Origin of the sequence: Erwinia rhapontici (assembly GCF_020683125.1) — a bacterium.
In the GTDB taxonomy this organism is placed as follows: Bacteria; Pseudomonadota; Gammaproteobacteria; order Enterobacterales; family Enterobacteriaceae; genus Erwinia; species Erwinia rhapontici.
On sequence record NZ_CP085627.1, the window covers coordinates 3,908,089 to 3,965,759 of the forward strand.

General features: G+C 55.0%; 53 protein-coding genes and 3 tRNA genes (2 of these 56 only partly in view). 18 read left to right on the forward strand and 38 right to left on the reverse strand.

What is annotated here, in order from left to right; translation table 11 throughout:
- From LJN55_RS18075 to cysG, 13 genes are all read right to left on the reverse strand, one after another.
- Positions 1-1,119, reverse strand: the 5' portion of a protein-coding gene (locus LJN55_RS18075) for a F390 synthetase-related protein (protein ID WP_212815663.1). Its footprint begins 171 nt before the window's first position; the window shows 1,119 of its 1,290 coding nt (coding positions 1-1,119); the start codon lies at positions 1,117-1,119; its stop codon lies beyond the left edge, outside the window.
- Positions 1,116-1,922 carry an MBL fold metallo-hydrolase gene (locus LJN55_RS18080; protein WP_133846021.1) on the reverse strand — a complete coding sequence of 269 codons (807 nt, stop codon included), beginning with the start codon at positions 1,920-1,922 and terminating at the stop codon, positions 1,116-1,118. The genes LJN55_RS18075 and LJN55_RS18080 overlap by 4 nt, the downstream gene beginning before the upstream one ends.
- The gene (locus LJN55_RS18085) at positions 1,915-2,931 is read right to left on the reverse strand and encodes an NAD-dependent epimerase/dehydratase family protein (RefSeq protein ID WP_167863271.1); all 1,017 of its coding nucleotides are present in this window, start codon (positions 2,929-2,931) and stop codon (positions 1,915-1,917) included. The genes LJN55_RS18080 and LJN55_RS18085 overlap by 8 nt, the downstream gene beginning before the upstream one ends.
- Positions 2,928-3,947 carry a 3-oxoacyl-[acyl-carrier-protein] synthase III C-terminal domain-containing protein gene (locus LJN55_RS18090; RefSeq protein ID WP_227534985.1) on the reverse strand — a complete coding sequence of 340 codons (1,020 nt, stop codon included), beginning with the start codon at positions 3,945-3,947 and terminating at the stop codon, positions 2,928-2,930. Before LJN55_RS18090 ends, LJN55_RS18085 begins: the two co-directional genes overlap by 4 nt.
- Before the next feature lie 175 nt (positions 3,948-4,122).
- Entirely contained in the window at positions 4,123-5,172 is a 1,050-nt protein-coding gene (gene truD / locus LJN55_RS18095; protein ID WP_133846024.1) for a tRNA pseudouridine(13) synthase TruD, read from the reverse strand.
- A 3-nt stretch (positions 5,173-5,175) separates the two neighbouring features.
- Entirely contained in the window at positions 5,176-5,649 is a 474-nt protein-coding gene (gene ispF, locus LJN55_RS18100) for a 2-C-methyl-D-erythritol 2,4-cyclodiphosphate synthase (protein WP_227534986.1), read from the reverse strand.
- An 11-nt stretch (positions 5,650-5,660) separates the two neighbouring features.
- Entirely contained in the window at positions 5,661-6,365 is a 705-nt protein-coding gene (ispD, locus tag LJN55_RS18105; protein ID WP_133846026.1) for a 2-C-methyl-D-erythritol 4-phosphate cytidylyltransferase, read from the reverse strand.
- 17 nt (positions 6,366-6,382) lie between these two features.
- The gene (ftsB, locus tag LJN55_RS18110; protein ID WP_133846027.1) at positions 6,383-6,694 is read right to left on the reverse strand and encodes a cell division protein FtsB; all 312 of its coding nucleotides are present in this window, start codon (positions 6,692-6,694) and stop codon (positions 6,383-6,385) included.
- A 190-nt stretch (positions 6,695-6,884) separates the two neighbouring features.
- Entirely contained in the window at positions 6,885-7,205 is a 321-nt protein-coding gene (locus LJN55_RS18115) for a DUF3561 family protein (protein ID WP_133846028.1), read from the reverse strand.
- An 82-nt stretch (positions 7,206-7,287) separates the two neighbouring features.
- The gene (gene cysC / locus LJN55_RS18120) at positions 7,288-7,893 is read right to left on the reverse strand and encodes an adenylyl-sulfate kinase (RefSeq protein WP_133846029.1); all 606 of its coding nucleotides are present in this window, start codon (positions 7,891-7,893) and stop codon (positions 7,288-7,290) included.
- Between the two features lies 1 nt (position 7,894).
- Positions 7,895-9,322, reverse strand: coding sequence for a sulfate adenylyltransferase subunit CysN (gene cysN, locus LJN55_RS18125; RefSeq protein WP_133846030.1), 1,428 nt, complete (start codon positions 9,320-9,322; stop codon positions 7,895-7,897).
- Positions 9,323-9,331: 9 nt separating this feature from the next.
- Positions 9,332-10,240, reverse strand: coding sequence for a sulfate adenylyltransferase subunit CysD (cysD, locus tag LJN55_RS18130; RefSeq protein WP_133846031.1), 909 nt, complete (start codon positions 10,238-10,240; stop codon positions 9,332-9,334).
- A 9-nt stretch (positions 10,241-10,249) separates the two neighbouring features.
- Positions 10,250-11,665 (reverse strand): siroheme synthase CysG, encoded by a 1,416-nt coding sequence (gene cysG, locus LJN55_RS18135; protein WP_133846032.1) that lies wholly within the window; start codon positions 11,663-11,665, stop codon positions 10,250-10,252.
- 400 nt (positions 11,666-12,065) lie between these two features.
- On the opposite strand from cysG, the gene LJN55_RS18140 reads away from it, so the two are divergent.
- A complete protein-coding gene (locus LJN55_RS18140; protein ID WP_167863276.1) occupies positions 12,066-13,049 on the forward strand; it encodes an aminopeptidase in 984 nt (327 codons plus the stop codon).
- A gap of 16 nt (positions 13,050-13,065) precedes the next feature.
- Positions 13,066-13,350, forward strand: coding sequence for a YciI family protein (locus tag LJN55_RS18145; RefSeq protein ID WP_159337947.1), 285 nt, complete (start codon positions 13,066-13,068; stop codon positions 13,348-13,350).
- A 74-nt stretch (positions 13,351-13,424) separates the two neighbouring features.
- On the opposite strand, the gene LJN55_RS18150 is transcribed toward LJN55_RS18145, so the two are convergent.
- From LJN55_RS18150 to cysJ, 6 genes are all read right to left on the reverse strand, one after another.
- The gene (locus LJN55_RS18150; protein ID WP_133846035.1) at positions 13,425-14,084 is read right to left on the reverse strand and encodes a DUF2931 family protein; all 660 of its coding nucleotides are present in this window, start codon (positions 14,082-14,084) and stop codon (positions 13,425-13,427) included.
- Positions 14,081-15,025 (reverse strand): phospholipase effector Tle1 domain-containing protein, encoded by a 945-nt coding sequence (locus LJN55_RS18155; RefSeq protein ID WP_227534987.1) that lies wholly within the window; start codon positions 15,023-15,025, stop codon positions 14,081-14,083. The genes LJN55_RS18150 and LJN55_RS18155 overlap by 4 nt, the downstream gene beginning before the upstream one ends.
- A 3-nt stretch (positions 15,026-15,028) precedes the next feature.
- Positions 15,029-16,090: a DUF2235 domain-containing protein gene (locus tag LJN55_RS18160; protein WP_227534988.1), complete on the reverse strand. Its 1,062-nt coding sequence runs from the start codon at positions 16,088-16,090 to the stop codon at positions 15,029-15,031.
- 345 nt (positions 16,091-16,435) lie between these two features.
- Complete coding sequence (locus LJN55_RS18165; protein WP_133846036.1) at positions 16,436-17,167, reverse strand: phosphoadenylyl-sulfate reductase; 732 nt, start codon at positions 17,165-17,167, stop codon at positions 16,436-16,438.
- Between the two features lie 12 nt (positions 17,168-17,179).
- Complete coding sequence (gene cysI, locus LJN55_RS18170) at positions 17,180-18,895, reverse strand: assimilatory sulfite reductase (NADPH) hemoprotein subunit (protein ID WP_227534990.1); 1,716 nt, start codon at positions 18,893-18,895, stop codon at positions 17,180-17,182.
- On the reverse strand, positions 18,895-20,697 hold the full coding sequence (gene cysJ, locus LJN55_RS18175) for an NADPH-dependent assimilatory sulfite reductase flavoprotein subunit (RefSeq protein WP_227534992.1): 1,803 nt from the start codon (positions 20,695-20,697) through the stop codon (positions 18,895-18,897). The genes cysI and cysJ overlap by 1 nt, the downstream gene beginning before the upstream one ends.
- Before the next feature lie 287 nt (positions 20,698-20,984).
- On the opposite strand from cysJ, the gene queD reads away from it, so the two are divergent.
- From queD to LJN55_RS18200, 5 genes are all read left to right on the forward strand, one after another.
- Positions 20,985-21,344 (forward strand): 6-carboxytetrahydropterin synthase QueD, encoded by a 360-nt coding sequence (queD, locus tag LJN55_RS18180; protein ID WP_133846039.1) that lies wholly within the window; start codon positions 20,985-20,987, stop codon positions 21,342-21,344.
- Between the two features lie 238 nt (positions 21,345-21,582).
- Positions 21,583-22,281 carry an amino acid ABC transporter permease gene (locus LJN55_RS18185; RefSeq protein ID WP_133846040.1) on the forward strand — a complete coding sequence of 233 codons (699 nt, stop codon included), beginning with the start codon at positions 21,583-21,585 and terminating at the stop codon, positions 22,279-22,281.
- The gene (locus LJN55_RS18190) at positions 22,259-23,026 is read left to right on the forward strand and encodes an amino acid ABC transporter ATP-binding protein (RefSeq protein ID WP_227534993.1); all 768 of its coding nucleotides are present in this window, start codon (positions 22,259-22,261) and stop codon (positions 23,024-23,026) included. Before LJN55_RS18185 ends, LJN55_RS18190 begins: the two co-directional genes overlap by 23 nt.
- A 38-nt stretch (positions 23,027-23,064) precedes the next feature.
- Complete coding sequence (locus LJN55_RS18195) at positions 23,065-23,838, forward strand: amino acid ABC transporter substrate-binding protein (RefSeq protein ID WP_227534994.1); 774 nt, start codon at positions 23,065-23,067, stop codon at positions 23,836-23,838.
- Positions 23,839-23,910: 72 nt separating this feature from the next.
- Positions 23,911-25,332: an ABC transporter substrate-binding protein gene (locus LJN55_RS18200; protein WP_227534995.1), complete on the forward strand. Its 1,422-nt coding sequence runs from the start codon at positions 23,911-23,913 to the stop codon at positions 25,330-25,332.
- Positions 25,333-25,385: 53 nt separating this feature from the next.
- Here the strand turns inward: LJN55_RS18200 and LJN55_RS18205 are convergent, their stop codons facing one another.
- The gene (locus LJN55_RS18205; RefSeq protein ID WP_133846044.1) at positions 25,386-26,300 is read right to left on the reverse strand and encodes a LysR family transcriptional regulator; all 915 of its coding nucleotides are present in this window, start codon (positions 26,298-26,300) and stop codon (positions 25,386-25,388) included.
- Between the two features lie 102 nt (positions 26,301-26,402).
- On the opposite strand from LJN55_RS18205, the gene LJN55_RS18210 reads away from it, so the two are divergent.
- Positions 26,403-27,275, forward strand: coding sequence for an MBL fold metallo-hydrolase (locus LJN55_RS18210; protein WP_159337940.1), 873 nt, complete (start codon positions 26,403-26,405; stop codon positions 27,273-27,275).
- Between the two features lie 96 nt (positions 27,276-27,371).
- On the opposite strand, the gene queE is transcribed toward LJN55_RS18210, so the two are convergent.
- The 7 genes from queE to relA all read right to left on the reverse strand — a co-directional run bounded on the left by queE (position 27,372) and on the right by relA (position 38,385).
- Complete coding sequence (gene queE / locus LJN55_RS18215) at positions 27,372-28,043, reverse strand: 7-carboxy-7-deazaguanine synthase QueE (RefSeq protein WP_133846046.1); 672 nt, start codon at positions 28,041-28,043, stop codon at positions 27,372-27,374.
- Between the two features lie 138 nt (positions 28,044-28,181).
- Positions 28,182-29,849 carry a methyl-accepting chemotaxis protein gene (locus LJN55_RS18220; RefSeq protein WP_227534996.1) on the reverse strand — a complete coding sequence of 556 codons (1,668 nt, stop codon included), beginning with the start codon at positions 29,847-29,849 and terminating at the stop codon, positions 28,182-28,184.
- A gap of 121 nt (positions 29,850-29,970) precedes the next feature.
- Positions 29,971-31,857, reverse strand: a complete 1,887-nt coding sequence (locus LJN55_RS18225) for an acyltransferase family protein (protein ID WP_167863285.1) — start codon at positions 31,855-31,857, stop codon at positions 29,971-29,973.
- Between the two features lie 209 nt (positions 31,858-32,066).
- Positions 32,067-33,362 carry a phosphopyruvate hydratase gene (gene eno, locus LJN55_RS18230; RefSeq protein ID WP_133846049.1) on the reverse strand — a complete coding sequence of 432 codons (1,296 nt, stop codon included), beginning with the start codon at positions 33,360-33,362 and terminating at the stop codon, positions 32,067-32,069.
- 80 nt (positions 33,363-33,442) lie between these two features.
- Positions 33,443-35,080: a glutamine hydrolyzing CTP synthase gene (gene pyrG / locus LJN55_RS18235; RefSeq protein WP_133846050.1), complete on the reverse strand. Its 1,638-nt coding sequence runs from the start codon at positions 35,078-35,080 to the stop codon at positions 33,443-33,445.
- Positions 35,081-35,279: 199 nt separating this feature from the next.
- Entirely contained in the window at positions 35,280-36,062 is a 783-nt protein-coding gene (mazG, locus tag LJN55_RS18240) for a nucleoside triphosphate pyrophosphohydrolase (RefSeq protein ID WP_192933201.1), read from the reverse strand.
- An 88-nt stretch (positions 36,063-36,150) separates the two neighbouring features.
- A complete protein-coding gene (relA, locus tag LJN55_RS18245; RefSeq protein ID WP_133846052.1) occupies positions 36,151-38,385 on the reverse strand; it encodes a GTP diphosphokinase in 2,235 nt (744 codons plus the stop codon).
- Between the two features lie 590 nt (positions 38,386-38,975).
- Here relA and barA point away from each other — a divergent pair.
- Entirely contained in the window at positions 38,976-41,702 is a 2,727-nt protein-coding gene (gene barA / locus LJN55_RS18250) for a two-component sensor histidine kinase BarA (RefSeq protein ID WP_133846053.1), read from the forward strand.
- A 49-nt stretch (positions 41,703-41,751) separates the two neighbouring features.
- Here the strand turns inward: barA and LJN55_RS18255 are convergent, their stop codons facing one another.
- The 4 genes from LJN55_RS18255 to syd form a co-directional block, all read right to left on the reverse strand.
- On the reverse strand, positions 41,752-42,201 hold the full coding sequence (locus tag LJN55_RS18255; RefSeq protein WP_133846054.1) for a flavodoxin: 450 nt from the start codon (positions 42,199-42,201) through the stop codon (positions 41,752-41,754).
- Between the two features lie 22 nt (positions 42,202-42,223).
- Complete coding sequence (gene truC / locus LJN55_RS18260) at positions 42,224-43,003, reverse strand: tRNA pseudouridine(65) synthase TruC (RefSeq protein ID WP_133846055.1); 780 nt, start codon at positions 43,001-43,003, stop codon at positions 42,224-42,226.
- Positions 43,003-43,329 carry a YqcC family protein gene (locus LJN55_RS18265; RefSeq protein ID WP_133846056.1) on the reverse strand — a complete coding sequence of 109 codons (327 nt, stop codon included), beginning with the start codon at positions 43,327-43,329 and terminating at the stop codon, positions 43,003-43,005. The genes truC and LJN55_RS18265 overlap by 1 nt, the downstream gene beginning before the upstream one ends.
- Before the next feature lie 605 nt (positions 43,330-43,934).
- Positions 43,935-44,489: a SecY-interacting protein gene (gene syd / locus LJN55_RS18270; RefSeq protein ID WP_159337937.1), complete on the reverse strand. Its 555-nt coding sequence runs from the start codon at positions 44,487-44,489 to the stop codon at positions 43,935-43,937.
- Between the two features lie 117 nt (positions 44,490-44,606).
- On the opposite strand from syd, the gene queF reads away from it, so the two are divergent.
- From queF to xni, 3 genes are all read left to right on the forward strand, one after another.
- Complete coding sequence (gene queF, locus LJN55_RS18275; protein ID WP_159337936.1) at positions 44,607-45,452, forward strand: NADPH-dependent 7-cyano-7-deazaguanine reductase QueF; 846 nt, start codon at positions 44,607-44,609, stop codon at positions 45,450-45,452.
- A gap of 148 nt (positions 45,453-45,600) precedes the next feature.
- Positions 45,601-46,965: a nucleotide 5'-monophosphate nucleosidase PpnN gene (gene ppnN / locus LJN55_RS18280; protein WP_159337935.1), complete on the forward strand. Its 1,365-nt coding sequence runs from the start codon at positions 45,601-45,603 to the stop codon at positions 46,963-46,965.
- A 32-nt stretch (positions 46,966-46,997) separates the two neighbouring features.
- A complete protein-coding gene (xni, locus tag LJN55_RS18285) occupies positions 46,998-47,747 on the forward strand; it encodes a flap endonuclease Xni (protein WP_227534997.1) in 750 nt (249 codons plus the stop codon).
- Positions 47,748-47,799: 52 nt separating this feature from the next.
- Here the strand turns inward: xni and rlmM are convergent, their stop codons facing one another.
- The 4 genes from rlmM to LJN55_RS18305 all read right to left on the reverse strand — a co-directional run bounded on the left by rlmM (position 47,800) and on the right by LJN55_RS18305 (position 50,860).
- Positions 47,800-48,900 carry a 23S rRNA (cytidine(2498)-2'-O)-methyltransferase RlmM gene (gene rlmM, locus LJN55_RS18290; protein WP_133846061.1) on the reverse strand — a complete coding sequence of 367 codons (1,101 nt, stop codon included), beginning with the start codon at positions 48,898-48,900 and terminating at the stop codon, positions 47,800-47,802.
- Complete coding sequence (locus tag LJN55_RS18295; protein WP_227534999.1) at positions 48,893-49,288, reverse strand: DUF423 domain-containing protein; 396 nt, start codon at positions 49,286-49,288, stop codon at positions 48,893-48,895. Before LJN55_RS18295 ends, rlmM begins: the two co-directional genes overlap by 8 nt.
- Positions 49,289-49,372: 84 nt before the next feature.
- Positions 49,373-50,290 carry a glycine cleavage system transcriptional regulator GcvA gene (gene gcvA / locus LJN55_RS18300; protein ID WP_133846063.1) on the reverse strand — a complete coding sequence of 306 codons (918 nt, stop codon included), beginning with the start codon at positions 50,288-50,290 and terminating at the stop codon, positions 49,373-49,375.
- A 345-nt stretch (positions 50,291-50,635) separates the two neighbouring features.
- Positions 50,636-50,860: a YgdI/YgdR family lipoprotein gene (locus tag LJN55_RS18305; RefSeq protein WP_133846064.1), complete on the reverse strand. Its 225-nt coding sequence runs from the start codon at positions 50,858-50,860 to the stop codon at positions 50,636-50,638.
- A gap of 220 nt (positions 50,861-51,080) precedes the next feature.
- On the opposite strand from LJN55_RS18305, the gene csdA reads away from it, so the two are divergent.
- A complete protein-coding gene (csdA, locus tag LJN55_RS18310; protein WP_227535000.1) occupies positions 51,081-52,286 on the forward strand; it encodes a cysteine desulfurase CsdA in 1,206 nt (401 codons plus the stop codon).
- Positions 52,287-52,288: 2 nt separating this feature from the next.
- A complete protein-coding gene (gene csdE / locus LJN55_RS18315) occupies positions 52,289-52,729 on the forward strand; it encodes a cysteine desulfurase sulfur acceptor subunit CsdE (protein WP_227535001.1) in 441 nt (146 codons plus the stop codon).
- A 92-nt stretch (positions 52,730-52,821) separates the two neighbouring features.
- Here the strand turns inward: csdE and tcdA are convergent, their stop codons facing one another.
- Complete coding sequence (gene tcdA, locus LJN55_RS18320; protein ID WP_227535002.1) at positions 52,822-53,625, reverse strand: tRNA cyclic N6-threonylcarbamoyladenosine(37) synthase TcdA; 804 nt, start codon at positions 53,623-53,625, stop codon at positions 52,822-52,824.
- Between the two features lie 59 nt (positions 53,626-53,684).
- Positions 53,685-54,833, reverse strand: coding sequence for a murein transglycosylase A (gene mltA, locus LJN55_RS18325; RefSeq protein WP_167863290.1), 1,149 nt, complete (start codon positions 54,831-54,833; stop codon positions 53,685-53,687).
- A 206-nt stretch (positions 54,834-55,039) separates the two neighbouring features.
- Between mltA and LJN55_RS18330 the strand changes: the two genes are divergently transcribed.
- The 3 genes from LJN55_RS18330 (at position 55,040) to LJN55_RS18340 (ending at position 55,394) form a co-directional block, all read left to right on the forward strand.
- Positions 55,040-55,116, forward strand: a tRNA-Met gene (locus tag LJN55_RS18330).
- 76 nt (positions 55,117-55,192) lie between these two features.
- A tRNA-Met gene (locus LJN55_RS18335) sits at positions 55,193-55,269 on the forward strand.
- A 48-nt stretch (positions 55,270-55,317) separates the two neighbouring features.
- Positions 55,318-55,394, forward strand: a tRNA-Met gene (locus LJN55_RS18340).
- An 85-nt stretch (positions 55,395-55,479) separates the two neighbouring features.
- Here LJN55_RS18340 and amiC read toward each other — a convergent pair.
- Complete coding sequence (gene amiC / locus LJN55_RS18345; protein WP_133846069.1) at positions 55,480-56,727, reverse strand: N-acetylmuramoyl-L-alanine amidase AmiC; 1,248 nt, start codon at positions 56,725-56,727, stop codon at positions 55,480-55,482.
- A 231-nt stretch (positions 56,728-56,958) separates the two neighbouring features.
- Between amiC and argA the strand changes: the two genes are divergently transcribed.
- Positions 56,959-57,671, forward strand: the 5' portion of a protein-coding gene (argA, locus tag LJN55_RS18350) for an amino-acid N-acetyltransferase (RefSeq protein ID WP_200643185.1). Its footprint extends 643 nt past the window's final position; only the first 713 of its 1,356 coding nucleotides appear in the window; the start codon lies at positions 56,959-56,961; its stop codon lies beyond the right edge, outside the window.

Genomic DNA, 57,671 nt, shown 5'->3' on the forward strand with positions numbered 1-57,671 from the left:
GCTAATCAGCTGCACATCGAGCATCCCCGTCTGCACCAGCCGGTAATCACTGGTCAGCGGCAGGGAACGGGCAATCGCGCGGCTGCACACATCGGCAAAGACGGCCTGCACGTCACCCTTCATATCAGGTAGCAGAAGCTGGTCATCGCGACGTCCTTCTATAGCCTCCAACACCCGGGTCGGCTGCCCGCAAGGGCAAGGTTCATTTGCGGCGACCAGCACATCGTCCAGCCGGTAGCGAATCACGGGCTGAGTGCGGCGACTGAAATCCGTAATCACCGGCGTAAAGCGCCGCTCATCAATCCACTCCGGCTCCACATGGATAAATTCTTCATTAAGATGCAGGCGCCCATGAGAACAGCTGGCCGCGAGAAACCCCTCGGTGGCCTGATAGACCTCGGCCACATCGCCGAACACCGTTTCTAGCAGCTGGCGATCCTGCGGTTCCAGCACTTCCGCTACAGAGATCACCCGGCTGACGCTCAGTTTAAGTTGCCCACCCTGCACGGCCAGTGCCAGCGCCCGCAAGACCTGCGCTGGCGCCACAATAATCGTCGGCGCAAACGCTGGCAGCGTACGCAAATGCTCACTGAACGGTGCGAACAGATCAAAGAACGCCAGGCTCAGCCAGCGGGTATTCACGCTGTGATAGAGATGATTATCGGCACGCAGAAACAGCGCCACACGTTCACCGGAGAGCAGCCCGCGTGGCAGCATCTTCGCCAGCATACCGCCTGCCCAGATGCGCTGCTCCCGTGGACTCACCACAAACACGCCGCGCCGCCCGGATGTGCCGGACGATAAGCCCACGCTGAAGCGCCCGACTTTCGGCGCAAAATCGCGGTCTTGTTCACTTTTCAGGGCACACTGGAGCAGCGTATCGACCTGCAGCCCGGCGGTATTCATCTGATCAAAATGGGTCATCATCTGCGCTTTGTCACTCAGCGGCCATGACGACAACGGCAGATGACAGAACGGGGCATAGAACGGACTTTTCGCCATCACCTGACGGGCAAAACGTTGCAACTGCCTGGCCTGCCACCGCTCAAGCGCGGCGCGATCGCGAAACCGCAGCCGCCGCGCACGGAAGTAGTGCCACAGCATACGTACCGGGATCATAAATCCCCCTCGTGACACAGCAGAATACGCACTTTGCCGCCACGCCAGAGCTGGTGCAGCTGGGTGAGCGTGCGGTAATAGGCGGCGCTGTCATCCATAATCAGACTGGCCAGCCGTGAGGGGCCGCGCAATTTCTGGTAGTTATCCGGGCACCAGGCGGCATCGCTGGCCAGCAGCGTCCAGCCATCATCCTGCAGGATAAACGCGCCAAGATGCCCGGCAGCATGGCCCGGCAGCGCGACCAGCACAATTTCGCCGTTGCTGTCCGGCAGTTGCCAGCCGCGCTCAAAAGGATGAAGTTCAGCGGGAAGATCGACAACGTCGAAGCGCTCAACAAAATGCAGGCGTGACTCAAAATCGGCCGGGATCAGTCCCGGCACAAAAGCATTTTTCAGCGCGCGCACACCTTTCAGGCTGCGGGTTTTCTGCCAGCCCTCCCCGGAGGCGATCATTGGAACGCCCGGAAAATCGTGCAGACCGGCAATATGGTCGCCGTGGAAATGGGAAATAATCAGCCCCTGGATATCATCAGGTTGATATCCGGCCTGGCCGAGCTGCGCCACCAGCGCCTGCTCTGGCGAGAAATAGACCGGGGTCAGCTGTGCATAGAGACGGAAAATGCCTTGACGGGTGTGATCAATAAAGTGGCTGGCGTAGCCGGTATCCCATATCCAGCGACGGTTATTGGCCTCCAGCAACCAGGCTCGGGCAGGAAACTGGCAGACGCGCAGCCCGGCACCGCGCAGTGCCATGCAGCCACGGTGAGTGCAGTAACCCGCTTCGAACGTCGTCAGTTTAGCCACGCTGACCCACTCCCTGCTGCCGCCACCATGCCCCGGTCAGCGCAATCGCCTCATCCATAGAATAATGCGGGCGATAACCCAGTTCATCGATGACACGCTGCTGGCTGAGGGTCATATCCAGGCTCACCGCGCCGACGCTGTAGCGGGTCAGTAACGGCTCACGCCGCGTCAGTAACGCCGCCCCCTCCATCAATGCCGCCACACCGTAAAGCAGGCTGGCAGGCAGTGAGCGGATCGCGCAGTTCAACCCAAGCTGCTGGTTAAGCAACGGGCGCAACACCTCCGCCAGCGTTACCGGCTGCTGATTGGTCACGTTATACACCGCGCCAGAAGCCAGGTCGGGTACATCGGTCGCCAGCCACATTGCCTGCACCACGTTGAGTACAAAGGTCAGATCGAGCAGCGTATTCCCGCCGTTGGGCAGCCGCAGCACGCCATTATCACGCTGAATCTGTGCCAGCAGGCGCGGCACAATCACCCGATCGTGTGGACCAAACAGCGCACGCGGACGCAGCATGACAAAGGTGGTGGCAGGATGCTGTGCCACCCGCTGCAACACCACCTGCTCGGCGGCATATTTGCTGGCAGCATAGTGATTGGCAAAACGCCGGGCGCGGAAGGTTTCATCAATATCGTGATGAGGGGAATAATCGAAATAGATTGAGGGCGTGGAGATATGAATAAAACGCCGAACGCCCCGCTGCCCGGCGGCAGCCGTCAGACGCTCAGTGGCCGTAACATTGGCCTGCCAGAAATCGTCACGCGGCCCCCAGGGCGAGGACTTGGCAGCGCAGTGCCACACGGCCTCAGCCTCGCCGACCAGGTCAGCGCAATCGGCAGCCGAAGCCCGGGCCAGATCCAGGGCGGTAAACTGCGCCCCGCACTGCCGCAGTATCTCTCCCACCGCATCATCACGCCCGGTTGCCAGCACCTGATGCCCGGCCGCCAGCAGCCACTCAACGGCGTTGCGCCCCAGACCACTGGTGGCTCCGGTGACCAGAACCTTCACGGCAGCAGCACCATGCCACCCAGGGTTAACCCGGCGGCGGTACCAATCAGCATCACCGGGCCTTTTTGGAAACGATCGGTGACCATCGCTTCATGCAGCGCGCTGGGAATCGATGCCGCCACCTGGTTTCCGCGATAACGGTAAATATCCACCAGCGCATCACTGCTGACGTTCAGCCGTTTACGCATATGTTCCAGCGACAGGTGGCTGGCCTGATGCGGCACCACCGTGGCGATCTGTGCCAGAGTCAATCCGGCCATCGCCAGCAGGCGCGCCAGATAATCTTCGATCAGCCCCGAGGCCTGACGGAACAGTTTTTTGCCCTGCATATGGAACAGAAAATCGCTGTCGCGCATGCCCGCACGCGGGTTGCAGCGCGTGCCTCCGGCACGGATCTCACAGAGTTCACTGCCATCCGGCCAGCTCTCCATCAGGCAGGAGAGAATGCCGCTTTGCCCGTCACCGCGTTCCACGATGGCGCAGGCCGCGCCGTCGCCGAAGATCAGCGATGACTCTTCATGCTCCCAGTCAATACCGCGTGACGCCAGCTCAGTCGACACAATAGCAATGCGCCGATAGGCACCGCAGTTCACTAATCCCCCCGCCACCTGCAACGCCGAAATAAAGCTGACGCAGCTGCTGTTAATATCAAACACCGCGGTGCCCGGCGTCAGAGGCGACAGCTTGAGCACCTGTATGGCACTGCATGGCAATGCCTGGACGGCGATGGCCGAGGCGAAGATGAGCAAATCAATGGAAGCCGGGTCGATATGTTGTGCACTTAGTGCAGCGGCCAGCGCATCGGCGCCCAGTTGCGCCTGACTGGCCAGGTGATCGGCATGAAAGCGATGAGCGATACCCGAGCGTTTTTCAACATAGCCGGGTTTCATACCCAGACGTTCGTCGAGCATCGCTGAGGTGACGCAGCCGGGAGGCAGGGCCACACCGCTGGCAATAATCTTCAAAGGCACGAAAGCCGTTGTGCTATCCGGCACTGGCAGATGGGGTTGGTTCATCCGTATTCCCATTAACAAAATTGTTAAATTATTGCGCATTGTAACGGAAGTACGGGTTCTCGCAAAATCGCCAGAAAAGAAGAAGATAGCGGGGAGAAAACAGTGAAAGGAACGACTGACTTAAGCGGATAAATCAGCAGAGCCTGCTGAGAATCAGGCTCTGCTGCAAGGGGAATTACTCGTCAACCTCGGCTGCGCTGCCCTGGGTCAACAGCAGTTCGCGCACCACGCTGGTGGCAAAGCTGCCCGCCGGGAGCCAGAAGTTCATCTCCAGCGTGACGTCATCCAGCCAGTTCCAGCGGAGATCGCGCGGGATCACCAGCATTGCACGACGTGCGGCATCCACACGTTCACGATCCATCAGCGCGAGCAGCGCAGCTTCACCGGCCAGGCTGTTTTGCTCAAAAGCCAGCGCTTCGTCACGCGTACCCCACTCACCGCTGCCCGGCAGCGGTGCAGTAATGCGCAGTTCACTGGCATCAACGCGCTGTTGCAGGGTATCCAGCTCCGCAGCCTCAGCCACAAACCAACTGCCGCGCCCGGTCAGCTGCAAGGCATCGCCCGGCAGCACCTTACACAGTGAGCCCTGCTGCGCCAGACGGTCACTGACCACCTGATTAAACATGGCGCTGCGGGCAGCCGACAGAATAAAGCTGCGTTTATTGCGCTCACGCACGCGGATTTCATCTGCCGCCCAGCGCTGCGCCATCGTCAGATTGTTACCCTCATGGCCGAAACGCTGGCTGCCAAAGTAGTTGGGTACGCCGTCACGAGCAATCAATTGCAGGCGCTGTTCCACCGCATCACGGTCAGAAATCTGGCGCAGTACCAACGCAAAGGCATTGCCCTGTAACGCCCCGGTACGCAGCTTGCGGCGATGGCGGGCGCTTTCCAGCACCTCAACGCCTGTCAGCTCAAACGCGCTGAGGTCCGGAGTGACTTTGCCCGGTACACGCAGGCAGAACCACTGCTCGGTCACCGCATGGCGATCCTTCATCCCGGCAAAACTGACGTCACGCGGATGAATGCCAACAAACTTTGCCAGCGCTTCGGCAACAAAACGGGTATTGCAGCCATTTTTGCGAATACGCACCAGCAGCTGTTCGCCGTCACCGTCCGGGGCGTAGCCGAGGTCTTCGATCACAACGAAATCTTCCGCGTGAGCCTTCAGCACACCGCTGGCAACCGGCTGACCGTGCAGCCAGCCCTGTTGGGTTAAATCCATCGGTTACACCTTCATCAACAGGGCAACGGCTTCACAAGCGATGCCTTCACCGCGCCCGGTAAAACCGAGTCTTTCGGTGGTGGTCGCTTTCACATTGACCTCATCCATATGGATCCCGAGATCTTCAGCAATATTGATGCGCATCTGCGGCGCATGGGGCAGCATTTTCGGTGCCTGAGCAATAATCGTCACATCGACGTTGCCCACGCGATAGCCTTTTTTGACGATCTGGCGCATCGCTTCGCGCAGCAGTTCGCGGCTGTCCGCGCCTTTATAAGCCTCATCGGTGTCCGGGAACAGTTTGCCAATATCGCCCAGTGCCGCCGCACCCAGCAGTGCATCTGTCAGCGCATGCAGGGCAACATCACCATCAGAATGCGCCAGTAACCCTTTTTCATAAGGGATTCGTACGCCGCCAATAATCAGCGGGCCTTCGCCACCGAAGGCATGGACATCAAAACCGTGACCGATACGCATTATGTGTTCTCCTAACGTTGTATTTGGGTCAGATAAAATTGCGCCAGCGCCAGGTCTTCCGGCCTTGTCACCTTCAGGTTATCACTGCGCCCGCTCACCAGCTCAGGGTGGTAGCCACAATATTCCAGCGCAGAGGCTTCATCCGTGATCGTGGCGCCTTCATTCAGCGCACGCAGCAGGCAGTCATGCAATAACGCCTGCGGGAAAAGTTGCGGTGTCAGCGCATGCCACAGCGCTTCGCGCTCAACGGTATGATCAATATTGCTGCGGCCCCCGATGGCGCGTTTCATCGTATCGCGCACCGGGGCGGCAAGAATACCGCCCACTTCGCTGGTGGCGGTCAGTGCCAGCAGTCGGGTCAAATCGCTGAGATGCAGGCAGGGCCGAGCCGCATCATGCACCAGCACCCATTGCGCCTCTTTTGCCGCCTGCAAACCTGCCAGTACCGAATCAGCGCGCAGTCCGCCGCCGACCACCGTCGTCACACGCACATCCGCGGCCACCGGCAACTGGCGAAAATGGATATCCTGCGGGCTGAGCGCCACGATCACCCGGCTGACAGCCGGATGAGCCAGCAGCGCATCGATGCTGTGTTCCAGAATGGTTTTTTCACCAATGGTGAGATATTGCTTGGGGCACTCGGAGAGCATACGGCTACCGATCCCCGCAGCGGGGACGATGGCGATGATCTCCGGAGAGGATTCGGCGTTATTCATGATGCTCATGGTGATGGTTACTGACTGGCTGTTCGCTGCTGCGCGTTTCGTTTGTTTTGATCCGGCACAAGGCGATAGAAGGTCTCGCCGGGTTTAATCATCCCCAGCTCATTGCGTGCGCGTTCCTCGATCGCTTCCGAACCGCCGTTTAAATCGTCGATTTCGGCAAAAAGCTGATCGTTACGCGCTTTAAGCTTGGCGTTATTGGCCTGTTGCTGAGCAACATCCTCATTAACGCGTGTATAATCATGAATGCCGTTCTTGCCCAGCCAGAGCGAATACTGCAGCCAGCCGAGAAGTACAAGTAACAGCAACGTAAGTTTGCCCATCCCCGCCCCCTGAAAAACGGCTCAATCATCCCATAACTTTTGGTATGACTCCACTCCGTCGATGAAATAGAACCACTTTCTCAGAATACGGCGTCAATACGCGTTAAAAAACAGCAAAAAAGAGCATTAAAACGCCCTGCACTGATAGATTTTGTAACGTTGCGATGTATTTGCACATCTCACTGACGGGTCACCAGCCGGTGAGAAGCGTAAATAACAGCCAGAAAAGGGCGATCACCAGCAGCACCGTCGCCAGCGCAGCCCAGACAAAATGCTCACGTAGCAGCATAGTCGCGGCGATTCCCACCAGCACCGACACCGGTAACAGCGCCAGGAAGAAAGGCCAGGTGTAGAGGAAAAAAAACAGGGTAGTGGAACCATACAGCAGGAAAGGGATCGCCAGCGCGACCCACCATGAAACAAAGCCCATCGCGCCACCAGGGATGGCCCATGACGGCTCTTCCCGCTCGCGTTCGTCTTTACCTGCCAGCATGGGGGTAACGTTTTGCATAGACTTCCCGTTGATGCTTAGGCGGAGGCCAAACTGCCTCCGCCTGATAACTGCCCGCAAACGGGCGTTAGCCGAAGCTCTCTCAGGGTTTGATAATATCTCGCTGGCGCAGCACGTCTAATAACTGGCGGGTTAAATGTGTTACCAATTGTTCACCATCCAGATGAATATCCGCTCGTTCAGGGGCTTCATACACTGCATCGATACCGGTGAAATTTCGCAGCTCCCCGGCTCGGGCTTTTTTGTATAATCCCTTCGGATCGCGTACTTCACAGATAGCCAGCGGCGTGTCGACAAAGACTTCAATAAAACGCCCTTCCCCGACCATGTCGCGCACCATCTGACGCTCGGCACGATGAGGGGAGATAAAGGCGGTTAATACCACCAGCCCGGCATCCACCATCAGCTTCGCCACCTCACCGACGCGGCGAATATTCTCTTTACGATCGTCATCACTGAAGCCGAGATCGCGGCACAGGCCGTGACGCACATTATCCCCGTCCAGCAGATAGCTGCTGACGTTCAACCGATGCAGTGCCTGCTCCAGCGCGCCAGCGACGGTGGATTTACCGGAACCTGACAGCCCGGTAAACCACAGCACTACGCCCTGATGACCATGCTGCTGCTCACGCTGTTCCCGGCTGACCGGATGCGCGTGCCACACCACATTTTCATCATGCTGCGCCATATTACTTACCGCCCAGTAGGTCGCGTGCATTCCAGTGTGGGAAATGACGACGCACCAGTGCATTCAGTTCCAGTTCAAAGGCGCTGAAATCACCGCTGCTCTGTTGCACATCGTCCAGCGGCTGACGGATCATACCCGCGCCAACGGTCACGTTGCTCAGGCGATCGATAAAGATCATCCCGCCGGTCACCGGGTTTTGCTGGTACGGATCCAGCACCATTGGCTCATCGAAGATCAGATCAACCAGCCCGATACCGTTCAGCGGCAATTCATCGGTGTTGTGCTGCGTCAGGTTGTTGATCTCCACCTGATGCTGAATGCGCTCCACGCGCGCACGGGTTTTCTTGCCGGCAATTTTCACGTCGAAACTCTGGCCCGGCACCAGCGGTTTTTCCGCCATCCAGACCACATCCACTGCCGCAGCCTGCACCGGCGTCAGGTCAGCATCCGCGGCCACCAGCAGGTCGCCACGACTGATATCAATTTCGTCTTTCAGCACCAGAGTAATCGCTTCCCCGGCGGCAGCCTGCTCCAGATCGCCATCGAACGTCACGATGCGCGCAACGGCAGACTCCACGCCAGATGGCAGCACTTTCACCCGCTGTCCGACCTGAATAATGCCGGAGGCCAGCGTCCCGGCGTAGCCGCGGAAGTCGAGGTTCGGGCGGTTAACATACTGTACCGGGAAGCGCATTGGCTGCTGCTCCACCACGCGTTGTACATCCACGGTTTCCAGAACGTCCAGCAGCGTTGGGCCGCTGTACCAGTTCATCGCGTCGCTCGGGGAGGCGACGTTTTCGCCCTCCAGCGCCGACAGCGGCACAAAGCGGATATCAAGATCGCCTGGCAACTGCCCGGCAAAATCTAGGTAATCCTGTTTGATCTGCTCGAAGGTCTCCTGGCTGTACTCCACCAGATCCATCTTGTTGATGGCGACGATCAGATGCTTGATACCCAGCAGAGTGGAGATAAAGCTGTGGCGACGGGTCTGATCGAGCACGCCTTTGCGCGCATCGATCAGCAGGATCGCCAGATCGCAGGTTGAAGCGCCGGTCGCCATGTTGCGCGTGTACTGCTCATGGCCCGGCGTGTCGGCGATAATGAATTTACGCTTCTCGGTGGAGAAGTAGCGATAGGCCACGTCAATGGTAATGCCCTGCTCACGTTCAGCCTGTAAACCATCAACCAGCAGCGCGAGATCCAGTTTTTCGCCCTGGGTGCCATGACGTTTACTGTCGTTGTGCAGTGACGAGAGCTGATCTTCGTAAATCTGACGTGTGTCGTGCAGCAGACGCCCAATCAGCGTACTTTTGCCATCGTCCACGCTGCCGCAGGTAAGAAAGCGCAGCAGGCTTTTATGTTGCTGGGTGTGCAGCCAGGCTTCCACGCCGCCCTGGTCGGCAATCTGTTGTGCAATTACTGTATTCATGACGGTTCCTTAGAAGTAGCCCTGGCGTTTTTTCAGCTCCATTGAGCCGGCCTGATCGCGGTCAATCATGCGCCCCTGGCGCTCACTGGTGGTGGAAACCAGCATCTCTTCGATGATCCCAGGCAGCGTTTGCGCTTCGGACTCGACGGCGCCGGTCAGTGGCCAGCAGCCGAGGGTACGGAAACGCACCATACGTTGCTCGATCACTTCGCCCGGTTGCAGGTCAATGCGATCGTCGTCGATCATCATCAGCATACCGTCACGCTCCAGCACCGGGCGTTCCGCGGCCAGATACAGTGGCACAATCTCGATATTTTCCAGGAAGATGTACTGCCAGATATCCAGCTCTGTCCAGTTGGACAGCGGGAAAACACGGATGCTTTCGCCTTTGTTAATCTGACCGTTATAGTTGTGCCAAAGCTCAGGCCGCTGATTTTTCGGGTCCCAGCGATGAAAGCGGTCACGGAAGGAATAAATGCGCTCTTTCGCACGAGATTTCTCTTCATCACGGCGTGCGCCACCGAAGGCCGCATCAAAACCGTACTTATTCAGCGCCTGCTTCAGCCCTTCAGTTTTCATAATGTCGGTGTGTTTGGCACTGCCGTGAACGAACGGGTTAATGCCCATCGCCACGCCTTCCGGATTGCGGTGGATCAGCAGCTCTGCACCAATATTTTTCACCATGCGATCGCGGAATTCGTACATTTCGCGGAATTTCCAGCCAGTATCAACATGCAGCAGCGGGAACGGCAGTGTTCCCGGATAGAAGGCTTTACGCGCCAGGTGCAGCATCACCGATGAGTCTTTGCCGATAGAGTACATCATCACCGGGTTGCCGAACTCTGCGGCCACTTCGCGGATAATATGGATGCTTTCCGCCTCCAGTTGACGCAGATGAGTGAGTCGTTTCTGATCCATATCTTTTCCTCAAGCCAAATTCACAACAGGGGACTCGCGTCCGTCCTGCTGCGCTGAATGTTGAAACCATGCCAACTCGTCATGCAGTTTGACCACTTCGCCAATCACTAACAGCGCCGGAGTTGGGGCGTTTCGTGCCAGTTCTTCAAGTTGTTGTAAGGTCCCGGTCAGTACCTGCTGATCCTGACGGGTGCCGCGGCTAATCACCGCAGCCGGGGTGGCCGGATCGCGCCCGTGCGCCATCAGTTGGCTGGCAATGTCGCCTGCCGCCATGGCCCCCATATAAATAGCCAGCGTCTGACGTGAACGGGCCAGCGATGGCCAGTCGGTGCCGTTGCCATCCGCACGGCATTGTCCGGTGACGAACAGAACGCTTTGTGCATGGTCACGGTGAGTCAGTGGGATGCCCGCGTAGGCGGTCGCCCCTGCTGCTGCGGTCACGCCCGGCACTACCTGGAAGGGAATGCCAGCGGCCACGGCGGCCTGAAGCTCTTCGCCCCCCCGGCCAAAGATAAACGGGTCACCGCCCTTCAGGCGCACAACGCGTTTGCCCTGCTTCGCCAGTTTTACCAGCAGGCGGTTGGTTTCCTCCTGCGGAACACTGTGGGCGTTAGCGCGCTTACCCACGCAGATGCGGTCAGCATCGCGGCGCACTAAATCCAGAATTTCATCGCTGACCAGATGGTCATACAGCACCACATCAGCTAGTTGCATCACCTGCAAGCCACGCAGGGTCAGCAGGCCACTGTCGCCAGGCCCGGCACCCACCAGAATAATCTCTCCCTGCGGGGCTTCCGGGTCAGTCAACTGCTGGTCCAGCGTGCGTTTAGCCCCTTCAAGATTGCCGGAGGCGACCTGATTGGCGAATAAGCCGTTGAAGGCTTTTTCCCAAAAACGGCGGCGGTCGGACATCTTGTTGAAGCGGGCTTTCACCTTCCCGCGCCACTGGCCGGCAATATGCGCCATCTGTCCCAGGTTCGCAGGCAGCAGCGATTCCAGTTTTTCACGCAGCAGGCGTGCCAGTACGGGCGCAGTGCCGCTGGAGGAGATCGCGACCACCAGCGGGGAACGATCAACAATAGAAGGAAAAATAAAGGAGCATTTTGGCTGGTCATCAACCACGTTGGCCAGCAGACGGCGCGCAGTGGCATCCAGATAGACCTGACCATTGAGTTCGCCATCATCGGTGGCGGCAATCACCAGGAACACCTGATCAAGCTGAGTGGCCTGATAATCCTTTGCCAGCCATTCGATACTGCCGCTGTCATGCAATGCGGCCAGTTCTTCACACAGATGGTGTGACACGACCAGCACATGCGCACCGGCGCGGCGCAGCAGTTCGATTTTGCGTGCAGCGACATCGCCACCGCCAACCACCAGCACCGGCTTGTGTCTGATATCAGCAAAAAGAGGGAGATAATCCACGTGAACCCTGTCTATATCACTATTGTTAAGGGGACTATACGTCCCGCGCTTAAGGCTTATGAAATTACTAATTGGAATGAGTAGTTACCGAATGGAATAACGCCCCGGTAAAGCTGAGAACAAAATGTGCTTAACAGATGATATTTCGCACCTTTCAGAGAGATTAAAATTGTTTAACGGCCATCACAATTTCATACTAACTGCGCAAAAATTTTCGTACGTATCGTCACTGACGACGTATCAATGCCTAAATGATTAGGCGTAATTGTCGCAGCCAGTTTGGACCCGGACAGCGCTTCAATCCCGCAGCGTACACGCAGTACGTGAGGATTTTGAACCTGGGCAGTGCTCAAAATGGCAAGTAAAATAGCCTGATGCGACAGGTTTTAAGGAATGATCCATGGTAACCCTTCTGCGCCAGGGGATGCTGGCAGCACTGCTCATTTGCGGCATCAATTTCAGTACGAATGCCGTCAGTATAAAGACAGGCAGTATCGCCGAACAGCAACTGCGGCATATTGCCACCTATTTTCCCGGCAGAATGGCGGGCAGCCCGGCGGATATGCTGACCGCCGATTATCTGCAGCAGCAGTTCACCCAGCTTGGCTATCACAGCAACCAGCGTCGTTTCACCACGCGTTATGCCTATCAACATCAGAGCGGTGATGTGACATGGCGCAACGTCAATGCAACCTCGGTGATTGCGGCCCGGGAAGGTCAGGTCGCACAGCAGATTGTGATTATCGCCCACAGCGACAGCTGGACGCCGCACAATGATAGCGAGATGCAAAATAACCTCGGTGGGCTCACCAATCAGGGCGTTGATGACAATGCCTCCGGCCTGGGGGTAATGCTGGAACTGGCACAGCGGCTCGGTACTCAGCCGCTGCATTACAGTTTGCGTTTCGTTGCCCTGAGCGGCGAAGAGATTGGTCATCAGGGCAGCGAAGACTACCTTTCGCGTATGACCCCCGAAGAGAAACACAATACGCTGCTGGTAATTAATCTCGACAGCCTGATTATCGGCAGCCATCTGACGTTTACCAGCGGCAGCAAAACCCCCAAAGCCGTGGCCCGGCAGACGCGCGATCGCGCCATGACACTGGCCCGTCATCTGGGCATCAAAAGTTCGGCGCAGACAGCGAGTGAAGAGACCCCCTTCGACCGCGCCGGCTTCCCGCTGCTGTCGGTCAACGCCAGCGATGCGCCATCCGGCAAGCTGCCGCGTAGTATCGCCCAGCACTTCCCTGTTGCGCTGCGCCATCAGGCACAGCGTGATAATCTGACCTATATTGACCGCTGGTTACCGGGGCGTATCACCCACCGAGCACATGATTCGGTGGCGGTGCTGCTGCCCTTGATTCGCGAACTGGCTAATCCTTAATGTTTTGGAGTGATGAATGTATATCGTCTTTCTGACCTACACCCGTCCCATGGAAGAAGTGGAAGCGCTGCTGGAACCTCACGTTGCCTGGATTAATCGTTACTTTACCGCCGGGGCCTTTATCAGCGCCGGGCGTAAAGATCCGCGCACCGGCGGCATGATCATGGTGAAAGAAATGGACAGAAAGCAGTTGGACGTTATCCTGGCGGAAGATCCGTTCCAGAAAGTCGCCAGCTACGAAGTGACAAAAGTGAATATCACCCGCTCTGCGGATAAGTTTGCGGCACTGACCGGGATTTGATGGTCGCTGTATCTGATGCCGCTGTAATACGGAGCTCCGGTGACCGCAATGGGCTGAACGCACCCGCTTTCAGCCTACCAGACGCCATAGGGATAGACTTTTCCTTTAATGAACTCGTTGGTAGTTTCAGGATATTCATAACCATTAGAAAACCGGGTGACGCCTTCGCAAATCACTAAATCCTCCCCGGAGACGGTATTCAGCCGGGCGGGGATAACACGGTAATTAGGTTCAAACCCAATCCCCCGCAGCCAGATGGCCACTTTCCCTTCAGGGGCGAGGCCAATCTGGATATTGTCATACCAGGCCGTATTTCCCTGATAATCCTTATAGATGCTGGGTCGGTACATTTTTTCAATCACCTCATCAGAGAAGGTCAGGCGGGTTTCATAAACCTTTTTATCAATCACGGAATCCCAGCAGAAAAACATCTGTTTTGGCGGGTACTTCACATGATTCCAGTGCCCACGAGACACCCGGGAATGGGTGTTCCACTCGCCGGTAACCTCATCCATAGCCGGAGTCTTGTTCAGCGTCACAAACCGGGAAGCCTGGTTTTCGGCATCAATAACCACGGCAAAAGTGACCACAGCATAGAGCGCTTTTGGAGTGAAAAAATTAAAATTCCACCTTTCAGGGCGATCGCTTTGTGCGGTGCTGCCGGACTGAGCGGCACCCTGGCAGGCGGTTAACAGCAGCAGCGGCAGTAGTGCGCTAAGGCGGGTTATGCTCATATTTTGTTTCCATCCATATTATAAACGGTCCTTTGCCAGTGCCGGTCCGGGCGGTTGGTAAAGTTAATCAGCGCCAGCGGTTTTACCGCGCCGCTGATTTGTCCCTGTTTATCCCTGACCACGCTGTTCCAGTGGGCCGAGCAATGAAGATACTTGCCTGCCAGCAGGGCCATTTCCGCCGGGCTAAAGTCGCTGACCAGCTGACCGTTGCGGGCAGCACGCCCCATGAGTCGTGCTTTTTCACACAGGATATTGAGTTCTGCGGGTAATGACAGATTGCTATCTTTAGGTAAAATCGAATTGAATACCGCCCCTGCATCCTGTGCCGCATCCAGCATCACCCGCAGCACCACTTTTGACCAGTCGTTACGCGTGGGCCGCTTCAGTACCAGTGCGGCAGCGCTGCGCTTTTGCAGGGTGCCGTAGCGGTCGGCGGGCAGGCGCTCATCAGACGAGCTATGGATGGCGGGTTTCTGCTGCTGCAACAGCGGGGCGATGGCCGGGTAATCCGCCATCCGTTGCTGCTCCTGCGCCGCCTGCTGATAACTGCGCGTCTGACTGTCCGGCGTGCTCAGGGGCACGGTAGTAAAATACGGGCGGGTAACAAAGCAGGCTTCATATTCATCGGGGTTGTAGCCGCCGCCAATATCCGAGTGCGCGCCGGGCAGAGCCAGCTCCGGCCACGCCGGTTGGATGCTGTTCAGGGCAAAGTTAAAGCGGGATTCGTGCCGGGCGGTAATCTGGAACACCTTCTGCGCCACTCCCGGGCGCAGCACAATATTGACCTCGCCGGTATCGGCGCTGTGCGGATTCATTCCGTTAACCGGGGTGCCGATGGCGGCAACGGTATCAAATATTCCCAGAAAACGGGTACTGCCGCCCGGTGTACCGGTAAACGTTATGTCTTCCAGTCCGGTTTTTATCGCGGCAATAATCGCCACGTCCTAGCTGGCGACCCGGTTGGCAAAATGACGCGCTGCCGCCGCCCCGCGGCTGAAGCCGAAAATATCAAACTGCAGCATCTTAATAATACTGGCGCGGGCAGCAGGATGTTTGGATAAATAGTCCTGGATAGCCGTCACCACTGCCCCGACAGCTTTATCAGTTTTACTGACCACGCCAGTATCACCCCGGCCACTCATCATGCCATAGGCGCTGTCCCCCTCGCCGTTTTCGGTACCAATGCCCTCAATATAGATAGCTTCCTGCCCGGAGCCGCTGGCGGCGGTCAGTTCGTCGTTATACAGGGTAAAAAGCCAGTGCACATTGGTGTAATAGCCGAGATGGCTTCCGGCTGCAGTGCCGCTGTGGCCCAGTTTCAGCTTTACACACTGAGTCTGGGCGGACTCCGCTTCGGCACTGCTCAGACCAAAATGTTCACCACTACAGGCATTCTGGCGTTCAGTGCTGTTGCTGGAATTATTCCCGGTGCCGTCGAAAAACACCCCAATGGTCAGGGTGATTTCACGCGGCTCCGGCTCCGAGGTGGCGTCACGCGCAACGGGGTTTTTCCGCACAGACTGAGCATGTTGCTGCAGCGGGGTGCTGCGCTGGCGGGTGCGGAGCACGGTCGGGCGCGGTTTGCCCCCGCTCTGCGAGTAGTCCCGGCAGCTGACCGAACGCTGGTATTCACGGATGATTTGCTCGATACAGTCGGGGGGATAGTCGGACGACTGGCTGATAAGATCCCCCTGCTGGTCGATATAAAACACGCCGGCAGGCTCGTAGAAATTGCAGAGCATCACCACGTCACCGGACATCACCATTTTTTTCATCTGCTGGCGGGTGCAGGGTCCGTGAAGGGGCGGCAGCTGCTGACCCGGATTGTTCCTACGTTCACAGATATTCAGCAGATAAAAGCCCGGATTACGGCTGTCACTGAATTCATACTGAGCAGTAATGCGCGACCAGGCAGAGGGCGGCGAGATAATCTGTTCGAATTTTTCCGGGTCAAGATTATCATGTGGCAAATATTTGAGGTAAATCCCCGGCAGGCTGAAACCCATATCCCTCTCCCTGTGGATAAAAATCAGACGGCAGTAACCATAGCCTGGGCAGGGTCTTCAGGGAAATGACTTTACTGAATATTATTGAATTCTTATGCAGGCAAAGGTGAAAACACAGCGGATGATGGCTAAAAAAGCGGAAACCTTAACCCGTGCGTGGAACTGAAAATGAGTGTACGGAAAGGGAAATTTTGGGGGCATTTCGTCTCTGACATAAGCGGAGAATGCCCTGCGACACCTCCGCTCATATTAGAACGAATAACACGGGATACCGTATTCAGCCTTCTCGCTAAAACCTGTCGAAACAGAGAGTTGGCTACACTGATATTTTGGTAAGCGGCAAAACTACTCGTGCAGCCCGCACTCGCGTTTCAGGCCGAAGAAACGCGTCTCTTCTTCTGCCATCCCCGGCTCCCATTTACGCGTGGTGTGGGTATCCCCCACCGAGAGATAACCCTGCTCCCACAGCGGGTGGTAACTCAGGCCATGCTGTTGCAGATACTGATATACCTGACGATTATCCCAGTCGATGATCGGCAACAGCTTAAAGACGCCTTTCTTGATCGCCAGCACCGGCAAATGCGCCCGGCTCCCGGACTGATCGCGGCGCAGGCCGGCAAACCATGTCTGGGCGTTCAGGGTCTCCAGCGCACGGTTCATGGGTTCAACCTTGTTGATCTGGTTGTAACGCTCAATGCCCTCTACGCCCTGCTCCCACAGCTTGCCATAACGCGCTTCCTGCCACGCCGGGCTGTGCTCTGCGCGGAACACCTGTAAGTTGAGATCCAGCTTCTCCGTCAGTTGATCGATAAACTGATAGGTTTCCGGGAACAGATAGCCGGTATCCGTCAGGATCACCGGAATATCCGGCTTCTGACGCGCAACCAGATGCAGACTGACCGCCGCCTGAATACCAAAACTTGAGGTCAGCACGGCCTCACCCGGCAGGTTCTCCAGCCCCCAGATCACCCGGTCTTCGGCAGACAGTTTATCCAGCGTGTTGTTGATTTCGGCGAGCGCCATGACGCGCTCCACCTTCGGTAATGCGTTCAGTGTCGTCAGATCGAGAACTGCCATATCACGCCTCCCTCATTCCCAGAAATCACGGGCCGGATCGAGTACCGGCCGGACGATCCCGGCACGGATGGTGAAATCACCGAAACCTTCGTCAGCTTCGCGCTCTTTCGCCCAACGGCCAACCAGCTCATCCAGCGTTGCCAGAATCTGCTCTTCATTGATGTTTTCACTGTGCATACGCGGAATGCGTGTACCCACGCGGTTACCGCCCAGATGCAGGTTGTAACGCCCCGGCGCCTTGCCGACCAGGCCCACCTCAGCCAGCAGCGCACGGCCACAGCCATTCGGGCAACCCGTTACGCGCAGGACAATATGCTCATCACCCACGCCGTGCTTATTCATGATGCCTTCAACACGCGTCACAAACTCTGGCAGGAAACGCTCCGCTTCAGCCATTGCCAGTGGGCAGGTCGGGAAGGCCACACAGGCCATCGAGTTTTCACGCTGATGACTGACGTTTTCCATCAGACTGTGCGACATCGCCAGCTGTTCAATTTTCTCTTTCTCTGACTCCGGCACCCCGGCAACAATCAGGTTCTGATTCGCCGTCAGGCGGAAGTCGCCCTGATGGATCTTAGCGATCTCGGCCAGACCGGTTTTCAGCGGCCGGCCAGGGTAGTCCAGCAGACGACCATTTTCGATAAACAACGTCAGGTGCCATTGATTATCGATGCCCTTAACCCAGCCAAAACGATCGCCACGTGTGGTGAATTCGTACGGACGGGTCGGCTCGAAGGTCAGCCCTGCACGGCGCTCCACCTCCGCTTTAAACACATCCGGGCCAACGCGCTCCAGCGTGTATTTAGTTTTTGCGTTCTTACGGTCGGTACGATTACCCCAGTCACGCTGAGTGGTGACGACGGCTTCGGCCACATCGAGAATTTTTTCCAGCGGCAGATAACCGAACTCACTGGCGGTGCGTGCGTAAGTGGCTTTATTCCCGTGGTCGATAGACAATCCGCCGCCCACCAACAGGTTAAAGCCCACCAGCTTGCCATTCTCGGCAATCGCAATAAAGTTCAGGTCGTTGGCGTGCAAATCGACGTCATTATGCGGCGGCACCACTACGGTCGTTTTGAACTTACGCGGCAGATAGGTTTCACCCAGGATCGGCTCAACGTCAGTGGTGGCCACTTTTTCCTGATCCAGCCAGATTTCGGCGTAAGCGCGGGTCTGTGGCAGCAGATGCTCAGACAGCTTTTTGGCCCACTCGTACGCTTCCTGATGCAGTTCAGACTCAATCGGGTTTGAGCTGCACAGCACATTACGGTTCACGTCATTGGCGGTCGCCAGCGCATCCAGACCCACTTCATGCAGCATCTGATGCGCCGGTTTAACGTTGCCTTTCAGAATGCCGTGAAACTGGAAAGTCTGACGGTTGGTCAGACGAATACTGCCGTAAATCGTGTTATCGGTGGCGAACTTGTCGATCGCCAGCCACTGTTTCGGCGTCATGATACCGCCCGGCAAACGGCAGCGCAGCATCATCGCATGGCGTGCGTCCAGTTTCTGCTCTGTGCGTTCAGCACGGATATCACGGTCATCCTGCTGGTACATACCGTGGAAACGGATCAGCAGGAAGTTATCGCCGTTGAAGCCGCCGGTCAGCCCGTCGTGCAGGTCTTCGGCAATGCCACCACGCAGATAGTTACTCTGTTTTTTCAGGCGTTCAGCGTCGACCAGCTTGCCTTCGACCACCAGCGGCCCTGGGTATTTTTCATTGCTCATTAGTACACATCTCGCTGATAACGGCGCTCAATGCGCAGCTCACTTAAAAATTCATCCGCCGTTTCGGTGTCCATTGCACCGAATTCGGCTACCACTTCCAGTAATGCCTGCTCAACGTCTTTAGCCATACGATTTGCATCGCCACAGACGTAAATGTGCGCGCCCTCTTCGATCCAGCGCCACAGTTCCGCACCTTTCGCACGGATTTTATCTTGTACGTACACTTTATGATCCTGGTCGCGGGACCAGGCTAAATCAATGTTTGTCAGCAAACCGTCTTTCACGTAACGCTGCCACTCAACCTGATACAGGAAGTCTTCGGTAAAGTGTGGATTACCGAAGAACAGCCAGTTTTTACCGCCAGCCCCTTCCGTATCACGCTGCTGCATAAAGGCGCGGAACGGTGCAATCCCGGTGCCCGGGCCAATCATAATCACCGGTGCATCCGGGTTGGCTGGCAGACGGAAATTATCGTTGTGCTCAATGAAGACACGGATTTCTGCATCCTCCTCCAGACGATCAGCAAGATAGCTGGAAGCCCCGCCAGCACGCGCACGGCCTTCAATCTCAAAGCGCACAGCACCAACGGTGATATGCACTTCGGTTTCATTCTCAGCCTGCGAAGAAGCAATCGAATAGAGGCGCGGCGTCAGCGGACGCAGCAAGCCGAGTAACTGCTCAGCGTTCAGCTCAGTCGGGGCGTAACGCGCCATATCAACAATCGGCGTGTTCTGCGCGTAATGGTGAAGTTTGGCTTTCTCGTCAATCTGCGCCAGTAACGCTTCATTACGGGAAAGCTGGGCATACTGCTCGACGATCTGCGGGGTATTGACCGTCAGTTCATAATGTTTTTGCAGAGCCTCTGCCAGTGGTAACGTCTCGCCGTTCACGGTAACTGTCTCGTCGCCTTTCAGCCACAGCAGTTCAAGCAGCTCTTTGACTAACAGCGGGTCATTTTCGAACCATACGCCGAGTGCATCGCCCGGCTGATAACGCAACCCGGAATCACCCAGATCAATTTCAATATGGCGCACATCTTTATCGGAGTCACGGCCCGTGATTTTCTGATTGACCGCAAAGCTGGCGGTCAGCGGAGTTTCTTTGGTGTAGGGGCTGCTGTGAATTTCATTCACGCTACCTGTTGCCGCTGCGGCAATCTGACCCGCGCTGGCATCCGGCACACGAGCTTTAAGAACATCCACCACCTGCTTACGCCAGGCTTCGGCCTGTTGCGCGTACTCCACGTCAGCATCAACGCGATCGAGCAGACGCTCCCCGCCCAGTTCAGCCAGTTTGTTGTCAAAATCTTTTCCGGCCTGGCTGAAAAATTCGTAAGACGTATCCCCCAGACCAAACACCGCAAAGGCGCTGCCGTCCATTTTTGGTGCTTTCTTCGACATCAGGAATTTATGCAGCGCAACGGCTTCTTCCGGCGGCTCCCCCTCGCCCTGCGTGGAGGTCACCACGACCAATAGCTTCTCCTGCCCGATCTGCTTAAATTTATAGTCACCGGCATTCACCAGGTTAACGTTCAGTTGCACGGCCAGCAGGTCATCACGCAGCTGTTCGGAGAGACGGCGTGCATTCCCGGTTTGTGACGCAGAGAGAATAGTGACGGTTGGCACCTCAACCGCAGCGGGAGCGCTGGCGACTGCCGTACCCGGCGCCTGATTGACCATGCCCCAGAAATAACCGGAAAGCCACGCCAGCTGGGTGGGGGAATAATCACCGGTGGCTGCCTGTAAGCGGGCAAGCTGGTCCGGATTTAACGGAAGCATGTTAGAGGGTGCCTGAGTCGTCATTGCGTTGAAAATTCCACAGTCAGAGAGCTATTAACAACAGGGTAAGGGCAAGCATAATAACCCTTAAATAAGGGTTGGAAATAATTAATAACCAAAATGACTAAACGGTTTTTATGGTAAGCATTAGCGACAAAACAGGTTAATCATTCTCATATTATTCAATCAGTTAAAAACAACACCTTTTACAGGTATTTCCCTTTATCGCGTTTAGCCGGGAAACGGGTGCGAAAAAAGCTGTTTTCCGGTATCCTGCGGCGGTTTTATTGATAAAGACTGAGACTGTCACTATGGCGACTACGCTGTTTAAAGATTTTCAATTCGAAGCCGCGCACCATTTACCGAATGTGCCAGCAGGGCACAAATGCGGCCGCCTGCACGGGCATTCCTTTATGGTTCGTCTGGAAATTACTGGCGAAGTGGATGCGCATACGGGCTGGGTAATGGATTTTTCAGAGATCAAGGCGGCGTTCAAACCCGTTTATGATCGTCTGGACCATTATTATCTCAACGACATCCCTGGGCTTGAAAACCCGACCAGCGAAGTGCTGGCAGAGTGGATCTGGCAACAGATGAAGCCGGTTCTGCCGCTGTTAAGCGCCGTACTGGTGAAAGAGACCTGCACCGCTGGCTGCGTCTATCGCGGTTGATTGCCAGACAGGCCTGTCAATCAGGCCTGCTTTTCTATACCCGTCATACTTCAAGCTGCCTTCATGCACCTCGAATTATTTTGGGTCTATATGCGTTTTCCAGAAAAGCTTATGAATTAAATATATATTCTTAGAGAATATATTATATCATTTCAAGATATAAGCGCTCCTTACACCACCGTGATATTCTCTCGCCACAGAACAAAAATCGATATTTATTTTTTAAGATGGGTGAACAATGCCAGCATGGCTTACGTTAGCAATTGATTCATTCTGGCCGATGCTGTACGCCGGTGTGACATTTACCATCCCTTTAACGCTGGTCTCTTTTGCACTGGGTTTATCGCTGGGTTTTATCGTTGCACTGGCACGATTATATGGGCCTAAGCCCCTGCAATATATTGTGCGATTTTATGTCTGGCTTATTCGTGGCACCCCATTATTGGTACAGCTATTTCTGATTTTCTATGCACTTCCTGGCGTAGGCATTACGCTTGATGCTTTCCCGGCTGCGGTTATTGGCTTCACGCTGAATATTGGTGCCTATACTTCTGAAGTGATCCGCGCCACGTTGCTTTCTGTGCCAAAAGGTCAGTGGGAAGCGGCGCACTCCATCAGTATGAGCTGGGTTCAGGCACTGCGTCGCATCATTATTCCACAGGCGGCACGCATTGCCGTCCCGCCGTTATCCAATACCTTTATTTCGCTGGTCAAAGATACCTCTCTGGCCTCGGTCATTACCGTCCCCGAGATGTTCCTTGCCGCACAGCGTATTGCGGCCGTCACCTATCAGCCATTAATACTGTATACCGAAGCCGCCATTATTTATTTATTAATCAGTTCTGTTTTATCCGCATTACAGACCAGACTGGAAAATAAGCTCGCCAGCAATAGCACGGTAAAGGAAAGAGATAATGATAAAATTATCCAACATTGAAAAACAATTTGATGGCAATCCGGTTTTAAAGAATATCGACCTGACAATTAATGAAGGTAGCGTGACGGCACTTATCGGCCCTTCCGGTAGCGGCAAGAGCACATTATTACGCTGCATCAACCTGCTGGAAATACCGCAGGCGGGCGAGTTAACCATCGGTAACGAACATATTGTATTTTCCGGCAGCCAACGTGTTGCCCGAAAAGATATCCGTCGTATTTGCCAGCAAACCGGCATGGTATTCCAAAACTTTCAGCTGTTTCCACATCTGACCGTCATTGAAAACATTATGGAAGGGTTGATTACCGTCCATAAACAGCATCCCGCTCAGGCTCGCGAACGTGCCGAAGCGCTGCTGAAGAAAGTGGGCATGATCCACAAGCGCGATGCCTGGCCTGCCACCCTGTCCGGTGGTCAGCAGCAGCGCGTGGCGATTGCCCGCGCACTGGCGCCGTCACCCAAGGTGCTGCTTTGTGATGAACCCACGTCGGCGCTGGACCCGGAGCTGTCGCTTGAAGTTGTTGCGGTGCTGAAGGATCTGGCAAAAGAAGGAATGACCATGCTGATGGCCACGCACGACCTGCGTCTGGCCGCCAATATTGCTAACCACGTGGTGTTTCTCGAAGCGGGGGAGATCGTGGAGACGGGAACCTCCCGCGATCTGTTTACCCGCGCCGAGAAAACCAGAACGAAAGCCTTTATCTCTACCCTGACCGACACCCTGCCCGATTCCTGGGAAATATAATTTAAGACCCCATCACAGACAGCATTCAGGAGTTTTTAATGAAAAAGATCGCAACGTTATTATTGGCAGGCCTGGTCCAGCTGAGCTTCTCCTCTGCCGCACTGGCAGAAACTGATCTCGCTAAGATTCAGTCGGACGGCGTGCTGAAAATTGGTACGGAAGGAACCTATCCACCGTTTACTTACCACGATGCTACCGGCGCGTTAACCGGCTTTGATGTCGAGATCGGCCGCGAAGTGGCTAAACGCCTGAACGTGAAAGCGGAATTCGTGGAAGGGAAGTGGGATGGTCTGATCGCAGGGCTGGATGCCAGGCGTTACGAAGCGGTGATTAACCAGGTGTCTATCACCCCGGAGCGTCAGCAGAAATATGATTTCTCTGTACCCTACATCGCCTCAAAAGGCGTGCTGATTGTGCGCAGCGATAACACCAGCATCAAATCCTTCGAAGATTTGAAAGGCAAAAAATCAGCGCATACGCTGACCAGCAACTATGCACAGCTGGCACGCAGCTACGGTGCGGAGATTGTCGGCACCGACGGCTTTAACCAGTCGGTCGATCTGGTGGCCAGCGGCCGTGCCGATGCCACCATTAACGATAACCTGTCGTACCTCGACTTTAAAAAACACAAGCCGGACGCCAACGTGAAAATCGCTGCCACCCGTGCCGATGCCGAGCAGGAAGGTATTCTCATCCGTAAAGGCAACCCTGAGCTGAAAGCCGCCATTGATAAAGCCTTAGCTGAGATTAAAAGCGACGGGACTTATCAGCGCATTTCTCAGCACTATTTTGCCGCTGACGTTTCCAAATAACCCCCCTCTGTGACACTCCGCAGGGCTGCCAATGCCCTGCGGAGACGCTTCTCCTGCTGATGAGTGACTTCAATGACGATCTCCTCCACTGACCTGTTTACCGTCGTTCAGCCCACGGTGCCGCTTGCCGATCCGCATGTTCTGTCAGATATCCGTGACCGGCGCAGCATTATTGATGCGATCTTTGATGCGCTCGTCAGACGCAACGATGAGGGCGAGTTTATTCCATGGCTGGCGGAAAGCTGGTCAGTGGAGGACGACTGCCGACGCTGGCGCTTCCAGCTGCGCGCTGGCGTGCGCTGCCACAACGGGGCAATACTCACAGCCTTTGATGCCCAAGCCTCTCTGCTGCGTGCACTCTCACCGGAGATGCCAGGCGAGCTGGGTACGCAGGGCGTGCTGCGCAGCTATTTACAGCATGCCACCGTGGCGGTGGCCGATAATGGCGCGCTGACGATCAACAACCCGGAACCTTTTGCTGATCTGCTGGATTTACTGGTGGATATTGCCATTGTGCCGGCAGACAGTCTGCACGCGCTGCCACAGCAGCCCATCGGCAGCGGACCTTACCAGTTCGCAGAGCAGCAGCCAGGGCGTATCACCCTGCATGCCTTTGATGATCACTGGGCGGGTAAACCGCCAGCGGCCACGCTGGTGTGGCTGGCCGAGCCTGATGCCGTGCAACGCCAGGCGCTGTTTGCCCGTGGTGAGGCCGATCTGCTGGTGGACCCGCTGTTTGAGCCAGCTGGCGCGGAACACATCGTCAGCCAGCGTAGTTATCTGTGCATTATTTTTCTGCTGAACCTGTTTGAGGGGGCCACACAGGATGTTCGGGTCAGAAAGGCGCTGAATCATGCCGTTAATCGTCAGGCGATAATCGCACATCCACAGATCGCTCAGGGTCATGCGCGCCCCTTAGCCGGGCCGTTAACGGCACGCCACAGCGGTATTCCGCAGGATGTGCAGCCCTATCGCTACGATCCCAACGCAGCACGACAGCTACTGGCAGACGCGGGCTATGCCTCAGGGCTGAAGCTGTCGCTGGCGCTCCCGGCACGCTTTCCCGATGAATCGATTGTGCTGGCCCGGCATATCGCGGAGGAACTTCAGGCGGTGGGTGTGACCGTCGATTTGACTATCTATGAAGACAGACCGGCCTATGCGCAGCGGGTACGCGATAAGCAGTTTGGCGATATTGCCTGCTTTGACTCCAGCCCGGCCAGCGGCTGGCGCATTTACCGTGAAAAACTGGATTCCCGCCAGCAGGGCCCGTGGTGGCAGGGGTATCACAGCGAGGCACTCAATGCGCTGCTTGACCGTGCCGCCGCGACGGCTGATGGCGATCAACGTGCGGCAATCATGCGCCAGGCGTTTACTCAGGTTCACGATGACGCACCCTGGCTATTTTTGTATGCCCCGGATCATCGCTGGGCGCTGGGAGAGAAAGCCCGCGGCTGGCACCCCTGCGCAGAAGGTCGGGTCCGCATCCTCTGATACCCTAAGGTGGCTCACAATACCGAGCCACCTCCCCGGCCCCCCATCCGTCTTTACTCTTCCCCTCTCAGCAGTCGCCCGGCGTCCTCTGCGCTAAACCATGCCACCAGAAAATCCAGCAATGTACGCAGGCGTGCAGACTGGTACTGCCGCGACGAATAAATCGCATACAGCCCCAGCTCATCAAGCTGATACTCTGGCAGCAAGGCTACCAGTTCACCGCTGGCCAACAGCGGTCCTGCACTGTAGTTCGGCTGCATGGAAATACCGGCCCCCGCCAGGGTGGCAGAGAGCAGCATCACCGAATCATTGCCACTCAGATTACCACTGACCGCCACCGCCTCTTTCTCCTCGCCCCGGGTGAAGTGCCACAGGCTTTTACCGAAATGCGAGTAGGCCAGGCAGTTGTGATGGGTGAGGTCCTGCGGGATCTGCGGCGTTCCCGCACGGGCAAGATAAGCGGGAGCCGCACAAATCACCGACTGACAGGTATGCAGGGGGCGGGCAATCAGGTTGGGCTCCAGCTGGGCAGTAATGCGCAGCGCCAGATCAATACGTTCTTCCACCAGGTTGACCCGTTGATTGCTGATGTGCAGGTCGATACGTACCCGAGGATAACGCTGCTGAAACGCGGTCAGTGCCACCATCAGCACGCTTTGCCCCAGCGACAGCGAACAGGAGACGCGCAGCAGCCCGGAGAGCCCCTCTCCCTCTGGCTGGTTGCTGTGCTCAATCTCGGCAGACAGCGCCGCCAGTTGCTGGCAACGCGCCAGGGCATGCTCTCCGGCAGGCGTCAGGCTCAGACGGCGGGTGCTGCGATGCAGCAGGCGCGCCCCCGCCCAGCTTTCCATCTGGTTCAGATAGCGGGTGACCATAGCCCGCGACATATCCAGCGTTTCCGCCGCCGCCGACAGGCTGCCGCGTTGAACAATGGTGATAAAAACCGTCGCTGCGGTGACGCGATCCATAATATGTCCGTTTTATGCAACAATCTGTTGCCTGATAGTCGGTTTATCTGCTGTATTTTGCAACCTACACTGGGTTCTTTTCCGACTCACAGGTTATTTACGATGAAAACCCGCCTCACTCTCCTGCTGGCGCTGACGGCCAGCGCTCCACTGTATGCCGCTGAAACCCTAAAACTGGAAGTTTATAATCCAGGCGAAGCCAGTATGTTTGCGGTTTCCAGCGAAATCATTTCCGGCCCGAATGAAGTGGTGCTGATTGATGCCCAGTTCCAGCGCAATGATGCCGAAGCGCTGGTCAAACGCATCAAAGCGACAGGAAAAACGCTCACTACGGTGTTTATCAGCCAGTCGGACCCGGATTTCTACTTCGGCCTCGATACGATTAAGCACGCCTTCCCACAGGTGAAAATTCTCGCTACTGCCGCCACGGTAGATCTCATTAAACAGAGCAAAGAGGGCAAGCTGGCGTTCTGGGGGCCGAAGATGGGCGCTAACGCTCCAGAGTCGCTGATTGTTCCCGAGGTCTTACAGGGCGACAGTTTTAAGGTGGACGGTGAGCGCATCGAGGTAAAAGGCGTGAACGGCCCGCAGCCGCAGAATACCTGGCTGTGGGTGCCCTCCCTGAAAACAGTGATGGGCGGCGTGGTGGTGTATGGCAATAATATTCACGTCTGGATGGCCGATGCGCAGTCAGCCACCGAGCGGTCAGTTTGGCAGCAGAAGCTGGAAGCGATTACAGCGCTGAAACCGGTGCGCGTTGTTCCAGGGCATTTCCTGCCGGGTGCAGCAGAGACAGTGGCGTCGGTGAACTTCACTCACCAGTATCTGAAAACGGCTGAAAGCGTGTTGGCAGAGAGTAAAGATGCCGCCAGTTATACCGCGACGATGAAGACGAAATACCCTGATTTAAAAGATGCGTCGAGCCTGGAATTGAGCGCGAAAGTGCTGAAAGGCGAGATGAAGTGGCCGCAGTAACCCTTCAGGGTCTGAAATCGTAGGGGCGAGGCACGCCTCGCCACATCCGCAACGGGTGAGGCATGCCTCACCCCTACATGGCCCTGTCGATCCGGGTCAGGCAATATTCAAATATTTATGCGTCTGCATCGATAACCGCCAGTTACGCGCAATGCAGGTTTCAATGCACAGCTTCGTCGCATCATCCTTCTGACTGATCGGCTGTAGCGCGATAATCCGCGCCTTATCATCGCTGAGCGTTGCCAGCAGATCATCCAGCGCATCGACGTCGCGCTGACGCGCCACCGGGTGTTTCACTTCATCGGCGCGCACCAGGGCCTGATGCAGCACATCATAGCCGCCGCGCATATTCACCTTCGGCGACACTGTCACCCAGGTTTCCGGCGTGCAGCGCACATCGTGCGTGCCGCTGGTTTCAATCTGGCAACCGAAACCATGCTGCTGAAGGGCTGCGGTCAACGGAGTGAGATCGTGAATGCACGGCTCACCGCCGGTGATCACAATATGTTTCGCCGTCCAGCCATGCTGGCGGATCACGCCGATCAAGGCCTCTGCATCGGCGGCACCCCAGGCATCGGTTTCGACGGTTTTCAGCAGAATATCGCCCAGCGATGTCTCCCGATCGGCCAGTTTATCCCAGGTATGTTTGGTATCACACCAACTGCAGCCCACCGGGCATCCCTGCAAGCGGATAAAAATTGCCGGTACGCCGGTATAAAGACCTTCGCCCTGCAACGTCTGGAACATTTCATTTATCGGGTACTGCATTAACATCTCGACTGGTGGCTAAAATACGGGCGCAGATTATGGCAGATTGACAGAATAAGGCCAAACAAAGCGTGCCAATCATTGCGCCGCCGTTGACCCTCCCCCCAATGCAGACGGTCAACGGCCAGGCAGGCGGGGTTAAAACGTCTCCCAATTCCCTTCGTCGGTGGCTGCGGCTTTACGCGGAGCGGCCAGCCGTGGGGTTTTGAGTGCCTGAGCGCCGCGGTTATCGACAACCACAGCACGCTGTGGTCCGATTTTAAACACGGCAACCGCCTGAGACAGCAGGCTGGCCTGCTCTTCCAGTGACGCTGACGCAGCCGCAGACTCCTGCACCAGAGAGGCATTCTGCTGCGTCACCCGATCCATCTCGGTGACGGCAAGGCCAATCTGGTCGATGCCACGGCTCTGTTCATCAGACGCCGAGGAGATCTCACCCATAATATCGGTGACGCGCACCACCGCGCTGACGATATCCGTCATGGTTTCCCCTGCCGTCGCCACCTGCTGTGAACCGGCATCCACGCGGTTGACTGAGTCCTCAATCAGGGATTTAATCTCTTTGGCAGCCTGGGCGCTGCGCTGGGCAAGATTACGCACTTCGCCCGCGACAACGGCAAACCCACGCCCCTGCTCACCGGCTCGTGCCGCTTCAACCGCCGCATTCAGTGCCAGGATATTGGTCTGGAAAGCGATGCCGTCGATCACGCTGATAATATCAGCAATCTTTTTAGAACTTCCCGCGATCTCATTCATGGTTTTCACCACACCTTCTACCACCCTGCCGCCTTTCGCGGCGGTTTCTGAGGCGTTCTTAGCCAGCTGTGACGCCTGACGCGCGTTTTCGGCGTTCTGCTTCACGGTGGCCGTTAACTCTTCCATGCTGGCCGCAGTTTGCTCCAGCGAGGCCGCCTGCTGTTCAGTACGGGAAGAGAGATCGTTGTTACCCTGAGAAATTTCACTCGCCCCGGTGTAAATGGCATTCGAACTGTCACGCACATTACCCACGGTGCCGATCAGCGACTGCTGCATTTGCGTCAGGTTACTGGCCAGCAGACCCATTTCGCTGCGCCCGTCCACCACCAGGGTTTCGGAAAGGTCACCCGCCGCGATACGCTGAATATGGACCAGCAACTGTTTTAACGGCGTCAGCAGAACACGTTTGATCACCACCCAGACCGAGCCCACCAGCAGCAGCAATATCAACACCACCGCCCCCAGCGTCCAGACCATATGGTTGTAGCCGTTTTGGTTATCGGTGACGCCCACCGCCAGCAGGCTGCCGTTCTGCTCACGCCAGCGGTCATAATTTTTTTCTAAATCATCCTGGGCTTTCTGCGCTTCCAGATTACCGTACGCTTCGTAGTTATTGGCCCCCAGATACTGAATGGACTGTTTCATGGTGTCGTACATCAGCTGATAGCTGCTGACAATGGCGTCATCCAGTGCCGTATTCTGGCCCTCTACCGCCGGATACTGTTTATAACGGCCAAAATGTTGTCCGGCATCGTCCAGCGTTTCAGAGGCCTGGCCCAGCAGTTTTTCAATCGCCGCCATGGAGACAGGATCGGTCTGCTTTTTCAGGATACGGATAGCCACCCGGTTGATGGTGACCCGCGTTTTGACCAGTGTTTGCCATGCATCACTCAGTTGCCCCTGTTGCTCAGTCAAAATCGTGGCACGGGTGAAGTTGGCTTTGTCCTGGCTTATCGCATTGAACGAGAGCGCGCTGGAGACAAGCAATAGCGCACTAAAAATGATCAGCATGATAACGATGCTGGTGACGACTTTTATATTTTTTAGCATGGTGCGCACTCTGTGATGGGGTTAGCCCGATAACAGCTAATATCGGTTCAGAGTGGCATTTACTTTAATTACTTACAAAAGCCCTGTGGGCGGCCCTTTGACGGCCGCCCGGATTGATAAATTACATAAATCTGTTGTCGCGCATCTGCACCATCGCCTGCTTCGCCACGTCTTTCGCCCCGCTCAGGGTAAAGTGACCGTAGTCGTTCGAGGTCGGATGGCCGTCAGACGCCAGCCCGCGACAAATGTTACCGGGGCAGACAATCGAATAGACCGAGATATAGGGCGTTCCCTGCTCGGCCATCGCTGTACGCATTTGTTCGTCCGTCCCGCGGATCTCTTTCTTAATCGATGAGGCAACCAAATCTTTTCGTCCGTCCGTCTGATAAGCCAGCAGGTCCGGCAGCGCTTCGGTATATTCGACGGTCGGCCCCATGACGATGATATTGCCAGAGCGAGATTTCAGGTGCTCGAGCGTTGCGCGCAGAGGCGCGATATCCTCCGGTGCCCAGCGCGCCGAAATGATAATGCCGTCAATATGATGTTCTGCGATCCACTGGTCGTAGACATAGTCCACCAGTCGGGTGCACGGATTACGCAGTGACTGCTGGTACAACGGCTTACAGCCTGCTGAGGTCGCCTGAATAACGTTCACTCCGTCCCCCGCCGCCAGGCTGATAGCACGCCACAGATGCGCTGCATGGCTGTCACCGATCATCACATAGTTCTTCGCGGTCGGAGAGGTCTTGAGGCAGAACTCACGATCAAACGGCTTATCTTCCTCGCTCTTACCATCAACGAAACACTGCCCACGACGATATTGGTAGTCAAACTCCGGCATCTTGCTGTATTCCGAGTACTGCGCCAGCGCCAACGCCGCCGGAGAAAATTGCCCGGAGCTGTTACTGATATGGCCTTTATACAGCGCTCCGCTGGCCATCACGGCAAGCCCTATCACCGAAGCCGCCACAATACGGCCCGGGCTGATGTAAGACAGTTTGTAGCGGAACGGGATTTCGATCAGATAGCGCGATGCCACTGCCAGACCAAAGGTTAAGGCGAGGATCACCAGCTCACGCACACCCGGTTCAAAATTAAAGAACATGCGCGAGTAAACAATGATCGGCCAGTGCCACAGATACAGGCAGTAGGAGATCATACCGATATACACGACCGGCTTCAGTGCCAGCAGACGGGAGACGACAGACTGCTGACCCGCCAGGATAATCAGGAAGCTACCAAGACACGGATAGAGCGCATTCCACGCCGGGAAAGGCAGGGTGGTATCAAGCCAGAGAAAACCAAACAGAATCAACGCCAGCCCGCTGAGGCTCATGGCGTGTTTCACCCCGGTACGGTAATGGGCGGTTTTGGCTTCCAGCCCGGCGATAGCAATAATCCCGCCGAGCGCCATCTCCCAGGCGCGGGTCGGAAGCATGTAGAAGGTAAAGGTAGGTTTGCGCGTAACGCCGTAAATACTCAACAGCAGCGAACCCGCTATCACCAGCAGCATCACCTGAGTGGTACGGTTGCGGAACAGACGGATCACCAGCAACAGGATGATGGGGAAGAGAATATAGAACTGCTCTTCCACCGCCAGCGACCAGGTATGCAGCAGCGGCTTGAGATCGGCCGGGCCATCAAAATAGCCGGTGGTTTTCCAGAAAAAGATATTCGATGCCGACAGCAATGCCGCCAGCGCACTGTTGCTCAGATCGGTAAACTGAGCGGGAAGCAGGTGGTAATAACCAAATATCATCACCGCCAGCAGCACCACAAACAGCGGTGGCAAAATACGCAGGCAGCGACGTTTATAGAAATCGAGATAAGAGAAGTTGCCACTCATGGCACTGTTATAAATAATGCCGCAGATCAGATAGCCGGAAATCACAAAGAAGATATCGACGCCGGTAAAACCGCCGGGTATCCCCCCTATTCCCATGTGGTACGCAATAACCGGCAGTACGGCGAGTGCGCGTAGCCCGTCAACATCAGCACGGTATTTCATATTTTCTGATCCTGGTTACAAATAGTCACCGCGAATTTACACAAAATGACGCATAAAAACGCCCTGCAATCCATGAACCAGGACTTTTCCGCATTCAAGAAATAACCTTAACTCGCTGAAAAATAAAAATAAGCAAAAAAAAGCCCCGTCCGGAGACGGGGCTTTTCAGATAATCCTCAACCGGATAACCGGTTCAGAATATCGGCAGCTTACTGACCTTTAACTTCTTTCAGGCCGTTGAATGGCGCACGGTTGCCCAGCGCTTCTTCGATACGGATCAGCTGGTTGTACTTAGCAACACGGTCAGAACGGCTCATAGAACCGGTTTTGATCTGGCCCGCTGCAGTACCTACCGCCAGGTCAGCGATAGTGGCATCTTCAGTTTCACCTGAACGGTGAGAGATCACCGCAGTGTAGCCCGCGTCTTTAGCCATTTTGATCGCAGCCAGCGTCTCGGTCAGAGAACCGATCTGGTTGAATTTGATCAGGATGGAGTTAGCGATGCCTTTGTCGATGCCTTCTTTCAGGATCTTGGTGTTGGTCACGAACAGGTCGTCGCCCACCAGCTGGATTTTGTCGCCCAGCACTTCGGTCTGGTATTTGAAGCCAGCCCAGTCAGATTCGTCCAGGCCATCTTCGATAGAGACGATTGGGTACTGTTTGGTCAGGTCTTCCAGGAAGTGAGTGAACTCTTCAGAAGTGAAGGCTTTGTTGCCTTCGCCTGCCAGCACATATTTACCGTCTTTGTAGAATTCAGATGCTGCACAGTCCATTGCCAGGGTGATGTCTTTACCCAGAACATAGCCCGCTTCTTTTACCGCTTCAGCGATAACAGCCAGTGCTTCTGCGTTAGAACCCAGGTTTGGCGCATAGCCACCTTCGTCACCAACCGCAGTGCCCATGCCTTTAGATTTCAGCACTTTTGCCAGGGTATGGAACACTTCAGAACCCATACGTACAGCTTCTTTCAGCGTTTTCGCGCCAACAGGCTGGATCATGAATTCCTGGATGTCGACGTTGTTGTCTGCGTGCTCGCCGCCGTTGATGATGTTCATCATTGGCAGTGGCATAGAGAACTTGCCTGGGGTGCCGTTCAGTTCAGCGATGTGCTCGTACAGTGGCATGCCTTTCGCAGCAGCAGCCGCTTTAGCCGCAGCCAGAGAAACAGCCAGAATGGCGTTAGCACCAAACTGTGATTTGTTCTCAGTACCGTCCAGATCGATCATGATCTTGTCGATATTGGCCTGGTCTTTGGCATCTTTGCCGGTAACCGCGTCAGCGATCGGACCATTAACAGCAGCAACAGCTTTAGTGACGCCTTTACCCAGGAAACGAGATTTGTCACCGTCACGCAGTTCCAGCGCTTCGCGAGAACCAGTAGAAGCACCTGATGGCGCCGCTGCCAGACCGACAAAGCCGCCTTCCAGATGCACTTCAGCTTCAACAGTCGGGTTTCCACGAGAGTCGATGATTTCGCGACCGATGACTTTAATGATTTTGGACATTAGTTTTTCCTCAGTACAAGTTAGCTTAAACTTAGACACACGGCTTGAAACCCTAAGATTTCAAGCCGTTATGAAAACACTTATTTTGCCAAACGCTTCTGGTACTCGCTGGCAGCTTTCACAAAGCCACTGAACAGCGGGTGCCCGTCCCGAGGTGTTGAGGTGAATTCCGGATGGAACTGACACGCAACAAACCATGGGTGGTCAGGGATCTCAATGATCTCAACCAGTTGGTCATCCCCAGAGCGACCTGCCACACGTAAACCGGCCGCTTCAATTTGCTTCAATAGCATATTGTTGACTTCATAACGATGACGGTGGCGCTCAACAATGGTGTCAGAACCATAGAGGTTACGCACCAGGCTGTTATCCGTCAGCTGGCACTGCTGGCTACCGAGGCGCATGGTGCCGCCCAAATCGCTCTGCTCAGTACGCTGCTCAACGTTGCCTTCTTCATCACGCCATTCGGTAATCAGCGCCACAACCGGGTACTTACAGTCAGGAACGAACTCCGTTGAGTTCGCACCCTCCATATGTGCCACGTTACGGGCAAACTCCATCAATGCGACCTGCATACCGAGGCAAATGCCGAGGTAAGGAATATTGTTTTCGCGGGCATACTGCGCCGTCATCAATTTGCCTTCCACACCACGATAGCCGAAACCGCCAGGGATAAGGATAGCATCCAGATCCTTCAGCACTTCAACACCACGGGTTTCAACATCTTGAGAGTCGATCAGCTTGATATTCACCGTCACACGGTTTTTCAGACCACCGTGCTTCAGGGCTTCGATCACTGATTTGTACGCATCCGGCAGTTCGACATATTTACCGACCATCCCGATGGTCACTTCACCACCTGGATTCGCTTCCTGATAAATCACCTGCTCCCACTCGCCAAGGTTGGCTTCCGGAGCATTCAGATTGAAGCGTTTGCAGATAAAGTCATCCAGGCCCTGCGATTTCAGCATGCCAGGAATTTTGTAGATGGAGTCGACATCTTTCAGTGAGATAACGGCTTTTTCCGGCACATTACAGAACAGCGCAATCTTAGCGCGTTCGTTAGCGGGAACCGCGCGGTCAGAACGGCAGATCAGCACATCGGGCTGAATACCGATAGACAGCAGCTCTTTCACGGAATGCTGGGTTGGCTTCGTTTTCACTTCGCCCGCCGCGGCCATGTACGGCACCAGCGTCAGGTGCATATACATGGTGTGCTCACGGCCCACATCCACCGCCATCTGACGAATGGCTTCCAGGAATGGCAGTGATTCGATATCACCCACGGTGCCACCAATTTCCACCAGCACGACATCATGGCCTTCGCCACCTTCAATGATGCGTTCTTTGATGGCATTGGTAATGTGCGGGATCACCTGAATGGTCGCACCCAGATAGTCGCCACGACGCTCTTTGCGCAGGACTTCTGAATAGATACGGCCTGTGGTGAAGTTGTTACGGCGGCTCATCTTAGTACGGATGAAACGCTCGTAGTGACCGAGATCCAGATCGGTTTCCGCGCCATCATCGGTGACATAAACTTCACCGTGCTGGGTTGGACTCATGGTGCCTGGGTCCACGTTGATGTACGGGTCCAGCTTCATGATGGTCACGTTAAGACCACGCGCTTCAAGGATAGCGGCCAGGGAAGCTGCGGCAATGCCTTTACCCAGAGAGGAAACGACCCCGCCGGTCACAAATATATAGTTCGTTGTCATGCTGAACCTGAGAATGTAGGTTTAAAGACGATGGAATGAATAACCAAGACGGGAAAATAGTATACCCGAAACACCCCGTTGCGACAATTGCTCGTTTCCGGTTGTGTGCTTACCACCGCATTTACCGCCATGAGATTACCTGAATATGCGCATCAGGAGGTTGACGCGCGTCACATTTTTGTTGAATCGTGTCAGCCAATTATTCCTGAGATTTCACAACCTGCCATGCGGCTTCCATCTGTTCGAGGGTCGCCTGCTGCATTTCCATCCCTCCTGCGGCAATAATCTGCTCAACCTGGCGAAAACGACGTTCAAACTTGGTATTGGCCTTCTGCAATGCAGTTTCGGCTTTACTGCCGAGGTGCCGTGACAGGTTGACCGTGGCAAACAGCAGATCGCCAATCTCTTCTTCCAGCTTGTCCTGATCGATGACCGCCTGCTGCGCTTCATGCATCACTTCATCAATCTCTTCATGCACTTTATCGAGCACCGGTCCAATCGTGGTCCAGTCGAAGCCCACGTGACTGCAACGCTTCTGGATTTTGTGAGCACGCATCAGAGCAGGCAAGGCATGTGGGATATCATCCAGCGCCGAATGCTGTGCTTTTTCGGCACGCTCATCGCTTTTAATTTTTTCCCAGTTGACCAACACCTCAGCACTGTCGCTGACCTGCGCATCGGCAAAGATATGCGGATGGCGGCGTTCCAGTTTATCGCTGATCGCATTGCAGATATCGTCGAAGTTAAAGCGCCCCTCTTCCTGCGCCATCTGAGCGTAAAACACCACCTGGAACAGGAGATCACCCAGCTCACCGCGCAGATCGTCAAAATCAGCGCGGTTAATCGCATCAATCACTTCGTAGGTTTCTTCGAGGGTATAAGGGGCAATAGAGGCAAAAGTCTGCTGGCGATCCCACGGGCAGCCGTGTTCCGGATCGCGCAGGGTTTTCATGATGCCCAGCAGGCGATCGAGAGAAGTCATAGTGTATTCCATGTTGAATTAGGAGGGCGACGCATGCGTCGCCCCTACGATCGAACCGGGCACCAGGGGCCGGGCATGCCCGGCCCGGTTAATGCAATCTCTTAGCGTCGATGATATCCGGGACCTGGTTAAGCCGTGCTATCACCCGGCTCAACACCTGCTGGTTATAGATCTCAATATCCATATCAATCGTCGCCAGCTGCTTTTTGGTGTCACTGTGGCTGGATACGCCAAGCACGTTCACTTTTTCATTGGCCAGGATGGTGGTGATATCGCGCAACAGGCCGCTGCGATCGTTCGCGGTAACACGCACCACCAAGGAATAACCGCTGGAATAAGTCTCACCCCAGACCGCATCGACGATACGTTCCGGTGCATGAGACATCAGATCCGCCAACTGGTCACAGTCGGCACGGTGAATCGAAATTCCGCGTCCCTGGGTGATAAACCCGGTGATATCGTCACCCGGAATCGGCTGGCAGCAGCGCGCAATGTGGTGCATCAGATTACCGACCCCTTCCACCACCACGCGGCCGCTCTCTTTGCTACGAGGTACGCTGTTAGAGGTTTTCTGCGTCAGTTTTTGCAGCGCTTCACGATCTTCTTCCTCAGCGCTTGGCTTGTTCAGCTTCGACTGCAGGAAGTTGCTCATCTGGTTGAGACGGACATCGCCACCGCCAATCGCGGCCAGCAGCTCATCCAGCGTGTTGAAGTTGTAGCGCGGTAGCAGCAGCTTCTCGGCATCTTTCAGATTGATATCAAGATGGTCCAGTTCGCTGTCGAGGATTTGACGCCCGGCAATAATATTCTTGTCACGATCCTGTTTGCGGAACCAGGCGTGGATCTTCGAGCGCCCCCGGCTGGTGGTGACATAGCCCAGGTTCGGGTTCAGCCAGTCCCGGCTTGGGTTCGGCTGCTTCTGAGTGATGATGTCAATCTGGTCGCCCATCTGCAGCTGATAGGTGAACGGCACAATGCGCCCGCTGATTTTCGCGCCGATGCAACGGTGGCCGATATCGCTGTGGATATGGTAAGCAAAGTCCAGCGGTGTGGACCCGGCCGGCAGATCGACCACATCCCCTTTCGGCGTAAAGACATAAACCCGGTCGTCGAACACCTGGCTGCGTACTTCGTCGAGCAACTCGCCGCTGTCCGCCATCTCTTCCTGCCAGGTAATCAGCTTACGCAGCCAGGCAATACGTTCTTCGTGGCCGGAAGCCCCGCGAGCGCTGCCACTTGCTGCACCCTCTTTATATTTCCAGTGCGCGGCAACGCCCAGCTCGGCATCTTCATGCATCTGGCGGGTACGGATCTGAATCTCGACGGTTTTACCCTTTGGCCCGAGAACCACGGTATGAATAGACTGGTAGCCGTTCGGCTTAGGGTTGGCAACGTAGTCGTCAAATTCGCTCGGTATATGGCGGTACAGAGTATGGACGATACCCAGCGCACCATAACAGTCCTGCAAACGCTCAGCCACGATGCGCACCGCGCGCACATCGAACAACTCATCAAACGACAGCGACTTTTTCTGCATCTTGCGCCAGATGCTGTAGATATGTTTTGGGCGACCATACACCTCGGCCTTCACGCCCTCTTTCACAATCTCCGTGCGCAGCGACTGCACGAAAGTATCAATGTAGTCTTCCCGATCGATACGACGCTCGTGCAGCAGTTTGGCAATACGTTTGTATTCATCAGGATGCAGATAACGGAAGCAGAAGTCCTCCAGCTCCCATTTAAGCTGGCCGATACCCAGCCGGTTTGCCAGCGGAGCATAAATATTGGTGCACTCTTTTGCCGCCAGGACGCGTTCATCTTCCGGCGCGTCTTTCACTTCACGCAGGTGGGCAATACGCTCCGCCAGCTTAATCACCACACAGCGGAAATCTTCCACCATCGCCAGCAGCATGCGGCGCACGTTATCGACCTGCTCTGAGGCCATCGAATCATTGTGGGTCGCTTTTAACTGACGGATGGCATCCATATCGCGCACGCCATGCACCAGCGAGACAATGGCTTTACCGTGCTGCTCTTCCAGAACCTCTTCGCTCACCACGTTGGCATCGGCCAATGGGAACAGCAAAGCGGCACGCAGCGTTTCGTTGTCCATGCTGAGCATTGAGAGGATTTCTACCATCTCGACGCCACGCCACAGTAACAGTGCTGCGTCAGGATGATTTTTGGTCGCTGTTTCACAATAGCGCCAGGTATCGGCCAGTCGTTCACATGACTGCTGGTTGGAGATCCCCAGACTGGTGATCCATTGGTCGAGCGCAAACTCGCCAGCTGTATTCAGATGTGCACTTCTTACCGCAACCATATCCTCTCCTGGAATAGCCTCTGTTCAGGCCTTATTTTCAGCTAAACAGCACCATGGATCTTCGCCGTACACAGTGACGCCGTTGTTTTCAGATTATTGAATCCCGCATTATACGCAGCCTTCACGACTATTGCTGCAACGCCTTCCACACCTGCGACATTTTCAGCCATTTTTCCTGGCGTCTGAGCCCAATTTCTCATTTCAAAAGCACATTTCATCGGTGTGTGGCGATACAGTCAGCTGCTATAGCTTAGGCTTATGCGAAAACTGTTCCAGTTTTTAAAAAAAAATTTATCATTCTGCGTTACTGAGCAGGAAGAACTGATACAAGCCTTTGCCTGCCCCTGTTCGTGACGTTCATGCCAATGTCCTGCCACAAAGCGTGGCGCTGAACGCTATCATCAATCTGAAATGACGCCTTATGTTCACGCTTCACGATGGGGCAACACAATCTTTCAGGGTAGAATTTCATCATTGTTTCTTTGTGATTCACACGTCATCATTATCGGCAGGAAAATCGGGTATTGCCTGCCTCTGAACACAGCGCCAGTTGGACGGCACAGAGCGAAACACCGCGCACAGGGAATATTATGACCAAATACAGCCTGCGGGCTCGAATGATGATTTTGATTCTGGCACCCACGCTGATGATTGGGCTGCTGCTCTCCACGTTTTTCGTCGTGAACCGATATAACGAATTACAGAGCCAGCTCACCGATGCCGGGGTCAATATTATCGAACCGCTGGCGGTCTCAAGTGAATATGGCATGACCTTTCACAGTAAAGAGTCCGTGCGCCAACTGGTCAGCCTGCTGCATCGCCGTCATTCAGATATTGTGCGGGCCATTTCGGTTTTCGACGATCACAATCAGTTGTTTGTCACGTCAAACTACCATCAGACGCCCGACCTGCTGCGCCTGCCGGACAACACGCCGTTAACCACTCGCTATATGAAACAGCGCCACGGAAACTCCGTGATCCTGCGTACGCCCATCCTCTCCGAAAGCTATTATCCGGATGAATCGCCGGGCCAGGATGCGAAACCCAATGGTAATCCCCTCGGTTATGTCGCCATTGAGCTGGATCTGCAATCCGTCAGGCTACAGCAGTATAAAGAGGTGTTTATCTCTACCCTCTTGCTGCTGCTTTGCCTGTGTATTGCCATGCTGTTTGCCTACCGTCTGATGCGCGATGTCACCGGGCCGATCCGCAATATGGTGAGTACCGTTGACCGCATCCGCCGTGGCCAGCTAGACAGCCGCGTAGAAGGGCATATGCTGGGTGAACTCGATGTGCTGAAAAACGGCATCAACTCGATGGCCATGTCGCTTACCGCCTATCACGAAGAGATGCAGCAAAATATCGACCAGGCTACCTCTGACTTGCGTGAAACGCTGGAACAGATGGAGATCCAAAACGTCGAGTTGGATCTGGCTAAAAAACGCGCCCAGGAAGCCGCGCGTATTAAATCAGAGTTCCTCGCCAATATGTCACATGAGCTGCGCACGCCGTTAAACGGCGTGATTGGCTTTACCCGCCAGACGCTCAAAACCACGCTGAATTCCACCCAGCGCGATTATCTTCATACCATTGAACGATCGGCGAATAACCTGTTAAGCATCATTAACGATGTGCTCGACTTCTCAAAACTTGAAGCCGGAAAATTAATACTGGAGACCATCCCCTTCCCGCTGCGTGCCACGCTGGATGAAGTGGTGGTTCTGCTGGCGCAGTCCGCACATGAGAAAGGACTGGAGCTCACGCTTAATATCCAGAGTGACGTGCCGGATAATGCCATTGGCGATCCGCTGCGCATGCAGCAAATCATCGTCAACCTGCTCGGCAACGCAATCAAGTTCACCGAACGTGGCAATATTGATATTCGCGTGGAGAAACGCGCCCTGAGTAATAACCGTATGGAGCTGGAAGTTCAGATTCATGACAGCGGCATCGGGATTTCAGAAAAGCAGCAGTCGCAGCTGTTTCAGGCGTTTCGTCAGGCGGATGCCAGTATTTCGCGCCGTCACGGCGGCACCGGGCTGGGTCTGGTGATCACTCAGAAACTGGTTAATGAAATGGGCGGCGAAATCTCGTTCCACAGCCGCCTCAATCACGGTTCCACCTTCTGGTTCCACGTTAATCTGGCCCTGAATCCGAACGCTGCCAGTGATCCACGGGTGATGGATTGCATCGAAGGCCAGCGCATGGCTTATGTCGAACCCAACGCCACGGCCGCGAAAGCGCTGATGGAGATGCTGGCCGCAACGCCAATGAACATCAGCTACAGCCCGTCACTGAGTGAACTTCCGGAAGCACACTATGATGTGCTGCTGATGGGCGTTCCGGTAGCTGACCCGCAAAATCTTGAGATCACCGGAGAACAGCTGACGCCAATACTACAACGTGCTAACAGCGTCATTATGGCTCTGCCATTCCAGATGCAGGTTTATGCGGAAGAGCTCAAAGCACGCGGTGTGACGGCCTGCCTGATTAAACCGATATCCATGACCCGTCTGATCCCCGTTCTGGTCGATCATCATCACCGTGATGCCCTGCCACTGACCGAACGGCACCGTCTGCCGCTGCGTGTGATGGCGGTGGATGATAACCTGGCTAACCTGAAGCTGATTGGAGCACTGCTGGAAGAGCAAGTCGCGCACATTGTGCTGTGTGACAGTGGTGAAGCGGCGATTAATCAGGCGCGTCATCAGCATCTGGATATTATTTTAATGGATATTCAGATGCCGGAGATCGACGGCATTCGTGCCAGTGAAGCCATTCGTACCCTGCCACAGCACGCCAATACACCGATAGTGGCGGTCACGGCGCACGCACTGGATGGCGAAAGGGAACAGCTGATCAAAGCCGGGATGAACGATTACCTCGCCAAACCTATCGATGAGCAGAAACTGAGTCGACTGCTGGCACGCTATTCACCGGGCGGGCAACGCATGTCGCTGCCGGTGATTGAAGTACCGGCGTCCCTCGACTGGGCACTCGCGTTACGTCAGGCGGCGAATAAACCCGATCTGGCACGCGATTTGTTGCAGATGCTGGTGGATTTCTTACCGGAAGTTCAGATGCTGATAGAGCAATATATGACGGAGAATAATACAACTTCACTGCGCGATATCATCCATAAACTGCATGGCAGCGCCAGCTACAGCGGAGTACCACGCATGAAGCAACTCTGCCTGGCACTGGAACAAAGCCTGCGTCAGAGTGAGGATATCACTCAGGTAGAGCCTGAATTGTTTGAGCTGTTGGATGAGATGCAGAACGTGGCACGGCTGGCGAAGGAGCGGCTAAAACTGTAGGTTCGGGATCCGCTGCGAGGCGGGCCTGCATTGCAGACCCGCTCATCAATTATGCAATGAGCTTAGCCCACTGCTCAACCCACGGAGAGGTGACCTCTTCCGGCTCCGGGTTTTCCGTGGCATCCACCAGCAGCATCTCACCCACGCGGATAGCACTTTGATCCTGTAACAGGTCAGCAAATTTTTTGCCGCCGCCGCAGAACTCATCATAGCTGCTATCGCCCAGCGCGATAATGCCGTAACGCAGCTCAGGCTGGTAACCCAACTTATCTTTGATGCCAGCGTAAAGGGAAGCAATGCTGTCCGGCAGATCGCCTTGTCCAGTGGTTGACGTGATCACCAGCACGGCTTTCTGCGCATAGTGCTGCCAGTCTTCCAACGTGGGATCTTCAAAAATCTTCACCTGATGGCCCGCCGCAACCAGCAGTGGTTCAGCCTCTTCGGCCACCAACAGGGCATTACCGTAAACGGTGCCAACAAAAATGCCTACCTCAGCCATGCTCTTCTCCATTTTGGAATGCTTATCGTTGTTCACTATCCTGCGGGCTTTCCGTCGCGAACTCAACCCGTGGAATATCAGGGAGACAGTGCTGCCAGTCGAACTGCGTCATCGCCGTTTGCCAGACGTCATCCAGCCCGGCACGCAGCACCAATGGCACCTGGGTTACCGGGTGCGCCAGGCATAGTTCGCTGGCGTGCAGCATAAGTCGGTTCATCCCGAAGTTTGCCGCAGCACTGCGATTCTGCTTCAAATCGCCATGGGCGCTATCGCCGATAATCGGGTGGCGCAGATGGGTCATATGACGACGCAACTGATGCTTACGCCCGGATTCCGGTTTCATCTCTACCAGAGAATAGCGCGAGGTTTGATAAGGGCCGACGGGCACGGGCAGTTCGGCAGTGGCCAGCCCACGCCAATGGGTGACGGCCGACTGCGGCGCTTTTTCAGGCTGGCTAAACTTATCCGCAATTTTGTCCAGTTCTTCGGTCAGCGCATAGTCCAGTACCTCATCACCTTCCAGCCAGCCGCGTACCACGGCATGATAGGTTTTCTGCAACTGATGCTGTTCAAATTGTTCTGACAATAAACGCGCCACATCACTCGACAGCGCCATCAGCAGTACGCCGGACGTTGGCCGATCCAACCGGTGCACGGTAAACACGTGCTGGCCAATCTGGTCTCGCACCGTTTGCATCACAAAACGGGTTTCATGACGGTCCAGCCAACTGCGGTGAACCAGCCAGCCGGACGGCTTATTCACCGCCACCAGCCACTGATCCTGATAAATAATTTCCAGCATCAGTTTTGTGACTCAAATAACTGGTCAAAGGCATTTAAAAGGTGCAACAGTTGTGCACGCTCCGGGATCTCACCTTCCAGCCACACTTCATAGTAAGGCGCTATCGCCAACGTTGTCGGCAGCGGCGCACCGGCATCCAGCAGCGCCTGCATGCGCGGCAGGAATATCCATTGCAGCCATTGTAATGGCGTCATGGTATCGACGCAGAAAGGTTCTGTGCTGGCAAACGCCTCACTATTTGGGGCAATAGCCTGCCATAAACCCGCCTGTTTAAGCTGCGTTTCAATGGCCAGCAACCGTTCCTGCACCTGTTGTTCACGGCTCATGAGCAACCTCCTGATTAAGCGTTGGGGATAAAGGTCGCAAAGCATAGCATCCGCACCGTGCCGGGTAAAAATTTCAACGAAAAAAGGGGCACTGTATATACAGTGCCCCTGGTCCGTTTGCAGCGTTCCAGCTACATTTATGCTCCCTGCTCATCCTTGAAAACTATTCCTGACACTCTCCATAGCGTGCACCATCCTGATGCGAATCCTTTGACGTCCATGATCACCGACTACCTTGTTCGGTCCACATTCTCCGTCTTGGAGGTGTCCTTTACCTCTCCCTAAGGTTTCCACGCTTCATCCGGAAGCCTTTCCCTGATACGTCATCCTGACGGGTCCAACTCATTCCATGAGCACATCGTCCTGATGTTCGTTCAACCCTGACTGTCCTTTGCGATGGGTGCTATTTTGCCTGTTCAGCATAAGCAAACAAGACACCCGTGCCAGTTTTTTACGCATCTCACAGGCGTGTTATCACAATCAGTACCCTAACGTGATGATCTACAATATTTTTACAATTAGAACGATTGATATGTCTGCATCAAAGGGATGCGATCTCTCACAGAGCACGTGAGACATCTCGCACAAAATGAACGGGCAAACTCTCAGCAACGTTCGCTAAGGGGTTGTAAAGAAATAAGAAAATTCTCAATTGAAGGGGAGATGACCTGCCGTTTTTGCGTTCCTAACTGCTCAATAATCACTTCGCCATTGAGATTACAAACCGACACCACCTCCAGTTCAGACTCCGTAGTAGCAATAAACAGAGTAGGAGAGTGTTTAAGACGACGCTTCATCACCAGGTGCCCAATCAGATTTTCCTGCACGCGCACAAAATCGTCTTCACTCCACACCTGTACCAAAGACACCTGGTGTCCGGCATAAGTTCCCATCATGTCACCGGCAAATTGTGCGGTATAGAATCCGGTGATCGAGGGCTGCAAGCTGATATCCAGTGCACGTTCAACGGCATCCAGGTTTTTTGCCAGCGTAAAGGGCTGTGGCTGCCACCAGACTTCATCATTATGGGTGGCGGTGACGCAAGGCGAGGGAATGCCGTACAGATCGGCGCTCGCCGGTGCATGACCATGCTGCTGCTGCCAGAGATCGCAATAGCGCTGGCTAAAATCGCGTAGGGCCTGGGAGGTTTCTTCGATCATTATTTTTTCACTCTTTGCTGGCTGGGTTACACTGACAACCTGGTGTGCACATCGGTACACGACACTCTTCAAGCTGCCTGCCACGGCGGGCACCCTAAAGTAACACAAGGTAACACCATGTCTTCATACGACCATCATCAGGCACTGGAAGGCCTGACTCTGGGGAAACCCACAGAATATCACGACAGCTATCAACCAGAGCTGTTACAGGCTGTCCCGCGTAGCCTGAACCGTGAACCGCTGGGCCTGTATCCCGATAATCTGCCGTTCAGCGGCGCGGATATCTGGACGCTGTACGAACTGTCCTGGCTGAACAGTAAAGGGCTGCCGCAGGTGGCGCTGGGTGAAGTCACTCTGGATGCCGGCAGCGTTAATCTTATTGAATCCAAAAGTTTTAAACTGTATCTGAACAGTTTTAATCAAACGCAATTTGCCGACTGGGGTGACGTCCGTCAGACGCTGGAACGCGATCTCAGTGACTGTGCTGCGGGTAAAGTTAGCGTTGCACTATTCCGCCTGCAAGAGATTGAAGGCCAGCCCATCGGCCGTTTCAACGGCGAATGCATTGATGAGCAGGACATTGTGATTGATCACTATCAGTTCAATGCCGACTATCTGCGCGATGCCACCAGCAACGAACGCGTTGAGGAGCAACTGGTCAGCCACCTGCTCAAATCTAACTGTCTGATCACTAACCAGCCGGACTGGGGGTCAGTGCAAATCAGTTATCGTGGCCCGCGTATTCAGCGCGAGGCACTGCTCCGTTATCTGGTCTCATTCCGCCATCATAATGAGTTCCACGAACAGTGCGTCGAACGCATCTTTAACGATATTCTTCGTTACTGCCAGCCGGAGAGTCTGACTGTTTATGCCCGCTATACGCGGCGTGGTGGTCTGGATATCAATCCCTGGCGTACCAACGATAAGTTTGTCGCCAGCCGTTCAAGACTGGTCCGTCAGTAAATCGCCGATCGCAACGTTAAGCTATTGTTAAATATCAATGGAAAAGGCTACTCTGACAACGGGCAGCGACAGCGGCCCAAGGACATTTTGCTTTTGTGATCGTCACATCACGGAGTTACTGCACCCCTGCGGGTGTAAAGGAGTTCACTTGATTACACATGTCAGCCCTCTCGGCTCAATGGACCTGCTTTCACAGCTCGAAGTCGATATGCTGAAGCGCACGGCCAGCAGCGACCTCTACCAGTTATTCCGTAACTGCTCACTTGCCGTGCTGAATTCAGGCAGTCAAACCGACAGTAGCCACGAACTGCTTTCCCGCTTCGAAAGCTTTGATATTAACGTGCTGCGCCGTGAGCGCGGCGTCAAACTGGAACTGATCAACCCGCCAGAAGAGGCATTTGTTGACGGGCGAATTATTCGTGCGCTTCAGGCTAACCTGTTTGCCGTTCTGCGCGACATCTTGTTCCTCAACGGCCAGATCGATAACGCCGGGCGCTTCCAGCAGTTGAAAGCGGAAGATCCCGTTCATATCACCAACCTGGTCTTCTCTATCCTGCGTAACGCGCGTGCGCTGCACGTGGGGGAAGAGCCCAATACCGTGGTGTGCTGGGGGGGGCACTCAATCAACGCCGTTGAATACCAATACTGCCGCAACGTTGGCTCCCAGCTTGGCTTACGTGAACTGAATATTTGCACCGGCTGCGGGCCGGGTGTAATGGAAGCACCGATGAAAGGGGCGGCGGTGGGCCATGCCCAGCAGCGCTACAGAGATAGCCGTTTCATCGGTCTGACCGAACCCTCAATCATTGCTGCCGAACCGCCTAACCCGCTGGTGAATGAACTGATCATCATGCCCGATATCGAAAAACGCCTGGAAGCGTTTGTGCGTATCGCCCACGGCATTATCATCTTCCCCGGCGGGGTCGGAACAGCCGAAGAGCTGCTTTATCTGCTGGGTATCCTGATGAACCCACACAACCATGACCAGGTTCTGCCGCTGATCCTCACCGGGCCAAAAGAGAGTGCCGACTACTTCCGCGTGCTGGATGAGTTTATTGTCAGTACCCTGGGGGATGAAGCACGCAAGCACTACACCATCATTATTGATGATGCGGCCGAAGTGGCACGTCTGATGAAAAAAGCGATGCCGAAAGTGAAAGAGTATCGCCGCGAAACCGGTGATGCTTACAGCTTCAACTGGGCACTACGCATTGCGCCCGACCTGCAAATGCCGTTTATGCCAAGCCATGAAAATATGGCAAACCTCAATCTGTCTCCCGAACAGCCTGCCGAACAGCTGGCAGCTGCACTGCGCCGGGCGTTCTCCGGCATCGTGGCCGGTAACGTGAAAGATGTGGGCATCAAGGCCATCAAAGAGAAAGGGCCGTACAAACTGCACGGTGACCCGGAAATCATGCGTCGCATGGATGATCTGCTGCAAGGATTTGTCGCGCAGCACCGTATGAAGCTGCCGGGCAGCGCGTATATCCCCTGTTACGAAATCATTAAGTAAAGAGCGGCCTGCGGGCCGCTCAGGGTTATCTGATGATACATCTGTTAATTATCGATGCGCTGAATCTGATTCGGCGCATTCATGCGGTTCAGGGTTCCCCTTGCCAGGAAACCTGCCTGAATGCCCTGCAACAATTGTTGCTCCACACACGCCCAACGCACGCCGTGGCCGTTTTTGATGATGATGATCGCAGCGACAGCTGGCGCCATCAGATCCTGCCTGATTACAAAGCGGGACGTTCACCGATGCCGGATTCCCTGCGTGACGAAATGCCGTTGCTCCGGGCTGCCTTTGCCAGTATTGGCGTAGCCAGCTGGCACTCAAAAGGCGATGAAGCTGACGATCTGGCCGCAACGCTGGCCAGCAAGGTCGCCTCCGCAGGCCATCAGGCGACGATTGTGTCGACCGACAAAGGCTACTGCCAGTTGCTGGCACCGACTATCCAAATTCGTGATTACTTCCAGAAACGCTGGCTGGATGTGCCTTTTATTGCCGCAGAATTTGGCGTGGCTCCGGCACAGCTGACCGATTACTGGGGACTGGCGGGGATCAGTAGCAGCAAAATCCCCGGCGTTGCGGGCATTGGGGCCAAAAGTGCCAGCCAGCTACTGCAACAGTTCGGCAGTCTGGCGCAGATTTATCAGCAGTTGGATCACGTACCGGAAAAATGGCGCAAAAAACTGGCCGAACATCAGCAGATGGCGGAAATCTGTCAGCAGGTGGCAACGCTTAAAACGGATTTAGTGCTGGAAGGGAATCTGAAGGATCTGCGTTTGCCGTAGGGTCGGGCTCGTTTAACAACGGGCGAGGCATGCCTCGCCCCTACATTCTGGATTATTTTTCGTCGCGGCGGCCCGGCGCGGCGCTCCAGATGCGGCGGATATGTACCGTTACTTCTTCACGATCGTGATAAAGCTGACGCGCCTGAATCTGTGCATTAATGCCATTTTCTTTCAGCTTTTCGTCGATCATCGCCAGGTTCTGCGAGACCTCTTCATAGCGTTTTTTCATCGGCAGCTTGAGGTTAAAAATCGCCTCACGACACCAGCCATTCACCAGCCAGTCCGCCATCAGATTTGCCACACGCACCGGTTTTTCTACCATGTCGCAGACCACCCAATAGTTATTGCTACGCGTTGGGCGATATTTGAAGCCGTCTTCACGCTGATGGAACACCTGCCCGGTATCCATCAGGCTCGGTGCCATCGGACCGTTATCTACCGCGTTAACCATCATGCTGCGCTGCACAAGCTGATAGGTCCAGCCGCCAGGACAGGCCCCCAGATCCACTGCCCACATCCCGCTGGCCAGGCGCTCATCCCACTCATCGGCAGGAATAAACACATGGAAAGCCTCTTCCAGCTTGAGCGTGGAACGGCTTGGTGCATCGGAAGGGAACTTCAGGCGCGGAATGCCCATAAATAGCGCGGAATTATTCTGCGGCAGAGAGTACCCTACATAACAGCAGCCGGAAGCGATAAAGAACACGTGAACTACCGGGCGCTTATTGCTTTCGTAGTTAAGCAGAATGCCTTCTTTACGCAGGCTGGCACGCAGCGGAACGGTAAACTTACGGCAGAACTTCAGCAGCTCTTTGCTGGCATTGGTGTCCGGCACTTCAACACGCAGATCGCCGCCCTTCTCTACCACACCGGTCAGCATCCCCGCGACAGGCGAGATGCGGTCCTCGGTGGGCAGGTCACGCAACAGTTCACCCACCACGATCATCTGGCGGGAAAAAATCAGTTCGCTAAACGGCAGCTCATTGAGCAACTTTTCTGCTTCACCCTGCTGATAGCACTCAAACAGCACGTAGGCAGAGTCATCTTTCACGCGGGCGAAACCATACACTTCGCGTTCAGCGGCTTTAGCGGTGATTTCGGCCGCACACTCTTTCTCAAAACCCTGACGGCAATACAGTAAAATTTTATTCATGGCGATCTGCCCTTTTTTTCAGACGCAGTGCGCCAACCAACATCAGAACCCACCCGATCAGGAAGCCAGTGCCGCCAATCGGGGTGATGTAAACCCATAACTTCAGGTGTGACAGCGCCAGGCAGTAAAGACTGCCGCTGAACAATACGGTACCCAGCGCTAAAAATGCGCTGCTCCAGTAAAACCAGATATTTGCACGGCGCAGCATCGCTGCTGCAATACCGAGTATCGCCAGGGTGTGAAACGCCTGATACTCCAGCCCGGTTTTAATCCAGGCCATCTCTGCGCTTCCCAGCGACTTGCTTAACACGTGGGCACCAAATGCCCCCAGCATCACGTAGAAGAATCCACTGATGGCGGAGAAAATCAGCATTGCACGACTGGACATGGCACCATCCTCTATCCGGACAGGGAGGCCCCTCCCCGTCTCTTTATCCATTACCCCTGCCGCTCGGCGGCGAAGGCATCACGGTCAGTGCTCGTAGCGAAAGCGAAATTTTTCTTGTTCGCTGGCCGCTTTTGCCAGAATCCACTGACGGAAGGCGGCTATTTTACCCAGTTCTGCCTGACTGTCATGACAAACCAGATAAAAAGCATTTTTACTGACTAATACATCATTAAACGGGCACACCAACCTGCCCGCTTCAATCTCGCTCTGCGCCATGACGTTATTAGCCAGTGCAACGCCCTGTCCATGGATCGCCGCCTGGAGCACCATGGCACTGTGGCTGAAAATCGGCCCCTGCTGCACATTAATACTGTTCAGCCCCAGTTGGCGGGTATACGCCTGCCAGTCACGGCGTGATGCATCATGCAGTAAAGTATGGCCTGCCAGTGCCGCAGGCGATGTCAGCGGGCGCTCACCCGTTAACAACAGTGGTGAACAGACCGGCAACAGATATTCCGCATAGAGTTTTTCCACCCGCAATCCCGGCCAGTTACCGCGTCCGTAGAAAATCGCCACGTCAACATCATCAGCCAGTTTCTCTTCATCGCGGTCCACGGCCTGGATACGAACGTCGATCCCCGGATAAGCTGAGTTAAAGCTGGTCAGTCTTGGCACCAGCCACTGAATGGCAAAACTCGGCAGCAAACTGACCGTCAGTGCGCCTTTTGCACTGCGGGCCTGTAGCTTGCGCGTGGCATCATTCAGCGCGGTGAAAATTTCTTTAATATCGAGATAATAGCTTTGCCCTTCTTCCGTCAGCAGCAGAGACCGATTACGTCTGCGGAACAGCTTGAGGCCCAGAAAGTCTTCCAGTGACTTGATTTGATGGCTGACAGCGGCCTGAGTCACAAACAGTTCTTCTGCCGCTCGGGTAAAACTGAGATGACGCGCAGCAGCGTCAAAAACCCGCAGCGCATTCAAAGGTGGTAAACGTTTAGACATGATAGATGGGTACTTTTCATCAAGGCCGGGCGTTGCTCTGTTACACAGAGTTACGTATTAGTTTTTTTTATCCGAGGCATTATAAATTGTCCGTTGAGGAACTGCCAGCAAATACCTATAGTTGCGCCACTTCCTGAGCCGGAACGAAAAGTGTTTTGAAATTTGGTGCTAACGCGCGGAATTTTGAGGGGCTTTTGGCTTGTGTCGTGATGTTGTGTTTGCATTTGACCTGATGATTTTCAGGTCTGGTAGCCTGGCTACCTTTTATTCCTGTAGATTTACCCTGTCTGTCCATATTGATTGTTAATAGCACCGCCAGTGGCGGTGCTTTTTTTTGCCTGCGTTTTACTGGCCCATCTCAACCATCTCTTTGACATCAGAGCGGTTAATCTGCTGTTTTGACCCATTGGCATCTTTATAGCTGATCATCCCGGTATCATCGTCTACCATAGGTTTGCCCTCGGCAACGATAGTCCGGCCGTCATTGGTATGCATCACATAATTGCTTGAACAACCAGCCAGAGCTAATGTCATGGTGCAGGCTGCGATCACAGCGGCGAGCTTTTTCATTTTTATATCTCCGTGATGAGAAGAAGTACCCGATGAGCTGTCAAAATAACAATAGAAAAGGGTTTAACATCCTACTAAGACAGCGCTTCTATTTGCGGGTAAACACTATAAACAGTCATAATTCAGCATAACGCGCTTTTTCAGCTTTGCCAGAAAACCACATCTCTTTCAGTCTGGTCCTAAAAAGGCACGAACCATCCCAGAGGAACGCGTAAAAAGTATGACGTCATTTAACCCGCGGCACTTTCGCCAGCAGTTCCCCGCACTCAACGATGCCACCTGCTATCTCGACAGCGCAGCCACCGCGCTGAAACCGCAGGCGGTGATTGATGCCACGGAACAGTTTTATCGCCTGAGTTCGGGTACGGTCCATCGCAGCCAGTTTGCTGCCGCACAGCGCCTGACCGAACGTTATGAACAGGCCCGCGCACAGGTGGCACACCTGCTGAATGCCGCCAGCAGCCACAATATTGTCTGGACCAAAGGCACCACTGAAGCGATCAATCTGGTGGCACAAAGTTGGCTGCGTCCGCGCCTGCAAGCGGGGGATGAGATCGTGGTCAGCGAAGCGGAACACCATGCTAACCTGGTGCCCTGGCTGATGGTGGCAGAACAGACGGGTGCCCGCGTCGTCAAATGGTCGATTGGTAAAAACCGCCTGCCAGACCCCGATCTGCTCCCGGCACTGCTGAATGCACGCACACGTCTGGTGGCCGTGGGGCAAATGTCTAACGTCACTGGCGGTTGCCCTGACCTGCAACGGATCATCAGCCTTGCGCATGGCTGTGGTGCAAAAGTGATGGTCGATGGCGCCCAGGGCGTGGTGCACTGCCCTCCGGATGTACAGGCACTGGATATTGATTTTTATGCTTTTTCGGCACATAAGCTGTACGGCCCGATGGGTATTGGTGCGCTGTATGGCAAAGCCGAACGCCTGGCAGAAATGGTTCCCTGGCAGGGGGGCGGCAAGATGATAAGCAGCGTGACCTTCGAGGGATTTACCCCGCAACCCGTCCCGTGGTGCTTTGAAGCCGGCACCCCTAATGTGGCTGGCGTCATTGGCCTGAGTGCTGCGCTGGAGTGGTTAAGCCACATCGATGTAGCTGCCGCCGAGCGCTGGAGTTGTGAACTGGCGACACAGGCCGAACAACGTCTGTCGGCACTGCCCGGTTTCCGCAGCTATCGCGCCAGCCACTCCAGCCTGCTGGCATTTGATATTGCGGGTATCCATCACAGTGACGTCGTGATGCTACTGGCCGAAAGCGGCATTGCCGTGCGCGCCGGGCAGCACTGCGCCCAGCCGTTGCTGGCCGCCCTGGGCGTCAGCGGGACATTACGTGCCTCCTTCGCCCCTTATAATACCGTTGAAGATGTGGACGCGCTGGTCGCGGCCATGACCACCGCCCTGACGCTACTGGCAGATTAATCATGAGTTTACCGCTTATCGCTTCGCATCCCTTTGGCACACTGATTACTCCGGACACACTGCGGGCGCAGTTTTCCCATTTCAGACAGTGGGAGGAGCGTTACCGCCAGCTGATCCTGCTGGGCAAACAGTTGCCCGCCCTGCCCGATGAACTGAGAAGTGCTGATATTGAGCTGACCGGATGTGAAAATCGCGTCTGGCTGGGGCATCAGCTGATGGCTGACGGGCGTCTGCATTTCTTTGGCGAGAGCGAGGGACGTATTGTGCGCGGGCTGTTGGCCGTACTGCTGACGGCCGTAGAAGGTAAAACAGCGACACAGTTACAACAGGACGATCCGCTGGCGCTATTTGAGCAACTGGCATTAAAAGAACAGCTGAGCGCCTCACGCAGCGCCGGATTGCAGGCGATGGCCGATGCCGTGATGCGGGCGGTGAATGAATAATACGGCTGCTTGTAACCGTCGGGTCGATCATTTTTTCGATCGACCCGTGCAATAAAAGGCTGACCGAAACAGAAGATCAGCCTCTACGCTATTTATGCCTGACGCGCTGCTTTTGCCATCATTTTCTTCAGCACATGGGACACCGCGACAAAACCAAAGGTGGCGGTGACCATCGTTGCAGCACCAAACCCTGCCGCACAGTCCATACGCTTCGGGCCTTCTGCGGTGCTGCGCGACGCACATACCGAGCCATCCGGCTGCGGATACATCAACGCCTCGGTGGAAAACACGCAGTCGATCCCCAACTTGCCTTTGCTGTTTCTGACGATATTGAAATCATTTTTGAGCCGCTCGCGCAATTTCGCCGCCAGCGGATCCTGAATGGTTTTTGCCAGATCGGCCACCTGGATCTGTGTGGGATCAATCTGCCCACCTGCGCCCCCGGTGGTCACCAGCGGCACTTTATTACGCCGACACCATGACAGCAGCGCTGCTTTGGGTCGCACGCTATCAATGGCATCAACCACATAACTGAAGTCCTTCCCAATCAGCTCCGCCGTATTCTCTGGTGTAATGAAGTCGTCAACACAGGTCACCCGGCATTCCGGATTGATCGCCAGCAGACGTTCAGCCATCACCTCGGTTTTCGCCCGGCCAACATTCTCTTTCAGCGCGTGAACCTGACGATTGGTGTTGGTGACGCAGACGTCGTCCATATCGATCAATGTGATCGCACCGATGCCGGTACGTACCAATGCTTCCGCCGCCCACGAACCAACCCCACCAATGCCCACTACACAGACATGCGCATCCGCAAAGAGCTGAAGCGCAGACTGGCCATAGAGGCGCGCCGTTCCGCCAAAGCGTTGCCGCCAGGCATCTGAAAGAACCATCATCTGTTATTCCTCGAAACCTATCCAAACACAGCGGGCCGCCTTCGCCGCCCGCTGTGGATTTACTGACTGACCAGTAAACCACTCTGAGAAGAACTATTCTGTGCAGAAGAGAATATCGGTGCGCCGGCGCCTGGGGCATTTTTCAGCACCCAGACGCGGCCATAATGGTTAAACCAGCCCGCCATATGCCCGGCATCGGGGCCGATTCCCTGGTATATGTCGAAGTGCTGCCCTTTAATGGCCCCCCCTACATCCAGCGACACCATTATACGCATCTCATATTTGCCGGTAAATTTACCGTTGTTATCCAGCAACGGAATCTCTGCCAGCAGCGCAGTACCCGGTGGGATCAACGCACGGTCAGCCGCGACCGAAGCTTTTGCCACCAGCGGCACCGCGCTGGCACCACGCACGGGCGCAAAGTTCTCAGGTTTAAAGAAGACAAAGGAAGGGTTCTGCTCCAGCAGTTCGCGCACCTCAGCCGGGCTGTGCGTTTCGCCCCACTGACGGATAGCCTGCATCGACATGTCTTCGCGCTTCACTTCACCGCGGTCGATCAGAACTTTACCGATACTGCGATAAGGATGGCCATTCTTACCACCGTAGCCGAAGAACGTCAGCGGACGCCCATCCCCGTAGTCAACATAGCCGCTGCCCTGCACATCCATAATAAAGTTATCCATCAGCGAATTGCTGTAGCCCGCGATAAAGCGTTCATCCAGCGCACCACTGTAGATTTCCGCCCGGCTTGGCAGCTTCCTGCCCTTACTACGCGGTGGCATACGGTATAAAGGATACTGGAATTCACCCTGGCGGGTGTAACGCGCCTGAATCACCGGGGTGTAGTAACCGGTAAACTGAACGTTGCCATAATTGTCGGTGCCTTCCATCTGATAAGCATCCAGACCGAACTGGCGCAACTGACGAGTATCGCCCCCGGCCATCAGCCAGCTCTCGATGGCGCTATAGGTGCCGGACTGACGCGAATACATGCCCGCAGAGGAAAAGCGGATTTGAGAAACCTGGTCGGCAAAGTCTTTGCCATTCACCGGGCGCCCCTTCGCGTTGGGCTGATTGACCAGCGCCAGCGGTTGATTCAGTGTCCCATCCTTATACTGTTGCCCACGATCGGTGGGTTTCGACGAACACCCCGCCAGCAGCGCCAGCAGCGTGCCGGTCACCAGATATTTTGCCCAACCTGCTTTCATGCCTTCTTTACCTTTATACGGGAACCCTGCGCGAAGATAGCAAAGGCACCGCCATAATTAAATGCGCCTTCTGAAAAAGACCTGAGGCATTTGTGCAACATTCCAGCATCTGAGCGTAAAAATCCATCACAACCACGATTTTAGCCACTTATCTGCAAAAAGGGGTTGCAAGAAAACCCATCAGGCGTATAGTGCGCAACCACGGACGCGGGATGGAGCAGCCTGGTAGCTCGTCGGGCTCATAACCCGAAGGTCGTCGGTTCAAATCCGGCTCCCGCAACCAATTAACTGAAGTCTGTAAGATTGAGTTAAGCAGTAAAGAAGATAGTTGTCGTGATGGAAGCGACAAACCACGCGGACGCGGGATGGAGCAGCCTGGTAGCTCGTCGGGCTCATAACCCGAAGGTCGTCGGTTCAAATCCGGCTCCCGCAACCAATTATCCGTCGTGGGTGGGAAGTAAAAGTTGTTAAAGCGTTAATCGGACGCGGGATGGAGCAGCCTGGTAGCTCGTCGGGCTCATAACCCGAAGGTCGTCGGTTCAAATCCGGCTCCCGCAACCAATTAAACACCCTTAAGGGTGTTTTTTTGTATCTGTCGTTTGTCCCCCTCTTGCTGAATCACAGCGGAATCCTTTCCGCCTGTTGACTATTTATGCAGTGCCAGCGGCGCACCGTTAGCAAAATACGCTTTAATCCCTGCCAGAATGGAATCCGCCACCTGATGCTGAAAACGTGTGGTGCGTAATTTACGTTCCTCTTCGATATTGCTGATAAAGGCCGTTTCTACCAGAATCGAAGGGATATCCGGTGCTTTCAGTACCGCAAAACCTGCCTGATCCACCGTCCGCTTATGCAGATGGTTAATTTTTCCCATGCGCGACAACACCTCTTTACCAAACTTCAGGCTGTCGTTAATCGTCAGGCTCTGCACCATATCGAACATAGTGTGGTCGAGGTAACGGTCCCCGCTCCTGCTAACCCCCCCAATCAGATCGGATTCATTCTGCGTTTGTGCCAGAAAACGGGCAGCGGTACTGGTCGCCCCTTTCGTCGACAGCGCAAACACCGATGACCCGCGTGCCGCACGGCTGGTAAACGCATCAGCATGAATCGAGATAAACAGGTCGGCACGCTGCTTGCGCGCTTTCGCCACACGTACTTTCAGGGGAATAAACACATCTTCATTGCGCGTCATATAGGCACGCATATTCGGCTGCTTATCGATCAGCGCCTTCAGTCGTCGGCCAATCTTCAGCACCACATCTTTCTCGCGCGTTTTATGCTTACCGACTGCCCCGGAGTCTTCCCCGCCGTGGCCGGGATCGATCATGATGACAATGGGACGATCCCGACCCGCCTTACCGGGAAGCGGGGCAGCCGCTGGCTGGCTGCGTTCGAGATCGCCCTTGTTGTAATCTTCCAGCAATGCCAGTAGCGGATCATCATTGTGCTGCTGCGTTTGAACCGGATAGAGATCCAGTACCAGACGATTTTTGATCCCGGCAACCGGATCCAGCGTAAAAATACGCGGCGCAACGTTTTGCTTGAGCTCCAGCACCAACCGGACGGTGTTTTGGTCGAACTGGCCGACACGCGCATTTTTAATATAGGGGTCGTCCTGACGCACCAGATTACCCACGCTATTCAGCGCCGAATTCAGCCGGATATTGTCGATATCCACCACTACGCGATCGGGATTGCTGAGGGCAAACTGCTTATACTTAAGCGGCGTGTTGGACTCAATGGTCAGACGTGAATAGGTTGAAGAAGGCCAGAGGCGGATCGCCACCACATGGCCGCTGGCGGCCATGCCGACACGGCTGATGCTGAGTAACCAGGCTGCGCCTGCCCCTTGTAATAACCGCCGCCGGTTAAGTGAGGTTGAATCGGTCATGCCGCTCCTGATGCTTTACTGTGTTTAATAAAAAGCCAATAACAAAAATTTCGCAAAAACTTTAACGAATACACCAGGCAGTGTCACCCAAAAAAAGCGAATAAATGCAGGACATTAGCCACAGAGAAATGCGGTAGCAGGTGATAAGTAAGGATAAATGCCACTTGCACCCGGACGGATAAAAGAATAAAAATACACTTTTACCGAATAATAATTCAAAGAGGGTTTGCCGTGAAGGAACGTAGTACCGAGCTGGTCCAGGGATTCCGCCATACTGTTCCCTATATCAACGCCCACCGTGGTAAAACGTTTGTCATTATGCTGGGTGGTGAAGCCATCGAGCATGAGAACTTCTCAAGCATCGTCAATGATATCGGTCTGCTGCACAGCCTGGGTATCCGCCTGGTCGTGGTGTACGGTGCACGCCCGCAAATTGATGCCAGCCTCGCCGAGCGTAACCTCGAACCGCTCTACCATAAACATACCCGCGTTACGGATGCGCAGTCGCTGGAACTGGTGAAACAGGCCGCAGGCCGTTTGCAGCTGGATATCACTGCCCGCCTGTCGATGAGCCTCAATAACACGCCGTTACAGGGCGCACATATTAATGTGGTCAGCGGTAACTTTATTATTGCCCAGCCGCTGGGCGTGGATGATGGCGTGGACTACTGCCACAGCGGCCGTATTCGTCGTATCGATGAAGAAGCCATTCATCGCCAGCTGGACAGCGGTGCCATCGTGCTGATGGGCCCCGTTGCGGTTTCGGTCACCGGAGAGAGCTTCAACCTGACCTCTGAAGAGGTTGCCACCCAGCTGGCGATCAAACTGAAAGCTGAAAAAATGATCGGCTTCTGTTCCGAACAGGGCGTGACGAACAACGAAGGCAGTATTGTTTCCGAGCTATTCCCTAACGAAGCGCAGAAGCGTATTGAAGAGCTGGAAAC

Bases quoted from the DNA above. Each gene is read 5' to 3' on its own strand.
- queE (WP_133846046.1), bottom strand. From the start codon at position 28,043: ATGCAGTACCCGATAAATGAAATGTTCCAGACGTTGCAGGGCGAAGGT.
- LJN55_RS18115 (WP_133846028.1), bottom strand. From the start codon at position 7,205: ATGCAAAACGTTACCCCCATGCTGGCAGGTAAAGACGAACGCGAGCGG.
- LJN55_RS18195 (WP_227534994.1), top strand. From the start codon at position 23,065: ATGAAAAAGATCGCAACGTTATTATTGGCAGGCCTGGTCCAGCTGAGC.
- rlmM (WP_133846061.1), bottom strand. From the start codon at position 48,900: ATGAATAAAATTTTACTGTATTGCCGTCAGGGTTTTGAGAAAGAGTGT.
- ispF (WP_227534986.1), bottom strand. From the start codon at position 5,649: ATGCGTATCGGTCACGGTTTTGATGTCCATGCCTTCGGTGGCGAAGGC.
- cysI (WP_227534990.1), bottom strand. From the start codon at position 18,895: ATGAGCAATGAAAAATACCCAGGGCCGCTGGTGGTCGAAGGCAAGCTG.
- cysC (WP_133846029.1), bottom strand. From the start codon at position 7,893: ATGGCGCAGCATGATGAAAATGTGGTGTGGCACGCGCATCCGGTCAGC.
- LJN55_RS18265 (WP_133846056.1), bottom strand. From the start codon at position 43,329: ATGAGCCGTGAACAACAGGTGCAGGAACGGTTGCTGGCCATTGAAACG.
- LJN55_RS18150 (WP_133846035.1), bottom strand. From the start codon at position 14,084: ATGAGCATAACCCGCCTTAGCGCACTACTGCCGCTGCTGCTGTTAACC.
- gcvA (WP_133846063.1), bottom strand. From the start codon at position 50,290: ATGTCTAAACGTTTACCACCTTTGAATGCGCTGCGGGTTTTTGACGCT.
- LJN55_RS18225 (WP_167863285.1), bottom strand. From the start codon at position 31,857: ATGAAATACCGTGCTGATGTTGACGGGCTACGCGCACTCGCCGTACTG.
- truC (WP_133846055.1), bottom strand. From the start codon at position 43,003: ATGCTGGAAATTATTTATCAGGATCAGTGGCTGGTGGCGGTGAATAAG.
- cysD (WP_133846031.1), bottom strand. From the start codon at position 10,240: ATGGATCAGAAACGACTCACTCATCTGCGTCAACTGGAGGCGGAAAGC.
- mazG (WP_192933201.1), bottom strand. From the start codon at position 36,062: ATGACTTCTCTCGATCGCCTGCTGGGCATCATGAAAACCCTGCGCGAT.
- LJN55_RS18205 (WP_133846044.1), bottom strand. From the start codon at position 26,300: ATGGATCGCGTCACCGCAGCGACGGTTTTTATCACCATTGTTCAACGC.
- relA (WP_133846052.1), bottom strand. From the start codon at position 38,385: ATGGTTGCGGTAAGAAGTGCACATCTGAATACAGCTGGCGAGTTTGCG.
- barA (WP_133846053.1), top strand. From the start codon at position 38,976: ATGACCAAATACAGCCTGCGGGCTCGAATGATGATTTTGATTCTGGCA.
- LJN55_RS18295 (WP_227534999.1), bottom strand. From the start codon at position 49,288: ATGTCCAGTCGTGCAATGCTGATTTTCTCCGCCATCAGTGGATTCTTC.
- amiC (WP_133846069.1), bottom strand. From the start codon at position 56,727: ATGACCGATTCAACCTCACTTAACCGGCGGCGGTTATTACAAGGGGCA.
- LJN55_RS18140 (WP_167863276.1), top strand. From the start codon at position 12,066: ATGGTAACCCTTCTGCGCCAGGGGATGCTGGCAGCACTGCTCATTTGC.
- eno (WP_133846049.1), bottom strand. From the start codon at position 33,362: ATGTCCAAAATCATTAAAGTCATCGGTCGCGAAATCATCGACTCTCGT.
- LJN55_RS18200 (WP_227534995.1), top strand. From the start codon at position 23,911: ATGACGATCTCCTCCACTGACCTGTTTACCGTCGTTCAGCCCACGGTG.
- LJN55_RS18090 (WP_227534985.1), bottom strand. From the start codon at position 3,947: ATGAACCAACCCCATCTGCCAGTGCCGGATAGCACAACGGCTTTCGTG.
- LJN55_RS18305 (WP_133846064.1), bottom strand. From the start codon at position 50,860: ATGAAAAAGCTCGCCGCTGTGATCGCAGCCTGCACCATGACATTAGCT.
- LJN55_RS18160 (WP_227534988.1), bottom strand. From the start codon at position 16,090: ATGGGTTTCAGCCTGCCGGGGATTTACCTCAAATATTTGCCACATGAT.
- ispD (WP_133846026.1), bottom strand. From the start codon at position 6,365: ATGAATAACGCCGAATCCTCTCCGGAGATCATCGCCATCGTCCCCGCT.
- xni (WP_227534997.1), top strand. From the start codon at position 46,998: ATGATACATCTGTTAATTATCGATGCGCTGAATCTGATTCGGCGCATT.
- queD (WP_133846039.1), top strand. From the start codon at position 20,985: ATGGCGACTACGCTGTTTAAAGATTTTCAATTCGAAGCCGCGCACCAT.
- csdE (WP_227535001.1), top strand. From the start codon at position 52,289: ATGAGTTTACCGCTTATCGCTTCGCATCCCTTTGGCACACTGATTACT.
- cysN (WP_133846030.1), bottom strand. From the start codon at position 9,322: ATGAATACAGTAATTGCACAACAGATTGCCGACCAGGGCGGCGTGGAA.
- LJN55_RS18190 (WP_227534993.1), top strand. From the start codon at position 22,259: ATGATAAAATTATCCAACATTGAAAAACAATTTGATGGCAATCCGGTT.
- pyrG (WP_133846050.1), bottom strand. From the start codon at position 35,080: ATGACAACGAACTATATATTTGTGACCGGCGGGGTCGTTTCCTCTCTG.
- LJN55_RS18145 (WP_159337947.1), top strand. From the start codon at position 13,066: ATGTATATCGTCTTTCTGACCTACACCCGTCCCATGGAAGAAGTGGAA.
- LJN55_RS18255 (WP_133846054.1), bottom strand. From the start codon at position 42,201: ATGGCTGAGGTAGGCATTTTTGTTGGCACCGTTTACGGTAATGCCCTG.
- LJN55_RS18185 (WP_133846040.1), top strand. From the start codon at position 21,583: ATGCCAGCATGGCTTACGTTAGCAATTGATTCATTCTGGCCGATGCTG.
- queF (WP_159337936.1), top strand. From the start codon at position 44,607: ATGTCTTCATACGACCATCATCAGGCACTGGAAGGCCTGACTCTGGGG.
- tcdA (WP_227535002.1), bottom strand. From the start codon at position 53,625: ATGATGGTTCTTTCAGATGCCTGGCGGCAACGCTTTGGCGGAACGGCG.
- mltA (WP_167863290.1), bottom strand. From the start codon at position 54,833: ATGAAAGCAGGTTGGGCAAAATATCTGGTGACCGGCACGCTGCTGGCG.
- LJN55_RS18210 (WP_159337940.1), top strand. From the start codon at position 26,403: ATGAAAACCCGCCTCACTCTCCTGCTGGCGCTGACGGCCAGCGCTCCA.
- cysJ (WP_227534992.1), bottom strand. From the start codon at position 20,697: ATGACGACTCAGGCACCCTCTAACATGCTTCCGTTAAATCCGGACCAG.
- csdA (WP_227535000.1), top strand. From the start codon at position 51,081: ATGACGTCATTTAACCCGCGGCACTTTCGCCAGCAGTTCCCCGCACTC.
- truD (WP_133846024.1), bottom strand. From the start codon at position 5,172: ATGGATTTAACCCAACAGGGCTGGCTGCACGGTCAGCCGGTTGCCAGC.
- syd (WP_159337937.1), bottom strand. From the start codon at position 44,489: ATGATCGAAGAAACCTCCCAGGCCCTACGCGATTTTAGCCAGCGCTAT.
- ftsB (WP_133846027.1), bottom strand. From the start codon at position 6,694: ATGGGCAAACTTACGTTGCTGTTACTTGTACTTCTCGGCTGGCTGCAG.
- LJN55_RS18220 (WP_227534996.1), bottom strand. From the start codon at position 29,849: ATGCTAAAAAATATAAAAGTCGTCACCAGCATCGTTATCATGCTGATC.
- LJN55_RS18165 (WP_133846036.1), bottom strand. From the start codon at position 17,167: ATGGCAGTTCTCGATCTGACGACACTGAACGCATTACCGAAGGTGGAG.